Origin of the sequence: Microbacterium sp. UBA1097, from assembly GCF_002313585.1 — a bacterium.
GTDB lineage: Bacteria > Actinomycetota > Actinomycetes > Actinomycetales > Microbacteriaceae > Microbacterium.
The window spans coordinates 39,482-94,475 of sequence record NZ_DCBW01000005.1; the positions used below are offsets into that span (position 1 = coordinate 39,482).

54 protein-coding genes, 2 tRNA genes and 1 pseudogene are annotated in these 54,994 nt (G+C 67.4%); 29 read left to right on the forward strand and 28 right to left on the reverse strand.

The window, feature by feature from the left end:
* Nucleotides 1–226: pseudogene (locus B4F19_RS00530) on the forward strand (FeoA domain-containing protein); the annotation flags it as partial.
* Nucleotides 227–324: 98 nt separating this feature from the next.
* Here the strand turns inward: B4F19_RS00530 and B4F19_RS00535 are convergent.
* The gene (locus B4F19_RS00535; protein WP_292732204.1) at nt 325–1,272 is read right to left on the reverse strand and encodes an SDR family NAD(P)-dependent oxidoreductase; all 948 of its coding nucleotides are present in this window, start codon (nt 1,270–1,272) and stop codon (nt 325–327) included.
* A 42-nt stretch (nt 1,273–1,314) separates the two neighbouring features.
* Between B4F19_RS00535 and B4F19_RS00540 the strand changes: the two genes are divergently transcribed.
* The gene (locus tag B4F19_RS00540) at nt 1,315–2,124 is read left to right on the forward strand and encodes an HAD-IIA family hydrolase (RefSeq protein ID WP_292732206.1); all 810 of its coding nucleotides are present in this window, start codon (nt 1,315–1,317) and stop codon (nt 2,122–2,124) included.
* Between the two features lie 182 nt (nt 2,125–2,306).
* On the opposite strand, the gene pyrE is transcribed toward B4F19_RS00540, so the two are convergent.
* Entirely contained in the window at nt 2,307–2,900 is a 594-nt protein-coding gene (gene pyrE, locus B4F19_RS00545) for an orotate phosphoribosyltransferase (RefSeq protein WP_292728348.1), read from the reverse strand.
* Between the two features lie 191 nt (nt 2,901–3,091).
* On the opposite strand from pyrE, the gene B4F19_RS00550 reads away from it, so the two are divergent.
* Nucleotides 3,092–4,630 (forward strand): Re/Si-specific NAD(P)(+) transhydrogenase subunit alpha, encoded by a 1,539-nt coding sequence (locus B4F19_RS00550; protein ID WP_292732208.1) that lies wholly within the window; start codon nt 3,092–3,094, stop codon nt 4,628–4,630.
* Entirely contained in the window at nt 4,627–6,084 is a 1,458-nt protein-coding gene (gene pntB / locus B4F19_RS00555; protein WP_292732210.1) for a Re/Si-specific NAD(P)(+) transhydrogenase subunit beta, read from the forward strand. The genes B4F19_RS00550 and pntB overlap by 4 nt, the downstream gene beginning before the upstream one ends.
* 31 nt (nt 6,085–6,115) lie before the next feature.
* On the opposite strand, the gene B4F19_RS00560 is transcribed toward pntB, so the two are convergent.
* Nucleotides 6,116–6,496 (reverse strand): hypothetical protein, encoded by a 381-nt coding sequence (locus B4F19_RS00560; protein WP_292732212.1) that lies wholly within the window; start codon nt 6,494–6,496, stop codon nt 6,116–6,118.
* Between the two features lie 173 nt (nt 6,497–6,669).
* On the opposite strand from B4F19_RS00560, the gene B4F19_RS00565 reads away from it, so the two are divergent.
* From B4F19_RS00565 to B4F19_RS00580, 4 genes are read left to right on the forward strand one after another with little or no spacing between them, the layout of a single operon-like run.
* Entirely contained in the window at nt 6,670–7,530 is an 861-nt protein-coding gene (locus tag B4F19_RS00565; RefSeq protein WP_292726246.1) for an exodeoxyribonuclease III, read from the forward strand.
* A gap of 39 nt (nt 7,531–7,569) precedes the next feature.
* The gene (locus B4F19_RS00570; RefSeq protein ID WP_292732214.1) at nt 7,570–8,742 is read left to right on the forward strand and encodes a type III polyketide synthase; all 1,173 of its coding nucleotides are present in this window, start codon (nt 7,570–7,572) and stop codon (nt 8,740–8,742) included.
* Entirely contained in the window at nt 8,729–9,445 is a 717-nt protein-coding gene (locus tag B4F19_RS00575) for a methyltransferase domain-containing protein (RefSeq protein WP_292732216.1), read from the forward strand. The genes B4F19_RS00570 and B4F19_RS00575 overlap by 14 nt, the downstream gene beginning before the upstream one ends.
* A gap of 3 nt (nt 9,446–9,448) precedes the next feature.
* Nucleotides 9,449–10,612, forward strand: a complete 1,164-nt coding sequence (locus B4F19_RS00580; RefSeq protein ID WP_292732217.1) for an FAD-dependent oxidoreductase — start codon at nt 9,449–9,451, stop codon at nt 10,610–10,612.
* Here B4F19_RS00580 and B4F19_RS00585 read toward each other — a convergent pair.
* Complete coding sequence (locus B4F19_RS00585; RefSeq protein ID WP_228178277.1) at nt 10,593–11,456, reverse strand: UbiA family prenyltransferase; 864 nt, start codon at nt 11,454–11,456, stop codon at nt 10,593–10,595. The genes B4F19_RS00580 and B4F19_RS00585 overlap by 20 nt on opposite strands.
* Nucleotides 11,457–11,648: 192 nt before the next feature.
* Between B4F19_RS00585 and B4F19_RS00590 the strand changes: the two genes are divergently transcribed.
* The 4 genes from B4F19_RS00590 to B4F19_RS00605 all read left to right on the forward strand — a co-directional run bounded on the left by B4F19_RS00590 (nt 11,649) and on the right by B4F19_RS00605 (nt 15,630).
* The gene (locus B4F19_RS00590) at nt 11,649–12,899 is read left to right on the forward strand and encodes a sensor histidine kinase (protein WP_292726254.1); all 1,251 of its coding nucleotides are present in this window, start codon (nt 11,649–11,651) and stop codon (nt 12,897–12,899) included.
* Nucleotides 12,896–13,540 carry a response regulator gene (locus B4F19_RS00595; RefSeq protein ID WP_292732219.1) on the forward strand — a complete coding sequence of 215 codons (645 nt, stop codon included), beginning with the start codon at nt 12,896–12,898 and terminating at the stop codon, nt 13,538–13,540. The genes B4F19_RS00590 and B4F19_RS00595 overlap by 4 nt, the downstream gene beginning before the upstream one ends.
* Nucleotides 13,541–13,645: 105 nt before the next feature.
* A complete protein-coding gene (locus tag B4F19_RS00600; RefSeq protein ID WP_228178274.1) occupies nt 13,646–14,530 on the forward strand; it encodes an ABC transporter ATP-binding protein in 885 nt (294 codons plus the stop codon).
* The gene (locus tag B4F19_RS00605) at nt 14,527–15,630 is read left to right on the forward strand and encodes an ABC transporter permease (RefSeq protein WP_292732221.1); all 1,104 of its coding nucleotides are present in this window, start codon (nt 14,527–14,529) and stop codon (nt 15,628–15,630) included. Before B4F19_RS00600 ends, B4F19_RS00605 begins: the two co-directional genes overlap by 4 nt.
* A 90-nt stretch (nt 15,631–15,720) precedes the next feature.
* Here B4F19_RS00605 and B4F19_RS00610 read toward each other — a convergent pair whose 3' ends face one another.
* Nucleotides 15,721–17,514 carry a glycoside hydrolase family 15 protein gene (locus tag B4F19_RS00610; protein WP_292732222.1) on the reverse strand — a complete coding sequence of 598 codons (1,794 nt, stop codon included), beginning with the start codon at nt 17,512–17,514 and terminating at the stop codon, nt 15,721–15,723.
* 119 nt (nt 17,515–17,633) lie between these two features.
* On the opposite strand from B4F19_RS00610, the gene B4F19_RS00615 reads away from it, so the two are divergent.
* Nucleotides 17,634–19,007 carry a glucose-6-phosphate dehydrogenase gene (locus B4F19_RS00615; protein WP_292732224.1) on the forward strand — a complete coding sequence of 458 codons (1,374 nt, stop codon included), beginning with the start codon at nt 17,634–17,636 and terminating at the stop codon, nt 19,005–19,007.
* A gap of 12 nt (nt 19,008–19,019) precedes the next feature.
* Here the strand turns inward: B4F19_RS00615 and rraA are convergent, their stop codons facing one another.
* Nucleotides 19,020–19,487 (reverse strand): ribonuclease E activity regulator RraA, encoded by a 468-nt coding sequence (gene rraA, locus B4F19_RS00620; RefSeq protein ID WP_292732226.1) that lies wholly within the window; start codon nt 19,485–19,487, stop codon nt 19,020–19,022.
* 119 nt (nt 19,488–19,606) lie between these two features.
* Here rraA and B4F19_RS00625 point away from each other — a divergent pair, with 119 nt between their 5' ends.
* Together B4F19_RS00625 and B4F19_RS00630 are read left to right on the forward strand one after the other, a co-directional pair.
* Nucleotides 19,607–20,434: an LLM class F420-dependent oxidoreductase gene (locus B4F19_RS00625; RefSeq protein ID WP_292732228.1), complete on the forward strand. Its 828-nt coding sequence runs from the start codon at nt 19,607–19,609 to the stop codon at nt 20,432–20,434.
* Between the two features lie 89 nt (nt 20,435–20,523).
* Nucleotides 20,524–21,090 (forward strand): nitroreductase family protein, encoded by a 567-nt coding sequence (locus B4F19_RS00630; RefSeq protein WP_292732229.1) that lies wholly within the window; start codon nt 20,524–20,526, stop codon nt 21,088–21,090.
* Between the two features lie 68 nt (nt 21,091–21,158).
* On the opposite strand, the gene B4F19_RS00635 is transcribed toward B4F19_RS00630, so the two are convergent.
* Nucleotides 21,159–23,372: an ATP-dependent Clp protease ATP-binding subunit gene (locus B4F19_RS00635; RefSeq protein ID WP_292732230.1), complete on the reverse strand. Its 2,214-nt coding sequence runs from the start codon at nt 23,370–23,372 to the stop codon at nt 21,159–21,161.
* A gap of 166 nt (nt 23,373–23,538) precedes the next feature.
* Between B4F19_RS00635 and B4F19_RS00640 the strand changes: the two genes are divergently transcribed.
* Nucleotides 23,539–24,774, forward strand: coding sequence for a DUF2254 domain-containing protein (locus tag B4F19_RS00640; RefSeq protein ID WP_292728747.1), 1,236 nt, complete (start codon nt 23,539–23,541; stop codon nt 24,772–24,774).
* 37 nt (nt 24,775–24,811) lie between these two features.
* Here the strand turns inward: B4F19_RS00640 and B4F19_RS00645 are convergent, their stop codons facing one another.
* The 4 genes from B4F19_RS00645 to B4F19_RS00660 form a co-directional block, all read right to left on the reverse strand.
* Nucleotides 24,812–25,483, reverse strand: coding sequence for a hypothetical protein (locus tag B4F19_RS00645; protein WP_228178265.1), 672 nt, complete (start codon nt 25,481–25,483; stop codon nt 24,812–24,814).
* Between the two features lie 76 nt (nt 25,484–25,559).
* Nucleotides 25,560–26,537, reverse strand: coding sequence for a GlxA family transcriptional regulator (locus B4F19_RS00650; RefSeq protein WP_228178264.1), 978 nt, complete (start codon nt 26,535–26,537; stop codon nt 25,560–25,562).
* A gap of 236 nt (nt 26,538–26,773) precedes the next feature.
* Nucleotides 26,774–27,973: a glycosyltransferase gene (locus tag B4F19_RS00655; RefSeq protein WP_292732232.1), complete on the reverse strand. Its 1,200-nt coding sequence runs from the start codon at nt 27,971–27,973 to the stop codon at nt 26,774–26,776.
* Between the two features lie 2 nt (nt 27,974–27,975).
* The gene (locus B4F19_RS00660) at nt 27,976–29,199 is read right to left on the reverse strand and encodes a glycosyltransferase (RefSeq protein WP_292728750.1); all 1,224 of its coding nucleotides are present in this window, start codon (nt 29,197–29,199) and stop codon (nt 27,976–27,978) included.
* Nucleotides 29,200–29,364: 165 nt separating this feature from the next.
* Here B4F19_RS00660 and B4F19_RS00665 point away from each other — a divergent pair, with 165 nt between their 5' ends.
* Genes B4F19_RS00665 through B4F19_RS00675 form a run of 3 tightly spaced genes read left to right on the forward strand, consistent with a single transcriptional unit; the run spans nt 29,365 to nt 30,868 of the window.
* On the forward strand, nt 29,365–30,039 hold the full coding sequence (locus tag B4F19_RS00665) for a GAP family protein (RefSeq protein WP_228178261.1): 675 nt from the start codon (nt 29,365–29,367) through the stop codon (nt 30,037–30,039).
* A 40-nt stretch (nt 30,040–30,079) separates the two neighbouring features.
* Nucleotides 30,080–30,508, forward strand: a complete 429-nt coding sequence (locus B4F19_RS00670) for a DUF6325 family protein (protein WP_292728753.1) — start codon at nt 30,080–30,082, stop codon at nt 30,506–30,508.
* A gap of 18 nt (nt 30,509–30,526) precedes the next feature.
* Complete coding sequence (locus tag B4F19_RS00675; RefSeq protein ID WP_228178259.1) at nt 30,527–30,868, forward strand: SHOCT domain-containing protein; 342 nt, start codon at nt 30,527–30,529, stop codon at nt 30,866–30,868.
* Between the two features lie 2 nt (nt 30,869–30,870).
* On the opposite strand, the gene B4F19_RS00680 is transcribed toward B4F19_RS00675, so the two are convergent.
* Both B4F19_RS00680 and B4F19_RS00685 read right to left on the reverse strand, forming a co-directional pair.
* Nucleotides 30,871–32,043 carry an AI-2E family transporter gene (locus B4F19_RS00680; RefSeq protein ID WP_228178258.1) on the reverse strand — a complete coding sequence of 391 codons (1,173 nt, stop codon included), beginning with the start codon at nt 32,041–32,043 and terminating at the stop codon, nt 30,871–30,873.
* A 44-nt stretch (nt 32,044–32,087) separates the two neighbouring features.
* Complete coding sequence (locus tag B4F19_RS00685) at nt 32,088–32,840, reverse strand: potassium channel family protein (RefSeq protein WP_228178257.1); 753 nt, start codon at nt 32,838–32,840, stop codon at nt 32,088–32,090.
* A gap of 94 nt (nt 32,841–32,934) precedes the next feature.
* Here B4F19_RS00685 and B4F19_RS00690 point away from each other — a divergent pair, with 94 nt between their 5' ends.
* Nucleotides 32,935–34,218: an ion channel protein gene (locus B4F19_RS00690; protein ID WP_228178256.1), complete on the forward strand. Its 1,284-nt coding sequence runs from the start codon at nt 32,935–32,937 to the stop codon at nt 34,216–34,218.
* Here the strand turns inward: B4F19_RS00690 and B4F19_RS00695 are convergent.
* Genes B4F19_RS00695 through dnaK form a run of 5 tightly spaced genes read right to left on the reverse strand, consistent with a single transcriptional unit; the run spans nt 34,205 to nt 39,364 of the window.
* Nucleotides 34,205–35,299 carry a DUF998 domain-containing protein gene (locus B4F19_RS00695; RefSeq protein WP_228178255.1) on the reverse strand — a complete coding sequence of 365 codons (1,095 nt, stop codon included), beginning with the start codon at nt 35,297–35,299 and terminating at the stop codon, nt 34,205–34,207. The genes B4F19_RS00690 and B4F19_RS00695 overlap by 14 nt on opposite strands.
* Nucleotides 35,300–35,332: 33 nt before the next feature.
* Nucleotides 35,333–35,797 carry a heat shock protein transcriptional repressor HspR gene (locus B4F19_RS00700; protein WP_292728758.1) on the reverse strand — a complete coding sequence of 155 codons (465 nt, stop codon included), beginning with the start codon at nt 35,795–35,797 and terminating at the stop codon, nt 35,333–35,335.
* Between the two features lie 21 nt (nt 35,798–35,818).
* Complete coding sequence (locus B4F19_RS00705) at nt 35,819–36,811, reverse strand: DnaJ C-terminal domain-containing protein (RefSeq protein WP_292728761.1); 993 nt, start codon at nt 36,809–36,811, stop codon at nt 35,819–35,821.
* Nucleotides 36,812–36,826: 15 nt separating this feature from the next.
* A complete protein-coding gene (locus tag B4F19_RS00710) occupies nt 36,827–37,483 on the reverse strand; it encodes a nucleotide exchange factor GrpE (protein ID WP_292728765.1) in 657 nt (218 codons plus the stop codon).
* Between the two features lie 12 nt (nt 37,484–37,495).
* Nucleotides 37,496–39,364 carry a molecular chaperone DnaK gene (gene dnaK, locus B4F19_RS00715; protein WP_292732235.1) on the reverse strand — a complete coding sequence of 623 codons (1,869 nt, stop codon included), beginning with the start codon at nt 39,362–39,364 and terminating at the stop codon, nt 37,496–37,498.
* Between the two features lie 176 nt (nt 39,365–39,540).
* Between dnaK and B4F19_RS00720 the strand changes: the two genes are divergently transcribed.
* Nucleotides 39,541–40,107: a GNAT family N-acetyltransferase gene (locus B4F19_RS00720; RefSeq protein ID WP_292732237.1), complete on the forward strand. Its 567-nt coding sequence runs from the start codon at nt 39,541–39,543 to the stop codon at nt 40,105–40,107.
* A gap of 14 nt (nt 40,108–40,121) precedes the next feature.
* Here B4F19_RS00720 and B4F19_RS00725 read toward each other — a convergent pair whose 3' ends face one another.
* From B4F19_RS00725 to B4F19_RS00735, 3 genes are read right to left on the reverse strand one after another with little or no spacing between them, the layout of a single operon-like run.
* Nucleotides 40,122–40,736 carry a hypothetical protein gene (locus B4F19_RS00725; protein ID WP_292732239.1) on the reverse strand — a complete coding sequence of 205 codons (615 nt, stop codon included), beginning with the start codon at nt 40,734–40,736 and terminating at the stop codon, nt 40,122–40,124.
* A gap of 15 nt (nt 40,737–40,751) precedes the next feature.
* Nucleotides 40,752–41,960, reverse strand: coding sequence for a cation:proton antiporter (locus B4F19_RS00730; protein WP_228178248.1), 1,209 nt, complete (start codon nt 41,958–41,960; stop codon nt 40,752–40,754).
* A 3-nt stretch (nt 41,961–41,963) separates the two neighbouring features.
* Nucleotides 41,964–42,452, reverse strand: a complete 489-nt coding sequence (locus B4F19_RS00735; RefSeq protein ID WP_228178247.1) for a cation:proton antiporter regulatory subunit — start codon at nt 42,450–42,452, stop codon at nt 41,964–41,966.
* Between the two features lie 62 nt (nt 42,453–42,514).
* Here B4F19_RS00735 and B4F19_RS00740 point away from each other — a divergent pair, with 62 nt between their 5' ends.
* On the forward strand, nt 42,515–43,969 hold the full coding sequence (locus tag B4F19_RS00740) for an MFS transporter (protein WP_347424211.1): 1,455 nt from the start codon (nt 42,515–42,517) through the stop codon (nt 43,967–43,969).
* A gap of 110 nt (nt 43,970–44,079) precedes the next feature.
* On the opposite strand, the gene B4F19_RS00745 is transcribed toward B4F19_RS00740, so the two are convergent.
* Nucleotides 44,080–44,451: a MarR family winged helix-turn-helix transcriptional regulator gene (locus B4F19_RS00745; RefSeq protein WP_292732242.1), complete on the reverse strand. Its 372-nt coding sequence runs from the start codon at nt 44,449–44,451 to the stop codon at nt 44,080–44,082.
* Between the two features lie 353 nt (nt 44,452–44,804).
* Between B4F19_RS00745 and B4F19_RS00750 the strand changes: the two genes are divergently transcribed.
* Nucleotides 44,805–45,524 (forward strand): MarR family winged helix-turn-helix transcriptional regulator, encoded by a 720-nt coding sequence (locus B4F19_RS00750; RefSeq protein WP_292732244.1) that lies wholly within the window; start codon nt 44,805–44,807, stop codon nt 45,522–45,524.
* A 132-nt stretch (nt 45,525–45,656) separates the two neighbouring features.
* On the opposite strand, the gene dcd is transcribed toward B4F19_RS00750, so the two are convergent.
* The gene (gene dcd, locus B4F19_RS00755) at nt 45,657–46,250 is read right to left on the reverse strand and encodes a dCTP deaminase (protein ID WP_292732246.1); all 594 of its coding nucleotides are present in this window, start codon (nt 46,248–46,250) and stop codon (nt 45,657–45,659) included.
* A gap of 31 nt (nt 46,251–46,281) precedes the next feature.
* Entirely contained in the window at nt 46,282–47,394 is a 1,113-nt protein-coding gene (locus B4F19_RS00760; protein WP_292732248.1) for a substrate-binding domain-containing protein, read from the reverse strand.
* Nucleotides 47,395–47,614: 220 nt separating this feature from the next.
* On the opposite strand from B4F19_RS00760, the gene B4F19_RS00765 reads away from it, so the two are divergent.
* Nucleotides 47,615–47,688, forward strand: a tRNA-Gly gene (locus tag B4F19_RS00765).
* Nucleotides 47,689–47,779: 91 nt separating this feature from the next.
* Nucleotides 47,780–47,845, forward strand: a tRNA-OTHER gene (locus B4F19_RS00770).
* 62 nt (nt 47,846–47,907) lie between these two features.
* Here B4F19_RS00770 and B4F19_RS00775 read toward each other — a convergent pair.
* On the reverse strand, nt 47,908–48,102 hold the full coding sequence (locus tag B4F19_RS00775) for a hypothetical protein (protein WP_292732250.1): 195 nt from the start codon (nt 48,100–48,102) through the stop codon (nt 47,908–47,910).
* A 208-nt stretch (nt 48,103–48,310) separates the two neighbouring features.
* On the opposite strand from B4F19_RS00775, the gene B4F19_RS00780 reads away from it, so the two are divergent.
* From B4F19_RS00780 to B4F19_RS00790, 3 genes are read left to right on the forward strand one after another with little or no spacing between them, the layout of a single operon-like run.
* A complete protein-coding gene (locus tag B4F19_RS00780; protein WP_292732252.1) occupies nt 48,311–48,994 on the forward strand; it encodes a TetR/AcrR family transcriptional regulator in 684 nt (227 codons plus the stop codon).
* A gap of 42 nt (nt 48,995–49,036) precedes the next feature.
* Nucleotides 49,037–49,978, forward strand: coding sequence for an ABC transporter ATP-binding protein (locus B4F19_RS00785; RefSeq protein WP_292728190.1), 942 nt, complete (start codon nt 49,037–49,039; stop codon nt 49,976–49,978).
* Nucleotide 49,979: 1 nt separating this feature from the next.
* A complete protein-coding gene (locus B4F19_RS00790; protein ID WP_292732254.1) occupies nt 49,980–50,777 on the forward strand; it encodes an ABC transporter permease subunit in 798 nt (265 codons plus the stop codon).
* Between the two features lie 3 nt (nt 50,778–50,780).
* On the opposite strand, the gene B4F19_RS00795 is transcribed toward B4F19_RS00790, so the two are convergent.
* Entirely contained in the window at nt 50,781–51,617 is an 837-nt protein-coding gene (locus B4F19_RS00795; protein ID WP_292732256.1) for a PfkB family carbohydrate kinase, read from the reverse strand.
* Between the two features lie 123 nt (nt 51,618–51,740).
* Between B4F19_RS00795 and B4F19_RS00800 the strand changes: the two genes are divergently transcribed.
* Entirely contained in the window at nt 51,741–52,709 is a 969-nt protein-coding gene (locus B4F19_RS00800; protein ID WP_292732257.1) for a nucleoside hydrolase, read from the forward strand.
* Nucleotides 52,710–52,730: 21 nt separating this feature from the next.
* On the opposite strand, the gene B4F19_RS00805 is transcribed toward B4F19_RS00800, so the two are convergent.
* Nucleotides 52,731–53,594 carry an EamA family transporter gene (locus tag B4F19_RS00805; RefSeq protein WP_292728224.1) on the reverse strand — a complete coding sequence of 288 codons (864 nt, stop codon included), beginning with the start codon at nt 53,592–53,594 and terminating at the stop codon, nt 52,731–52,733.
* Nucleotides 53,595–53,658: 64 nt separating this feature from the next.
* Nucleotides 53,659–54,951 (reverse strand): serine hydrolase domain-containing protein, encoded by a 1,293-nt coding sequence (locus tag B4F19_RS00810; protein ID WP_228179505.1) that lies wholly within the window; start codon nt 54,949–54,951, stop codon nt 53,659–53,661.
* Between the last annotated feature and the right edge of the window lie 43 nt (nt 54,952–54,994).

The following is a 54,994-nucleotide window of genomic DNA, read 5'->3' on the forward strand; positions in this document are numbered from 1 at the left end:
GGTCACCCGTGAGCGATTCGTGCTGCTCGCCGATGCTCCCCCGGGGCACTGTGGACGGATTCTTCGCGTCTCTGACCGCGTCCCGGGGCTGCTCGAGGCGTTGGATGCGGCATCCGTCGAGGTTGGCGGCGTCGTGCGCGTCCGAAGCGGAGCGATCGTGGAGGTCGACGGACGGGATGTGACCCTGCCCTCGACGGCGCCCGAGGCCATCTGGCTGAGCGCCTGAGTCGGGTCCGCTGTAACCCCAGCCTCAGTCGCGCGCTGACGCGGGTCACGCCGCGCCGCACCCACACGACAGCGCGACCGAACCGGGATACCGTCGGCTCAGCGGGCCACGGATGCCGCTGCGAACGGCCACCGGGTGCGGGTTGCTGCTTCGCACGCTTCCCAGATGCGCGCCAGGCGTTCGGGATCGCGCACGATCTTCGGCAAGCGCGCCCGCCGCGGGTCCCCCTTGACGATGTAGCGCGGCCCCCAGACCTGCCCGCCGGCGATCGACGGATCAGCCAGCGCCCGCACGAGCGGCCACGCGCCGTGCTCTTTGGACTGGGTGAACGGCGTCTGCAGATTGTCGACGAACCGGGTGATCTTGCTCGGCTGGTTCACGCCGTGGAGGCCCGGTGTCCGTCCACTCACGGAGTACCCCGGGTGCACGACGACACTGTCGACGGGAACGCCGTGCTCGCGCAGGCGGCGGTCTGCTTCCACCCCGAGGGCCGTGGTCACCACCTTCGATTGCACGTACGCACGCCATCCCGAGTAGCCCTCGGCCAGTTGCAGATCGATGGGGTCGTACGGCGTGAGCGAGATCGACATGCTGCCGAGCCACACCATGCGGCCACCCGACCGGGCGAGCGGGACGAGCAGCTCCCCCGCGAGCGCGAAGTGCCCGAGTGCGTTGGTGGCAAGCACGACCTCGGCACCGTCGGAGGTCGTTTCACGGCGCCGGGGTGGATGAACGACTCCGGCGTTGAGCAGAACCCCATCCAGCGGGCCCCGCGTCCGCAAGGATGCCGCGGCCGACCTGATCGACCCGGGCTTGGCGGTGTCGATGATGAGGGATTCGATGTCGGCTCCCGGAACACGCCCCGCTAGCGTCGCTCGAGCGGCGGAAAGACGCTTGGGATTGCGGCCCGACATGATGACATGCGCCCCGGCACGGGCCAGTTGTTCGCTCGCGAAGTACCCAAGGCCGGCGTTGGAGCCCGTCACGAGGTACGACTGCCCGGAAAGGTCGGGCAGCGACTCGGGATCCCACCGCCTGCGCGTCACGTGATCGACACTAGACCTCCGCGAGCGGGATACGCTGTGCCCATGCGGACCCGAGCAGACGTGGAATGCTGGCTCACCGACATGGACGGCGTGCTCGTCCACGAGAACATCCCCGTCCCCGGGGCGGCTGAGGTGATCGAGCGCTGGCGCGAGCAGGGAGTTCCCTTCCTCGTGCTGACGAACAACTCGATCTTCACGCCACGCGACCTCAGCGCCCGGCTCCGGGCATCCGGGCTCGTCGTGCCCGAAGAGGCCATCTGGACCTCGGCACTGGCGACGGCGGATTTCTTGCGCGGACAGGCGCCCGGAGCATCCGCGTTCGTGATCGGCGAGGCGGGCCTGACCACGGCGCTACACGAAGCCGGCTTCATCATGACCGAGAATGACCCCGACTATGTCGTGGTCGGCGAGACCCGCAACTACTCGTTCGAGGCGATCACAAAGGCCATCCGCGCGATTGCCGGCGGTGCGCGGTTCATCGCCACGAATCCCGACGCGACCGGTCCCTCGGCCGAGGGCGTACTCCCGGCAACCGGAGCGATCACCGCCCTCATTACCAAGGCCACCGGCAAGGAGCCGTACGTGGTGGGCAAGCCCAACCCGATGATGTTCCGCTCAGCCCTGAACCGCATCGGTGCGCACTCGGAATCCACGGGGATGATCGGCGATCGGATGGACACCGACATCGTCGCGGGCATCGAGGCAGGCCTTCACACGGTGCTCGTCCTCACCGGCATCAGCGACCCCGCCGAGATCGAACGCTTCCCCTTCCGTCCCGACGAGATCCTCGACTCGATCGCTGAGCTCCTGCCCGCGGAGCCCGAAGAGTCGGAGATGCCCGAGGTGCTGTGATGGGCGCCCTGGACGACGGCGACCACGTCGAAGCCGGGGACGCAGACGAAGGAAAGCGTCGGTGAACGAGCTCGAACAGTCGCTGCTGCTGTGGACGTCGCTGATCATCATCAGCGGCGCCCTCGTCGTCGCGGTGTGGCAGTGGTGGCGCAGCCGCGGCGACCGCGGCGAGGACTGAGGTGTTACTGCGGGGCGAGGCCCAGGTCGTCGAGGTCGATCGCCGCGAGCCACTGCAGCCCGGCATCCTCGATCGCCCGCTGCGCACCGGTTTTGCGGTCGACGATCACGGCAACGGCGACCGGCTCCGCGCCCTCGCGGCGCAGCGCCTCGACGGCCTTCAGCGCCGACTGCCCCGTCGTCGAGGTGTCTTCGAGCACGACGACGCGCTTACCCACGACGTCCGCTCCCTCGACCTGACGGCCGCGGCCGTGGTCTTTCGGCTCCTTGCGGACGACGAAGGCGTCGAGCGGATGCTCGGTGTCGACTGACGCGTGCATGACGGCGTTCGCGATGGGGTCGGCGCCGAGGGTGAGGCCTCCGACGGCGACGACGGTGTCGGCATCCGTCCCGAGCCCGGTGCGAACGAGGTCGAGCATGATCCGCCCGATGGCGGGGGCCGCCCGGTGATCGAGCGTGAGCTTGCGCATATCGACGTAGTACGACGCCTTCTTGCCGCTGGACAGGGTGAAGTCGCCGTGGAAGACCGCTTCGGCGCCGATGAGGGCGATGAGGGCTTGGCGGTCGGCTTCGAGTTCGGGCGTGGAGGAAGCGGTCACAGCCCGAGTCTAGGAAAGAACGCACAATGTTTCCGCGTCATCTGGGACCGTAGCCCCGCGGCGGCTCCTAGATTGGTGTAGCTCGGGCCGCGCCTCATCGCGAGGACGATGGTCCCGAAGCCGCGTCGAGCTCGCCGATAGAGTCAGGCCCGTTCGCGGAACCCGCACGCGAGAAGCAAGGGAGTGCGCACATGACCCGCATCGGCATCGTCGCGGAGCGCGGCGGCGAAACCCGCGTCGCTCTCACCCCGCCCACTGTCGCTCGGTTGATCACGCTCGGGTACGAAGTGGTCGTGGAGGCAGAAGCGGGCGCGGCATCCTCGTTCCCCGATGCGGCGTACACGGATGCCGGCGCCCAGGTGACCGACCGTGTGGGCGCCTGGGGTGCAGACATCGTCGTGACGGTGACGGCTCCGAGCGCTGATGACGTGGCCCTGCTTCGGGACGGCGCGACAGTGATCGGAATGCTCGCACCCGCGTTCCGGCCCGAGGTTCGGGAGTCGCTCGCGACCCGCGGAATCACGGCGCTATCACTGGATGCCGTTCCGCGCATATCTCGGGCGCAGTCGATGGATGTCCTGAGTTCGATGGCCAACATCTCGGGGTATCGCGCCGTTGTCGAGGCAGCGCACGAGTTCGGGCGCTTCTTCACCGGCCAGGTCACGGCCGCCGGGAAAGTACCGCCCGCGAAGGTGCTGGTCGCCGGCGCGGGCGTCGCAGGACTCGCGGCGATCGGTACGGCCGCGAGCCTGGGCGCGATCGTGCGCGCCACCGACCCGCGGCCCGAGGTCGCCGACCAGGTGAAGTCGGTGGGCGGAGAGTACCTTCCCGTCGAGGTCGACGAGGTCATGGAGTCTTCCGACGGGTACGCCAAGGCGACGAGCGAGGCCTACGATCGGCGCGCCGCCGAGATCTACACCGAGCAGGCGGCGGATGTCGACATCATCATCACCACCGCGCTCATTCCCGGGCGCGCAGCGCCGCGGCTGATTACGGCATCCGATGTCGCGCAGATGAAGCCGGGGAGTGTCATCGTCGATATGGCGGCGGCGCAGGGCGGCAACGTCGAGGGATCGGTTGCGGGCGAGCGCATCGTGACCGAGAACGGCGTAACGATCCTCGGCTACACGGATCTTGCGGGGAGACTTCCCGCGCAGGCGTCGCAGCTGTACTCCACAAACGTCTACAACCTGGTCGCGCTGCTGACCCCCGGCAAGGACGGGCAGCTCACGATCGACTTCGACGACATCGTGCAGCGTGGTGTCACCATCGTTCGCGACGGCGAGTCGACCTGGCCACCACCGCCCGTACAGGTCTCGGCCGCACCGAAGCCGGTCGCGGGGGAGCCTGCCCCGAAGCCAGAACCGAAGAAGGCGCCCGCGTGGCGGACCCCGGTGCTTCTCGGGGCCGCGGCGGTTCTCCTGTTCGTCGTGACCGCGATCGCACCGCCACCGATCCCCCAGCACTTCACTGTGCTGGTCCTGTCGATCATCATCGGCTTCTTCGTGATCGGCAAGGTGCATCACGCCCTCCACACGCCGCTCATGAGCGTGACAAATGCCATCTCGGGCATCATCGTCGTCGGCGCGATGCTCCAGCTGGCATCCGGCGTACTCGTCGTCCAGATTCTCGCGGCAATCGCCGTGCTCCTGGCAAGCATCAACATCTTCGGAGGCTTCGCCGTGACCCGCCGAATGCTCGCGATGTTCTCGAAGGGTGAGGCCCGATGAGCGCCGCGTCGATCCTTCTCCACAGCGGTGCGTCAGTATCTGCCGCGAGCGCGTCAGTTGCGGCATCCGTCGCGGGGGCCGCGTATCTCGTCGCTGCGCTCCTGTTCATCCTGAGTCTGCACGGGCTCAGCAAGCACGAGACAGCCCGCCGCGGTGTGCTGTTCGGCGTCGGCGGCATGGTCATCGCGATTGCCGCGACGATCTGGCTCACGGTGGAGCAGCTGTGGGGGCAGCCACAGGCGACGATTGGACTGACGCTGCTCGTGGTCGCGGTGCTGATCGGCGGATCGATCGGGCTGTGGCGCGCCCGCGTTGTCGAAATGACCGGGATGCCCGAGCTCATTGCGCTCCTCCACAGCTTCGTCGGCCTCGCGGCGGTCATCGTGGGGTGGAACGGGGCGCTCGACCCGGGCGAGATCGACGGGGCTCTGCTCGGCATCCATCATGCGGAGGTCTTCATCGGCGTGTTCATCGGTGCCGTGACCTTCACGGGGTCGATCGTCGCGTTCCTGAAGCTGTCGGCTCGCATCTCGTCGAAGCCGCTCATGCTGCCGGGCAAGAACGCCCTCAACCTCGGCGCCCTGGTCGCTTTCGTCGGCCTGACGGTTTGGTACGTCATCACGCCCGACCTGTGGTTGCTGATCGTCGTGACGATCCTCGCGCTGCTGCTCGGCTGGCACCTCGTCGCCTCGATCGGCGGCGGCGACATGCCGGTGGTCGTCTCGATGCTCAACAGCTACTCCGGTTGGGCCGCCGCGGCGGCAGGCTTCATCCTCAGCAACGACCTGCTCATTGTGACTGGCGCGCTCGTCGGGTCCTCGGGTGCCTACCTGTCGTACATCATGTGCCGTGCCATGAACCGATCATTCATCTCCGTCATCGCCGGCGGGTTCGGGATCGAGGCGCCCAGGTCGACGGATGACGAGACCGGCGAACACCGCGAGGTCGACGTCACGGGCGCCGCCGAGCTCCTCGCCGAGGCAGACCGGGTGATCATCACTCCGGGTTACGGCATGGCGGTCGCCCAGGCCCAGTACCCGGTTGCGGAGCTGACGGCGAAGCTGCGCGAGCGCGGCGTGGACGTCAGATTCGGCATCCATCCCGTCGCCGGGCGCCTTCCCGGCCACATGAACGTGCTGCTCGCTGAAGCCAAGGTCCCCTACGACATCGTGTTCGAGATGGACGAGATCAACGACGACTTCGGCGAGACATCCGTCGTGCTGGTCATTGGCGCGAACGACACCGTCAACCCCGCCGCTGCCGAGGATCCGGGCAGCCCGATCGCCGGGATGCCGGTGCTGCGGGTGTGGGAGGCCGACAACGTCATCGTCTTCAAGAGGTCGATGGCCTCGGGCTATGCCGGCGTGCAGAACCCGCTGTTCTTCCGCGAGAACGCCCAGATGCTCTTCGGTGACGCCAAGGAGAAGGTCGAGCAGATTCTGCGGGAGCTCTAGCCGCGACATCCGAGCCGCCCCAGACGCCGCGTCAGCGCGGGTCTCGGGCCAGGAATGGATGCGGCCGGGCACCGAGTGCGAGCACCGCGAGGACGGTCTGAACGAGGCCGGTCGCGAAGTAGATGCCGTGGAGCGGCGACCAGACGAGCATGATGGCGATCTCGACGAAGATCCAGATCATCATGACCAGGCCCGCCGCCGCGTGAAGGCCAGCCGCGAGGCGGAAGCGCCAGTACTGCGCCGCCAGCGCGAGCGCCTGTGATCCACCCACGACCACCCCGAGAATCACTCCCGGCCAGACGTACGACGTGAAGACAGACCCTTCGATCCACTCCGTCGGGATGGGCATGAACCCGAGAGTGAGGCCGGCCATGCCGAGCAACGCGGACGCCAGATTGAACCACGCGACCACCCCTATCTCCCCAGGCCACCACCGCAGCTAACTCCGCACACTCGACGGCCGCACGGCATCCTCACCTCGACACGGCCCGGGTTCGGCACCGGAACTCAGGAGTTGGCCACACCCCGCCCCGGAGCCCGCGTCAGGAAGCGGGCGACGTCGGCCGGCGACTCTAGGCTGAGACCATGCGCCTTGCCACCTGGAACGTGAACTCCGTCCGCGCCCGGGTCGACCGGATCGTCGACTTCGCGGTGCGTGAAGACATCGACGTGTTGGCAATGCAAGAGATCAAGTGCAAGGTCGAGCAGTTCCCGTTCGACCAGTTCGAGCAGGCAGGGTTCCACGTCGAAGCCCACGGCTTCTCGCAGTGGAACGGTGTCGCGATCGCCAGCCGCTCGCGTCCCACCGAGGTCGAGACCGCCTTCCCCGGGATGCCCGGCTTCGCGAAGGGGCACGAGGGCCCGGATGCTCCGCAGGAAGCCCGCGCGATCGGTGCGACCATCGACGGCGTGCGCGTCTGGAGCCTCTACGTCCCCAATGGTCGTGCCCTCGAGGACCCCCACTACGTCTACAAGCTCCACTGGCTCGAGGCGCTGCGCCAGTACACCGCAACCACCCTCGCGGCAGCGCCCGACCTGCCTCTGGCTCTGGTCGGCGACTTCAACATCGCCCCGACGGATGCCGACAACGGCGACCCCGCGATCGTTGAAGGATTCTCGACGCACGTCTCCGCCCCAGAACGGGAAGCCTTCACCGCTCTCGAGCAGGCGGGGCTCAGCGACGTCGTCAGGCCCCTGGTTCCGACCGGATTCACTTACTGGGACTACAAGCAGCTGCGCTTCCCCCGCAACGAGGGACTGCGGATCGACTTCATCCTCGGCTCACGCGCTGTGGCGGATGCGGTGACGGATGCCGCCATCCACCGAAACGAGCGCAAGGGTGAGGCTCCGAGCGACCACGTCCCCGTGGTCGTCGAGCTCGACCGCGCCCGACTGTCGCCGGGAGAAGACGAAGCAGACGATGACCGGCCGATGATCTTCGGGTGACGCGGCCCCGCCGAGGTACCCGGCGCCTAGGGTGAGTGCATGGGAGTGCAGCTCATCGGCATTGGGACCGCGGTGCCGGAGTTCGCGCTCTCGCAATCGCAGGTGAAGGACCTGTTCCTCGCGGAGCCGGATATCGCGCCCCTTACGGCACGGCTCATCCGCGCCGCCTACGACAACTCGGCGATCGAGCGGCGCCACACCGTCATCGAGGATCTAGCCGGTGGCGGCGGCGACTTCCTGGAACCCGAGACTCACGCGGTGCGCAATCCGGGGACCGGTACGCGCAACGCGCGGTACGCGCGCGAAGCGCCGCGACTGTCGGAGGCCGCCGCGCGGCGTGCGCTAAAGAACGCCGGCGTACATCCGGGCGAGATCACCCACGTGGTCACTGCCAGTTGCACGGGCTTCTACGCTCCCGGCCCCGAATACCGGCTGGTGCGCGACATCGGGCTTGATCCGACGGTCGAACGCGAGCACATCGGATTCATGGGGTGTGCCGCAGCAATCCCGGCGCTGCGCTCGGCATGGCGAATCTGTCTCGCCGATCCCACCGCAACCGTGTTGGTCGCGTGCACCGAGGTGTGCTCCATCCACATTCGCTCATCATCCGAACCCGACCAGATCGTCGCCTCCGCCGTCTTCGCCGACGGCGCGGCAGCGGCGGTCGTGACCGCAAAGTCGCCGGAATCCAGCGGTCCCCGCGAACTGGCTGCACCGTCTCGCGGGCTCGAGTTGACGGGCTTCACCACCGCCCTCACGACCGACGGCGAGCAGGACATGGCGTGGATCATCGGCGACCACGGCTTCGAGATGACACTCACCGGCAATGTCCCCCGCATCGTCGGACGCGAAGTCCGCGCAGCCCTCGCGCCGGTGCTTGAGCGCACCGGTGCGATTGACCAGTGGGTGGTCCACCCGGGCGGACGCAGCATCCTGGACAGGTTCGAGCAGGCGATGGATCTCGACGAAACGGCTCTGCAGCGATCCCGAGCGATCCTGCGCGACTACGGCAACATGTCATCCGCGACAGTGCTGTTCATCCTCGCCGACCTGCTCGGTGATCCCACGGTGGCCGAGGGCGAGCAGGTTCTCGTCACAGCGTTCGGTCCCGGACTCGCGGTAGAGAGTGCAACGGCTCGCATCGCAGCGCGCCAGCCGATAGCGGCGGCGGAAAGCTTGCGCGTGGGGCAGGCGGACAGTGCGCGTTCGTGACGAGACTCTTCGCGAGCTGATGGACGATCCGCAGTGCGACGAACAGGCGCTGCTGCGCACGGTACGCCGGTTCACAGTGGTGAACCGGGCGGTGGCGGGATGGGGCGCGATCTACAGATCCCGTCTGCGTCCCTACCTTCGCACCCGAGCTGACGCGCAGCGTGATGAGCCGGTTCGGATTCTCGACGTCGGATGCGGCGGCGGCGACGTCACACGCGACCTCGCGCGACGTGCTCGCAGCGACGGCTTGGCGGTGGAGATCTGCGGAATCGACCCCGACCCACGGTGCCTGTCGATCGCGACGTCGCAGCCACCCGAGCCCGGGGTCACGTTTCGAGGCGCGTATGCCGCAGACCTCGTCGACGCCGGCGAACAGTTCGACGTCGTCGTCTCCAACCATGTCCTCCACCACCTCAGCCGCGATCAGTTGCACGAACTGCTCACCCACACCGACGCGCTCGGCGCCGAGCTCGCGGTGCACAACGACATCGCCCGCAGCAAGACGGCGTGGGGTCTCTACGCAGTCGGCATCCTTCCGGTCGCACCCGGGACCTTCCTCCTCACTGACGGGCTCCGCTCGATCCGCCGGTCATACACCGTCGCCGAGCTCCAGCGGGAGGTCCCACGGGGGTGGACAGTGACCGCGCCGGCGCCGTTTCGCGTCCTCGCGACCCGCGGGCCCGAGGGACCCGGTGACAGGTGAGCCATGCGGGTCGTGATCATCGGCGCCGGTCCCGTCGGCATGCTGCTGGGCGGCGAACTCGCCCGCCTGGGTGTGGAGCACATCACGCTCGAGGCGCGTGAGGCTCCCGGCGCCGGGTCCCGGGCTATCGGCATCCATTCCGCCGCGCTGACGGCGATGTCAGCCTCGGGGGTGACCGATCGCATTCTTTCCGCCTGTCTGCAGGTGCGGGAGGGCCAGGCCAGGGTCGGCGCCGCGACCGTGACCACGATCCGGTTCGACGCTGTGCGGGCCGGCTCGCTCGCATCCTTCCCGTTCGTCGCGACCCTTCCGCAGGCAGCGACCGAATCGGCGATCACCGCCGCGGCCGCCAGCAACGGCGCCCCCGCGCCGGAGCGCGGAGTCCAGGTGCTCGACGTGATCGACGAAGGGGCGACGTGTCGGGTGATCACCGACAGTGGTGACGTGCACGGCGATGCGGTCGTGATTGCGGCGGGGTCTCGCTCGCGCCACATCAGTAGCCTCATCCGCGACGGGAGGCGCCGCGCGTACCCCGACCGTTACGTCATGGCCGACGTTCCCGATGACACCGACGAAGGGCCTCGCGCCATCGTCCACCTGCATCCGGATGGCGTCCTCGAGTCGTTTCCGCTACCCGGCGGCCTGCGGCGATACGTCGCGTGGCACCGCGCGGGCTCCACAAATGACGCGACCGACGACGCGACCGCCCTGCGTGACGCTGTCAGCCGGCGTGCGGGATCTTCCGGCGACACGATCACGACGGCGTCGAACTTCGGGGTAGGCCGATTCGTCGCGCGCCGGATGGCGCGCGGACGGGTTCTCGCGATCGGTGACGCGGCCCACGAGGTGAGCCCCATCGGCGGGCAGGGTCTCAACCTCGGCCTTATCGATGCGGCGACGCTCGCGCCGCTGCTCCGAGAGTGGGACATCACGGGAGAGCCGCCGGCCGCACTGGCCGCGTGGGAGCGGCGACGCAGGTCGGCCGCGACGACCGCGGCGCGAATCGCCGCGCTGAACACCGTCGCCGGGCGTGGTCACGGCAGCGTCGGCGCGGTCACGCGGCTCGCAGGCATCCGTCTGGCGCCGGCGCGGCTCCTCGCGCACGCCTATGGGATGGGTTTCGATCCGGATGCGCAAGAAAGCCCCCTCACGCCACAAACGCGGTGAGAACGAGCTGCGCAGCAAGGATCAGACCCGACGCCATCACCAGGCGGAAGACCACGCGGTCCGGCTTCCGCAGAGCGCGGAGCAGGCCCGCGACCGCGCACGCCGCAACGCTCACTGACGCCGCGAGCGCCACGGCGAAGGGCACCTGGCCGAACGATCCGACGACGACGACCACAGTCCCCGCGATGACGGCAGCGAACGCGACTATCGCACTCGGCGTGGTGCCGATCCGGTGACCGAGCCCGCGCACACCCGTCGCCTCGTCGTAGGCGAGATCGGGAAGCACGTTGGTGAGGTGGACGGCGATGCCCAGCAGAGCGCCGGCGGCTCCCTGCCACCACGGAGCCACGACGGGCGCGGGAGCTGCCAGCGTCGCGAGCGAGGGCAGGATGCCGAAACTCACCGCGAACGGGATCACCGATGCCCATGTGAACTTCAGCCACGCGTTGTACGCCCACGCCGAGGCCAGGGCGATGCCGTGGGCGAGACAGAACTCCCACCCGATGATGGCCGAGATGATGAGCGCGATCACCAGCGAGACGCCGGCTGCGGCGGCTACCGCTCGGCGCGAGATGACGCCGGCAGCGATCGGCTTGTCGCGGCGCCCGATGGCGAGGTCCCGCTGAGCGTCAATAGCGTCGTTGGACCATCCGACCGACAGTTGACCGAAGAGCACAGCCGCGACTGTCAGCACGATGCGCCCCACCCCGATGCCGGCCCCCACGGCGAGCAATCCGGCGAGAGTCGTGACGACCACCGTCGGCCCAGGATGCGAGCACGCCAGCAGGGCGAGCACCCGGCCCCCGAAACCTGTCGTGCCCGGGGAAGTCTGCCGGGTCGCCATGCCCTCACAGTACGCGTCCCGACACCGCACCCGGCGAGCCGAACGCAGGATCAACCCGCTCTGCTGCCCTCCACCGCCCCTGCCGAGGCAGCTGATCCTGCAATCGGGACCATCGCCGGCCGCGGCCGGCGGACGGGGGGCTCCCCCGCGAGAGGGATGTGGCGTGGTGTGCGAGCGACGTAGCGTGGATGGGTGAGTGATCCGACGCGCGCCACCTCGCGGTGGGTTCCGACCCGAGGGGACGTCTGGTTGGCGGCAGCCCTCTTCGTCACGGCGGTGCTGAGCACCGCCCTCGGCGCAGTCGCCGGAATCTACAACTCCACGGAGATCGACCTGCGGGTCGCGCTGCTCTACGCGCTCTGTCTCACCGCCCCGCTGGCCTGGCGTCGACGCCTGCCCTGCACTGTCGCGGTGGCAGTATCCGTCGCGTTCTTTGCCGGGATGATGGCCCGCGTCCCGGAGCTTTACGTCGGGAATGTCGCGCTTTTCATCGCCTTCTACACCGTCGGGGCATGGGTCGACAACCGACGGCGAGCGTTCCTCGTCCGTGTCGCGATCATCGCTGGCATGTTCACGTGGCTGCTCATCTCGATGTTCATCGATGCCACAGCGCCGACCGACGAGGGCCTCTCGCGTGCGGGCCTCTTCTCGCCCTACGTCGCGTTCATGCTCATCCAGTTCCTCGTCAACGTCGCTTTCTTCGGCGGCGCGTACTACTTCGGCAATCGCACCTTCGAGTCCCGCCGACAGCGCGAGATCCTCGCCGAGCGCAGCGTCGAGCTCGAGCGGGAGCGTCAGACTACCGCAGCGCAGGCCGTCGCGCTCGACCGCGTCCGCATCGCCCGCGAGCTGCATGATGTGGTCGCGCACCACGTCTCTGCCATGGGCGTGCAGGCGGGGGCCGCGAGGACAGTGTGGGACACCGATCCGGATGCCGCGCGCCGCGCTCTGGTCGACATCGAGCAGGCAGCCCGGGATGCGCTCGTGGAGCTGCGCCGATTGCTCGAGACGCTTCGCACTCCGGTCGACGATGACCCCAGCGACGCATCCACGGTGGGCCTGGAAGGCCTGCCTGCCCTTGTCGCGCATGCCAGCGAGAACGGTCTGCCGACGACTCTGACGATCATCGGCGAGCCGGGGCCGGTGGCGCCGACGGTTCAGGTCAATGCCTTCCGGATCGCGCAAGAGGCCCTGACCAACGCACGCCGCCACGGCGGCCCGGATGCCGAGGCCGACGTCCGCGTCCGGTACCTGCCCGATGCCGTCGAGGTCGAGATCGTGAACTCGGGCAGGCCCGCCCTGACCTCGCAGAGCGGACTCGGACTTCTCGGGATGCGTGAGCGAGCCGTCGCGTCCGGCGGCTCGATCGAGATCTCACCGCGCCGCGAGGGCGGGTTCCGGGTACGCCTGACCGTGCCGCGTCCCGAGGCGGTGAGCGCGTGAGTACTCGGGTTCTGCTGGTCGATGATCATGCGCTCATGCGCGCCGGGTTCCGCCTCATCCTCGACAGCGCCCCCGACCTGGAGGTCGTCGGTGAGGCCGCCAGCGGCGAGGAGGCGGTGCGGGCGGCATCCGATCTCAGGCCTGACGTCATCTGCATGGACGTACAGATGCCCGGAATGGGAGGTCTCGCAGCGTCACGCCAGATCGTCGCCGATCCCGGGCTCCAGTGCGCCGTCGTGATCGTGACCACCTTCGATCGAGATGACTATCTCTTCGAAGCCCTGCAGGCGGGGGCCAGCGGCTTTCTGCTCAAGAACGCAGCACCCGAGGAGCTGCAGGCCGCCGTGCGGGTCGCGGCGGCAGGCGACGCACTCCTGGCCCCCGAGGTGACGCGCCGCGTCATCGCACGGTTCGCCGCTGCAGCGCCGACACCGACACCGACGGCGGCAGCTGACCTCACTGAACGAGAGTCGGAGGTGCTGCGTCTCATGGCGCAGACGATGAGCAACGCTGAGATCGCGGCGCACCTGATCATCGGCGAGGCAACGGTGAAGACCCACGTCTCCAATGTGTTGCTCAAGCTCGGCGTCCGCGACCGCGTAGCCGCCGTCGTCTATGCCTACCGCCACGGGCTGTCCTGAACGGAGTCGAATCCCCCGTACGAGGGAGGGCGCGAACCCGCCTCGAGGCGGATGCGCGGCGAGGCGGAGCTTCCTAGCCTGGAGGAACCGAGTGAGAGGAGCAACATGCTCGAGTTGTCGCACGTGACCAAGAGTTATGGCGCGCACCGTGTTCTGAACGACCTGTCGTTTGCTGTCAGGCCCGGCCGGTTGACCGGCTTCGTCGGAGGCAACGGTGCGGGAAAGACCACGACGATGCGCATCATCCTCGGGGTGCTTGCCAAGGATGCGGGGTCGGTCACCATCAATGGTGCAGCGCTGACCTCTGCCGACCGACGCCGTTTCGGGTACATGCCCGAAGAGCGCGGGCTCTACCCGAAGATGAAGGTCGGTGAGCACATCACCTACCTGGCGCGGTTGCACGGCTTCGACAAGGGCGAGGCGGAGACCCGCGCTACGGCTCTGCTCGAGCAGCTGGGACTCGGGGAACGCCTGAACGACACTGTCGAGAAGCTCTCGCTCGGTAATCAGCAGCGGGCGCAGATCGCGGCGGCGCTGGTGCACGAGCCCGACGTGCTGATCCTCGACGAGCCCTTCTCGGGGCTCGACCCGCTCGCGGTCGACGTGGTAGCCGACGTCTTGCACCGCCGGGCAGCTGCCGGCGTCTCGGTGCTGTTCTCGTCCCACCAGCTCGACGTCGTCGAGCGCCTCTGCGATGACATCGTCATCATCGCCGGAGGCGAGATCCGCGCCGCCGGCAGCAGTGAACACCTGCGCCAGCAGCACTCGGGACACCGTTACGAACTGCGCACCGCCGGCGACCTCGGCTGGCTGCGCGACCAGCCGGACATCACGGTGGTCGAGTTCGACGGCGGGAACGCCCTTTTCGATGCGGCGGATGACGCGGCCGCACAGCGCATCTTGCAACGCGCAGCGAGCGAGGCGAGCATCGAGAGCTTTGCCCCGGTTCGCCCGACGCTCGCGCAGATCTTCAAGGAGGTCATCCAGTGAACACCGCCGCTTCGACATCCACGCCCCGAGGCTTCCAGAACGTCTGGCTCGTCGCCGAACGCGAAGTGGGCTCCAAGCTGCGCAGCCGCGCCTTCGTGATCTCGACGGTCATCACCCTGCTGATCGCGCTCGCCGCCGTCATCTGGGGTGGGTTCTCTGCCGGCAATCCGTCCGCCACCAAGGTCGCAGTCACCTCCTCGACGGCGGCTGCAGTGGAGAAGGTTCCCGGGGTTGAGGTGACGCAGGTCGCCGACCAGGATGCCGCGGAAGCACTCGTCCGCAGCGGTGAGGTCAGCGCGGCTGTTGTCGATGACGCCTCCTCGCCCACCGGCTTGGTCGTCATCGCCGAGGACTCGCCACCGACGTCGCTGCTGATGGGCCTGTCGGAGTCGCCGTCAGTCAAACTGCTCGACCCGGCGACTGTCGACTTCGCCCTGCGGTACTTCGTCTCGATCGGGTTCGGAGTCGTCTTCCTGCTGGCGGCGTCTTTGTTCGGCGGAACCATCGCCCAGAGCGTCGTCGAAGAGAAGCAGACCCGCGTCGTGGAGCTGCTTCTGTCCGCTATGCCGGCGCGAACACTCTTGGCGGGCAAGATCATCGGAAACACCATCTTGGCGATGGCGCAGATCTTGCTGCTGGCCACGATCGCCGTGGTCGGCCTGATCGTCACCGGGCAGAGCGAGGTCCTCCAGGGCCTTGGCGCCCCGATCGCCTGGTTCGCGATCTTCTTCCTCTTCGGGTTCGTGCTCCTCGCGTCGCTGTTCGCGGCGGCGGGTTCGCTCGTCTCGCGGATGGAAGACATCGGCTCGACGACCGCGCCGCTGACGATGCTCATCATGGCCCCGTACTTCCTCGTGATCTTCTTCAACGACAACCCCGTCGTGCTGACCGTGATGTCGTATGTGCCGTTCTCGGCGCCGGTCGGGATGCCGCTTCGCCTGTACCTCGGGGAGGCGCAGTGGTGGGAGCCGATCCTGTCGCTGGTCATCCTCATCGCCACCTGCGTCGCCGCGATCGTGTTGGCGGCGAAGATCTACGAACGCTCGATCCTGCGGATGGGCGCTCGCGTCTCGTGGCGCGAGGCGCTCAAGACCCCCTGATCTAGAAACCGCCTGAGAATCGGCGTCGGTCCTGCTCCGCTTTCGGGGCGGGATCGACGCCGATTGCACGATGGGCGCGACCGCACGGCGCTACTCCCGGTCAGCGGCGCGGCCGTGGTGGCCGGCCAGCGCATCGGCGGCGCGAACGAGCGCGAGGTGCGAGAGCGCCTGCGGCGTGTTCCCCGCCTGCCGCTTGCCGTCCACGTCGTACTCCTCCGAGAGCAGTCCGACATCGTTCGCGAAGCCGCACAACCGGGTCATGAGCGCCATCGCGTCATCGACACGGCCGCTGTTCGCGTACTGCTCCACGAGCCAGAACGAGCACGCCAGGAACGGATGCTCGGTGCCGGCGAGTCCGTCCACACCACTTTCCGTGCGATAGCGGTGCAGCAGCCCATCCACCATGAGCGTGCGCTCCATCTCGGCCACGGTCCCGAGCATGCGCGGATCGTCGTGGGCCACGTATCCGACCTGCGCGAGCAGCAGGAGCGACGCATCCACCTCTGTCGTGCCGTAGTGCTGCACGAAGTGTCCGCGCTCGGCGTCGAAGCCGCGCTCGTCGATCTCGTTCCGCATCCGATCGCGCAATCGCTCCCACTTCTCGAGATCGCCCGACAGCCCGAACTCACGCACGGCGCGCGCGCCGCGGTCGAAAGCCGCCCAGATCATGACTCGCGAATGCGTGAACAATTGCGGCTCGCCACGGATCTCCCAGATGCCGTTGTCAGGCTTGTCGAGGTGACGCTCGGCGAACGCGAGCATCGCCTTCTGCAGCGCCCACGAGAAGTCGGTCTCTTCGACCCCGGCGACACGCGCCGCCTCAAGGGCCACCATCACCTCTCCGATGACATCACCCTGGTACTGCACCTGTGCCCCGTTGCCGATCCGCACGGGGGCCGCGCCCTGGTACCCGGGAAGGGAGGTCAGCTCACGTTCTGTGAGATCGCGTTCCCCTGCGAGCCCGTACATGATCTGCAGTTCTTTCGGGTCACCCGCGATCGCCCGCAACAGCCACTGCCGCCACCGGGCAGTCACCCGCAGGAAACCGTGCGAGATGAGGGCCTCGATCGTCAACGCCGCATCGCGTAGCCATACATAGCGGTAGTCCCAGTTGCGTACTCCCCCAAAGTCCTCGGGAAGGGAGGTGGTAGCCGCCGCGACGATGCCGCCCGTGTCTTCGTGCGTGAGCGCCCGAAGCACCATGAGCGAGCGCACCACCTCGTCTTCGAAGGGCCCGTCGTGGTCGACGCGGCCTGCCCACTCGCGCCACCAGTGCAGCGTGTGGGTGAGCAGTCGGTCGACATCAGCGGGGTCGGGAGCCTCGAGATGAGACGGAAACCAGGTCAGGGTCAGATCCAGGCCACTGCCCGATTCGACGGTGAACGATCCGCGATGGACATGGTCGTCGGGGTTCATCTCGACGCCGCGCACCAGCACGGCATCCGGGCCCGCGATCGCCAGCAGTGCCGGCGCAACATGGCTGCCCACCTGGCGGACCCAGGGCAGCGCACGGGCATAGTCGAAGCGCATCCGCAGTTCCGTCGTGAAATCAACGTGTCCCGAGGCGCCCTCGATGCGACGCACGAGCTCCACCCGACCGCCGTCGATCGGCATGAACTCGCGCACCTCCGCCACACCGGTGGGCGTCTCCCAGCGGGTGACGAGCACGAACGTGTCGTCTTCGTAATACCGGGTCACCGTAGCGTCGGGGTCCGTAGCGCGGATGGTCCAGTGGCCGTGCTTCTGTTCGCCCAGCAGCGCGCCGAAGATCGACGGAGAGTCGTATCTCGGCAGGCACAGCCAGTCGATGCTTCCCTCCCGGGAGACAAGCGCAGCCGTGCGGCAGTTGCTCAGAATCGCGTAGTCCTCGATCGGGGCAGCCATGACCCGATTCTGTCAGTCCGCGATGCCTTGCCCGCGGTATAGCGAGGATTCGATACGAATCCGCTCGGAGTTGGACCAGCACCTGGTCGCGGTTCACGAGGCGTCGATAGGGTGGCGGCATGGCCGACCAGACGACGACCCTCCTCATCCTCGGCGCCTCGGGCGACCTCACCTCCCGCCTGCTGCTTCCCGCGCTCGGGCAGCTTCTGTCCAGGCAGCCGCAGCGGCGCGTCCGTCTTCGCGGCGCAGGCATGGATGACTGGACCGACGCGCACTGGCAGCAGGTCGTGCGCGACGCCTTCGCCTCGAGCGACTCTGCGGCGGCATTCGAGAAGGTCGCCGAGACTACCTACACGAAGGCCGATATCACCGCGCCCGATGACCTCACAGCGCTGCTCTCGGAAACGGAGGGCCGCATCGCTCTCTACTTCGCGGTGCCCCCGGCGATCGCCGCGAAGGCGTGTGAGTCACTGTCGGCCGTCGACCTGCCGCCCGGCCTCATCCTGGCCCTCGAGAAGCCCTTCGGCAGCAACGCAACGAGCGCCCACGAGCTGAACGCGAAGCTCGCGGCCCTCGTGCCCGAAAGCCAGGTGTTCCGGGTCGACCACTTCTTGGGACGGTCGATGTCGCTGAACATCATCGGCGCACGATTCGCGAATCGGGTCCTCGAGCCGGTGTGGTCTGCCGAGCACATCGAGTCGATCGACATCACCTATGACGAGAAGCTGGGGCTCGAGGGTCGCGCCGGGTACTACGACAAGGCCGGCGCGCTTCGCGACATGATCCAGAGCCACCTGCTGCAGTTGATGGCCCTGGTCACGATGGAGCCGCCGGCAACCCTCGGCGAGCAAGACCTCCGCGGAGCTACCACGTCGGCGCTTCTTGCCACCCACATCTGGAACGACGACCCTGTCGGGTCATCTCGCCGTGGCCGCTACACGTCGGGCTCGATCGATGGGCGAGATCTCCCCGACTACGTGGACGAACCAGGCGTCGTACCCGACCGCGACACCGAGACCCTTGCTGAGGTCGTGCTCGAAGTCCGCAACAACCGCTGGGCCGGCGTGCCCATCACGTTGCGCTCTGGCAAGGCTGTCGGTGACCCTGTCAAGGAGATCTTGATCCGCTTCCGCCCGGTTCGGCACCTCCCTGACGGATTCACGGGCGCGACCCACGGGTCGCGGCTGCGGTTCACGCTCGGGCCCGACCGGATGTCGCTGGGGCTGAACGTCAATGGAAGCGAAGACCCGTTCGCGCTCACGTGGGCAAAGCTCAGCGCCGATCTCGGCGAGGGGGCGCTTCTGGCCTACGCAGAAGTCCTCTCGGAGATTCTCGACGGCGACCCGACCCTGTCGGTGCGTGGGGATGCTGCCGAGCAGTGCTGGCGCATCGTGCAGCCGGTGCTTGACGCCTGGGCAGCCGGTGATGTCCCGCTGCAGGACTACGCGGCAGGTTCGCACGGGCCTGACGGCTGGCCCGACCACGACTACTGAGGCATCGCCGCGCTACCGCTCCACAAGCACGCCGTCGGCATCCGCCCACACGTGTTTGCCCGGGGTGAACGTTACGCCGCCGATCTCGACCGGAACATCGACCTCGCCGACACCGTCCTTGGCGCTCTTACGTGGGTTGGAGCCCAGCGCCTTGAGGCCGATGTCGAGCTGGCCGATCGCCTCCCGATCGCGGACCGCCCCGTAAACAACGACTCCGGTCCAACCGTTCTCGACAGCGGACGCCGCGATGAGGTCTCCGACCAACGCAGACTCCAACGAGCCTCCGCCGTCGATGACCAACACGGCTCCGTGCCCTGTGGTTGCGAGGATCGCCTTCACCAGGGCGTTGTCGCGATGGCAGCGGACCGTACGGATGGGCCCGTCGAACTCGATCCGGCCGCCGATGTCCTGCAGCTGGATGCCGAGCGAATCGAGCTCGTCGCCGCGTTCATCGAACAGGTCAGCTGTTGCAATCGTCATGCCCTGACGGTATCTGCGCGCATCGCCGGGTGAGTGGGTCGGCAGCCGGAAAGATTCCGCAGACTTCCGAGCGGCGCAACCGCGGGTCCGTCACGACCGGATCGGACGATACTCGAAGGATGACGACCCACCCCGCAAAGCATCGCCCCGTGCGCGTCGGCGTGCAGCTCGCGCCCCAGCATGCCTCCTACTCCCAGATCCGCGATTCCATCCTTCGCGCCGAAGATCTGGGAGTCGACGCGATCTTCAACTGGGATCACTTCTTCCCGCTCACCGAACCGCTGGAGGCCGCACACTACGAGGCGTGGACGATGCTCGCCTCGATCGCCGAACTCACGGATCGCGTGGAGTTCGGCCCGCTGGTCAACTGCAGTTCGTACCGCAACCCCGACCTGCAGGCCGACATGGCCCGCACCGTCGATCACATCAGTGCGAAAGGCGGGACGGGTCGGCTGATCTTCGGCACGGGCTCCGGCTGGGCCGAGAAGGACTACCTCGAGTACGGCTACGAGTTCGGCACTGTCGGATCACGGCTGAACGATCTGCGCGACGACCTCGGCCGCATCCGTCGCCGGTGGGAGTTGTTGGATCCGGCCCCGACGCGTGACATCCCGATCCTCATCGGCGGACAGGGCGAACAGAAGACACTCCGGCTCGTAGCCGAGCACGCCGCCATCTGGCATACGTTCACGCCGATTGAGAAGATCCCGCACAAGCTCGACGTACTTCACGATTGGTGTGCCCGCGTCAATCGGGATCCCGCCGACATCGAGATCGCGACGGGCTTCACGCCGCGCGGATTCGGGCCGCTGCTGGAACAGGATGCCCTGGAGCGGCTGCATCCGCTCGGGGTGCGATTCATCATCCCGTCGATTGACGGGCCGGACTACGACCTCTCCCCCGTGAAGCCGCTGCTGGAGTGGCGAGACCGGATGAACGGAGCCTGACGCGGCGCGGGGAATACCAACCGGAACTCGGTGTTGACGGAAAAGGACGACGGGGTCCGTTCCCACATTCCTCAACACCGGGAGAAATCATGACCACCATCGCCCCGTCCAGTGCCCTGCTCGATGTCCTCGCGAACCGCCGCAGCACTCGGGTCTTCGACGATCAGCGCCCCGTCGACGAGTCAGCGTTGTCGGCAGCCCTCGAGGCTGCGCGCTGGGCCCCGTCGGCGGCAAACACCCAGCCATGGCGAATGATCGTCGCACGGCGCGGAACTGACACGTTCTCGCAGATCTCGGATGCGCTCACGGGGTTCAACCGGGTCTGGGCGGTCACGGCGGGAGCCTTCGTGGTCTTCCTTGCCGATACCGAGCACGACGGCGTGGAGTTGCCGTGGGCCGAGTATGACGCGGGCCAGGCCGCTGCTTACTTCACCGTGCAGGCACACGCCGACGGCCTGATGACCCATCAGATGGGAGGGTTCGATCGCGCCGCCATCGCTGCCGCGTTCTCGCTCCCTGAGACGGTTCGCCCGCTCACCGTCATGGCCGTCGGGAACCTCGGCGATCTCGACGCGGCAGACGAGGCGGTCCGCGAACGCGAGGCCGCGCCACGCACCCGCCGGCCGCTGTCGGAGACAGTTCTGGCCGACGCCTGATCGCACGGGGCATAGGCGCGGGGCTCGAGGTCATCATCTGATCTCGAGCCCCGCGGTGTTTCTCGGCGTCAGTCGTCCATCAGTTCGGCTTCGATGATGTCGTCATCCTCGCCCGGACGCGACGTCGGGGCGGCGGCCGGTCCATTACTGGTCAGGACCAGCGAGTCCCCGTCGACCGCAACATCCACCCGGACGAGGTCTCCGTCACGTACCCCGCCCGACAGCAGCGCCATCGCCAGGCGATCCTGAATCTCGGACTGGATGAGACGGCGCAGCGGACGAGCACCGAACACCGGGTCGTAGCCCCGCTCGGCAAGCCACCCTCGTGCGTCCGGGGTGACCGCGAGGGTGAGTCGACGCTCGTGAAGGCGCTGCTGCAGTCGGTCGACCGTCAGTTCGACGATCTGGGCCAGATCGTCCTGCGAGAGCGCCTGGAAGATGACGATGTCATCGAGCCGGTTGATGAACTCGGGCTTGAACGCCTGGCGCACCAGAGCGAGTACCTGTGAGCGCTTCTGCTCCAGCGGCATCGTCGGGTCGATGAGGATCGGCGAACCGAGATTCGAGGTCAAGATGAGGATGACGTTCGTGAAGTCCACGGTGCGACCCTGGCCGTCAGTAAGGCGACCGTCATCCATCACCTGCAGCAGGATGTCGAACACTTCCGGATGCGCCTTCTCGACCTCGTCGAGCAGGACGACGCTGTACGGACGTCGCCGTACAGCCTCCGTCAGCTGTCCACCCTGCTCGTAACCGATGTATCCGGGAGGGGCACCCACCAACCGGGCAACCGAGTGCTTCTCGCCGTACTCCGACATGTCGATGCGCACCATGGCGTGCTCGTCGTCGAAGAGGAATGCGGCGAGCGCCTTCGCGAGCTCGGTCTTGCCGACTCCCGTGGGGCCGAGGAACAGGAACGAGCCTGTCGGTCGGTTCGGGTCGCTGATCCCGGCGCGCGATCGGCGCACCGCATCGGCGACCGCCTTCACTGCCTCCTTCTGCCCGATCAGGCGCTTGCCGAGCTCGGCCTCGAGGTGCACGAGCTTCTCACTCTCGCCCTGCAGCAGGCGCCCCACCGGAATACCGGTCCACCCGGCTATGACAGCCGCGATGTCTTCCTCGGTGACCTGCTCGTTGACCATCCGGTCTTCGCTGGGTTCCATGCTCTCGGCCTCGATGATCCCGCGCTCGAGCGCCGGGATCTCGGCATAGAGCAGCCGCGACGCGCGCTCCAGGTCACCCTCGCGCTGAGCGCGCTCGGCCTCGATGCGCGCCGCATCCAGGCGGGTCTTCAGTTCACCGACACGGTTGAGGATCGAGCGCTCGGTCTCCCACTTGGCCTGCAGCTCCGAGAGCTTGTCCTGCTCGCGCTTCAGGTCCGCGCGCAGTTTCTCGAGGCGCTCGCGCGACGCGTCATCCTTCTCCTTCTTGAGAGCGAGCTCCTCAAGCTTGAGCCGGTCGACATGGCGGCGCAGCTCGTCGATCTCCAGCGGTGCCGAGTCGATCTCCATCCGCAACCGGGATGCTGCTTCGTCGATGAGGTCGATGGCCTTGTCGGGCAACTGCCTGCTCGGGATGTAGCGGTGCGACAGGGCAGCCGCCGCGATCAGCGCGCTATCCGAGATCGCGACCTTGTGGTGCGCCTCGTATCGCTCCTTGAGTCCGCGAAGGATCGCGACGGTGTCTTCGACGTTGGGTTCGCCGACGTAAACCTGCTGGAAGCGGCGCTCGAGCGCGGCATCCTTCTCGATGAACTCGCGATACTCGTTGAGGGTCGTCGCCCCGATCATGTGCAGCTCGCCGCGAGCGAGCATCGGCTTGAGCATGTTGGATGCCGCGACCGATCCTTCGCCACCGCCCGCGCCCATGAGCACGTGGAGTTCGTCGATGAAGGTGATGATCTGACCTTCGGAGTCGGTGATCTCTTTGAGCACCTTCTTGAGACGGTCTTCGAACTGCCCGCGGTACATGGCGCCGGCGACGAGCGCCGAGATATCGAGCGCGATGAGCTCCTTGCCCCGGAGGCTCTCGGCAACATCCCCTGCAACGATGCGTTGAGCGAGACCCTCGACGACGGCAGTCTTGCCGACGCCCGGTTCGCCGATGAGGACGGGATTGTTCTTGGTGCGGCGGGTCAGGACCTGGCTGATACGCCGGATCTCGGCATCCCGCCCGATGACGGGGTCGAGTTTGCCCTGGCGGGCACGGTCGGTGAGGTTGATGCCGAACTGTTCGAGCGCGCTCTGCTGCTCGTCCTGGTCGGCCATCGGGGTGGTCTGCATGATGCCTCCTGTGCGGCGACGTGGGTGGCGGTTCGTCCGCCGAAATCTGCGTGAGCTCAAACTTGAGCCGTTCTGACTCAATTTTATCACCGCGTGGTCGATTCGGGAAGAGCTCCGCCGATAAGCGGGGCCTCGGGATAGCGTGGGTTCTCATGCGGAGCCGACGATGACAAACGTGAGGGTGTTTCTGACCCAGATGACCCGCGCGGTGTGGTTCCGGGCCTCGCTGTTCAGCCTCGCCGCCGTGCTGCTCGCCCTCGCGGCGGGGTTCCTCGAGCCGCTGCTTCCCGATCTCGCCGTCAACCTGGGCCAGGGGTCGGTCGACGAAATCCTGCAGATCGTCGCGAGCTCGATGCTCGCCGTCACGACGTTCTCCCTGACTGCGATGGTCACGGCCTACGGTTCGGCGTCACGGGTAGCTACGCCCCGTGCAACTCAGCTCCTGGTTGCCGACCCCACGTCGCAGAACGTGCTGTCGACCTTCATCGGCGCGTTCGTCTTCTCGATGGTGGGAATCATCGCGATCTCAACCGGCTACTACGGCGACCAGGGCCAGGCGATTCTGTTCGCGGGCACGCTGGTGGTCATCGTGATCGTCGTGGTCGTGCTCCTGCGGTGGATCTCACATCTCGGATCGTTCGGGCGTATGTCGGACATCATCGACCGCGTCGAATCGGCGGCCCAGCGCACGACGTCCCAGTACGCGAATCGTCCGAGCCTGGGTGCCCGCCGGCAGGACCCGCGAACGGTGACCGGCGCCTCGGTGAGGCCAGAGCGCGCGGGATACGTTACGCACATCGACCTCGGCCGCCTGGAAGCGGTGGCCGAAGCTCGAGAGCTCACGATTCATGTCCGCGCACTGCCGGGGACAGTCGTCGACGCGGCCAGCCCCCTCGCGCTGGTTGCCGGCACCGTTGATGAAGAGGTCCGTTCGAAAGTCGCCAACGCATTCCACATCGAGTCCCACCGAAGCTACGACCAGGACCCGCGACTGGGGATGATCGCCCTATCTGAGATCGCGAGCCGCGCGCTCTCACCCTCGACCAACGACCCAGGTACCGCTATCGACGTCCTCGCTGCCCTCAGTCGCGTGTTCGAGAACATGCTGCAGACCGAGGCCGACGACGACACACCATACGGCCATGTCACCGTCGAGCCCGTCACCCTCGGCGACCTCGTCGAGGACGCGTTCCGCCCGATCGCTCGCGACGGTGCCGGAGTGGTGGAGGTCGGCATCCGGCTCCAGAAGACCCTCGCCTCGCTCGCCGACCTCGCCGGTCCCGCGCGCGGTCGTCCGTTCACGGATGCCGCGACCGACGCTCGCGCGCGAGCAAAGCGCGTCCTCTCCCGCTCCGACGCTGTGGCCTTACGGAGGGCAGCGTCAGCCGCGCCGCGCCGCTGACGACAGCCGCCACTGACGCGGCGGGAGCCGATCGGACTCAGTCGCCGAGGCTGGGGTACAGCGTTCGGAGGTGACTGAGCACGTCACCGGTGATCTCGGTTTGCGAACTCGTCGTGCCTGCGCCGTTGACAGTCACCCAGAGTGGGGACGCGAAAGCGTAGACGGTCGTGAACATCCCGAGGGCGTCGTCGCGCTCCCACGTGTATGCCGGAGCTGTACCGATCAAGGTGCCCGTAAAGACACTGGTACCGAGGGCTGTGGTGAGGGTGTCGCGGGATGCCTGCGGCAGCGCGGCAACAACGACGGTGAAAGCTCCGTCGCTCTGCGGAATCCCCCAGATGCATCCGATCTTCTGTGTCGCTTCGGTCAGCGCGGTCTCTGCGACAGGGCCCGCCATGATGCCCGCGAATTCCGTGGGTCCGAGTTCAGCGATGAACTGCGCGTCTGCCCCGAACTGGGCCTGCGCGACGGCCAGATCGAGCAGGTCGGTGCACGCGAGAGCGTCGAGGTCGATCTCCTCGGCGGGCGCCTCTGTCATCGGTGGCCCGTCGGAGGTGGCATCCGGGGACGGCTCCGTCGATGCGGATGCCGAAGGCGTCGGGTCGGGCTGGCTAGCCGGGGTGCACCCGACCAGAGCAACGCTCAGCGCAGCAACGCCGGCCCATACCGAGATCCGCGACGCGGCCATCTGTCCCCCAGCCCTCGACATGGCCAGAGTGTATCGGAGCCGCAGCACGCCACAGGGCGCCGTTGCCCGATCGTTGCGTCCGCAGACGAGGACAGCCTCAGCCGGTCGGAGCGAGGTCCTGCGATACCGAGGGGAAGCGCGCGCGGTACGCGGTCGGGGTGATCCCCAGGACCCGCGCAAAGTTCTGACGCAGTACCGCTGCGGAACCGAATCCGCTCTCCCACGCAATCCGGTCAAGGCCCAGGTCGGTGCGCTCGAGCAGCCGCTGCGCGTGGATGATGCGCTGGCGGGCAAGCCACGCCGCCGGTGTCGCGCCAAGGTCCGCCTTGAAGCGCCGGGCAAACGTCCGAGGCGACATGTGCGCTCGCGCGGCGAGCTGTTCCACCGACAGATCGGCGCGGAGGTTCTCGAGCATCCAGTCGGTCACCGGAGCAAGGGAGTGAGACGCCGCCACCGGCAGCGGCTTGTCGATGAACTGCGCCTGGCCGCCGTCCCGCTGCGGTGCGACCACCATTCGCCGGGCGATGCGGTTCGTCGCCTCTGCGCCGAGTTCCTGGCGCATGAGGTGCAGGGAGGCATCCAGCCCCGCCGCCGTCCCGGCGCTCGTGATGATGCGGCCGTCTTGGACGTACAGGACATCGGGGTCCACGTCGATCTGGGGATACATCCGAGCCATGGTCTCGGCGTACATCCAGTGGGTGGTGGCACGACGACCGTCGAGCACTCCCGCCGCCGCCAGGACGAACGACCCGCTGCACACACTCATGAGCCACGCGCCGCGCTCGGCTGCGCGTCGAACGACGGCCGATACCCGGGTGTCGGCCTCGTGCCATCTCTCGCGCGGCACCGGTGTCACGATCACAAGATCAGCGGTCTCCGCGAACGATAGATCCTCGTCGACCGTGATCGAGAACCCGAGGTTGCTCGGCACGAGCCCCGGCTCCGCAGCCACGATGCGGAAATCGAACCCCCGGATGCCATCGCCGGAGCGGTCGAGACCGAAAGCCTCACATGCCAGCCCGAATTCGAATGGCGCGAAGCCCGGCTGGACGACGGTGGCAACGGTGCGGATCATGATGACTCGACTTTCGGCAGCGCACCCAGGGTGGCATGAATCCTACGACGTATGTTCATTCCGCCACTCGTGGCGGGAATTATTCGATCATAGCTTTTCTGACATGATTATTCTCCTCTTCATGTCAGCGATTGCCGTGTGGGGCGTGGTTTCCGCGCTCCGCGCCGTCCGCACCGACGGCTTTCGCCGCGTTCCCACCGACTATCGACGCCTGCCGTGACGGTGCCAGCGCGGGTTCAGCGCTCGGCGTGCCGGGCTCTCGCTGCCTCGTACACCTCGAGCATGGCCGCGGTCCGCGACGACTGGCGGAATCTCTCGGCGATCGACGGGTCGGGCACTGGCGCTGCGCCGTCGCGGATGTCGGCGACGGCGCTGCGCAAGACCTCAGCGAGGGTTGCGGTCTCGTCATCCGGAACTGCCCACACACCAGAGCCGAGTTCTGCCACGAGGTCCGGGTCGCAAACGATCGATGGGGTTCCGAGTGTCGCAGCCTCGAAGATCGTCATTCCCTGCGTCTCGAACCCGATCGAGGTCTGGACGAGGGCGTCGGCCGACCGGATGCGTCGCAGCGTTTCACGGTAGGGCAACGACCCGAGGAAGAACACCGACGCACGGGCACGCTCGGCCACCCGCTGAGCGGCAGCCCGTTGCGCGCCGTTGCCGATCACTTCGATGTCGGCGTCGATTCCCGACGCGACCACCGCCTCCAAGAACGGAATCAGACGCTTCTCGGGACTCATCCGCCCCACCCACACCAGGCGCGGAGACCTGGACTCGGGAAGCCCGCGCGGGGAGCTGAGTGCCAGGGCCAGTTCGTCGTCGTCGATGCCGTTCCAAACGACATCGACATGGGGGGCGACGCGGTGGGCCTCAAGGCGGCGCGCGAAGTGGGCCGAGGGCGCCGTGACGGCATCCGCCGACGCCGCCAGCATGCGTAGGTACGCCCAGCCGTCGGCGCCCGCATCCGCAGGTTCCGAGAGCGCACGACGGCCCCACCGGTTCAGAACGCGCAGCACGAGGTCCGGGAATGGGGCGACCGCGCGGATGCCGACATCGACCCGGTTGTGGAACGTGAACACCACGGGAAGACCGTGGCGCCGGGCAAAGCGTAGGCCGAGGAACGCGCCCCAAAAGTCACCCTGCACGTGCACGATGTCGACCGGTAGCCGCCCGGCCATCACCGCGTCGACGGCGCGATCGGCCCTGGCACTCGGCCACGTCATCGAGTACTCGCGACCGAGGGTCACTGGGATGGATGGAAGGTCGGCGTATCCCGGGTCCTCAGAATGCTGGGCCGAGCGCCGGCCGTGTCTGCGGGGCGCGACGATCGTGACGGTGTGACCGGCTTTCTCGAGGAACCGGCGCTGTAGCCGCATCGACACCTGTGCGCCGCCGAGCGTTTCGGCGTGCTGGTCGCCGAACATCACGACGTGCATTGCTACTCCGGGACGGGTTCGCCGCGGTACAGCGCTTCGAAAGTGTCGAGTGTGCGGTTGATGTCATGGATGGCGACGGCATCGAGAGAGGCTTGCTGCATCCGGCGGCGCTCCTCAGACTCCGCGGTGAGCACATCAGTGAGGCGCGCTGCCAGCTCATCGTCATCGCCCGGCGTGAAGAGATAACCGTTCTCGCCGTCGTGCACCAGGTGCGGGAGTGCCACGGCATTGGCCGCGACGATCGGAAGACCCGAGGCCATCGCCTCCATTGTGGCGATCGACTGGAGCTCGGCGATCGAGGCGATAGCGAAGACTGTTGCCCGCGAGTACAGCGCCCGCAACTCCTCCTCGGAGGTGTGACCGTGGAAGGTCACGCGATCCCCGAGACCAAGCTCCGTAGTCAGCGCTTCCAGGCTCTTGCGCTGGTCGCCGCCGCCGACGATGTCGAGGGTCGCCCCCAGTGCGGGGTCGAGCTTGGTCATGGCTCGCAGCAGGACATCGATCTGCTTCTCGTTGGTGAGTCGACCGACGAACAACACGCGCTTGTCGGGACGGGCACTGAAGTCAGGCGTGTAGTTGTGCATGTCGATGCCGCACGAGATCGGGATGACGCCGGTGATCCCCGTCGCCCGCTCCAGATAGTCGGCAGCGCGGCGCGTAGGAGTGGTGATGACACGGGTGAGTTGGAACGTTCGGTTCGCGTCTGCCCACGCCCACCGAATGATCGTGTCGTTCCACGACTTCGGCATCGCCGAGTAATCGAGGATGTTCTCCGGCATGACGTGGTTGGTCGCGACGACGGGAATTCCACGCTCGCGCGCGATCCGGGTCAGCGCGCGACCGATCACGATGTGCGACTGAATGTGGACGACATCCGGCTTCACGTCATCGAGCACGATGCGGGAGTAGTGCTTGGCGCGCCATGGCCACACGAAACGCAGCCAGTCGTGCGGATACCACCGGTACGAGCGAATGCGGTGAACGGTCATCTCCTGACCTTCGATCACCTCACGGAACACGCCGTGCTGCGCCCACGTCTTGCTTGGGGCCATGACGTGAACGTCGTGCCCGCGAGCAACCAGACCTGCCGCGAGCCGCTCCGCGAAACGCGCGGCGCCGTTGACGTCAGGAAAGAAGGTGTCAGCACCGATGAGCACGGTGAGGCGGCCGTCGCCACCGGGATGGTCGCCGGTCGGCGAGCCGTCGGACGCGTCGAGGGAAGTCACAGAGGGGCTGCCTTTGCTGAACGGCGGTCGCACCGCGGGATGCGGCGACACAACTGTACCTGAGCGACCCGAGCTGTCCCGGGAGGCGCTCCCGGGTGCTCCGGCGAGGGAGCGCGTGTCGTATGGACGATGATGGAGCCGGGAACATCTCGCAGGAGGTTCGACATGGGCAACGCGATCAGCGCGGTGCTTCCTCTCGCACTCGGCATCGCTCTCAGCCCGATCCCGATCATCGCGACGATTCTCTTGCTGCTCTCACCCCGGGCGCGAGCATCTTCAGTCGGGTTTGCCGCGGGGTGGATTCTGGGCATCCTCACCGCGGTCATCGTCTTCCTACTCTGCGCTGCGGTGATCTCGACGCCTGTCGTGGGAGGCGTTCGCCCCGTACAGGGCGGGATCCATCTCCTTCTCGGTGTCACGCTCATTGGCCTCTCCGCTCATCAGTTCCGGTCGCAGGCGAGGTCGCACGGGCGGCCGCCGGAGCTTCCACGCTGGATGCAGGGGATCGGTCGACTCGGGTTCTGGGACGCTCTCGGCCTCGGCATCCTGCTGGCCGCTGCGAACCCGAAGAACCTGGTCCTGGGTGCGGCTGCGGGTGTCGTGATCGGCACCTCGAACCTGGCAGTCGGCAACGCCGTGGGCGCGATCGCGGTGTACGTGCTCCTGGCGGCCTCGACGATCGTTGTCCCCGTCGTCGGATTCCTTGTGGCCCGCGACCGCCTCCGCCGACCGCTTGACTCACTCAGGTCCTGGCTGGAACGCGAGAACGCCGTCATCATGGGGGTGGTGCTCTTGATCCTCGGCGTCGTGGTCATCGCCAAGGGACTCGCGTACTTCTGACTTCTCCTGCATCCCTGTCATCAACCCGAAAGGATCCACCATGGCTGAGTTCCGCTACGGACCGGTCGAGCTCTACCTCGTCGGCTTCGAGGGCGATCGCCCGAGCCCCGATACCGCAGCCGCCTTGGCCGAGCTCGTTGAGGGCGGCCTCGTTCGTCTCCTCGACTTCGTGATCGTGTCGAAGTCGGAATCAGGCGAGGTGGAGGTCATTGAGATCGAAGAGCAAACCGAGGAGTACGGCTTCGGTGGTATCGACTTCGCAGAGATCGGGATCACCGGTGAGGAAGACATCGCGGAGCTTGTCGAGCTCGTCGAGCCGGGCACCTCGGCGGCGATCGTCGCCCTCGAACTCGTCTACGCGCGCCGGCTCGCCGACAAGCTCGCGTCGTCGGGTGGAGTGGTCCTGAGCGCCGAGCGCATCCCTGCACCCATCGTCAACGCCGTCATGGACCTGGCCGAAGAGGCCTGAGAGAAACAGGAGATCGACATGATTAGACGAGTCGGCCGACCCGGCCTCATCGGCCTCGCCGCACGTACCGCCGTCGTGGCCGGCACAGCTAGCGCCGTCTCGGGCGCGATGGCGGGCAACAGGCAGCGCAAAGCACAGTCTCAGTATGAGCAGGAACAGTACGAGGCAGCGCAACAGCAAGCGGCGATGCAGCAGGCGGCACAGCAGGCCGTCGCCGCGCAGCAGGCTGCAGCCCCCGCACCGGCAGCGGCTCCCGCGGTGGATGTCGTTGCCGAACTTCAGAAGCTCGCTGCGCTCAAGGATGCCGGCGTCCTCACCGACGAGGAGTTCGCCGCGGCGAAGGCCAAGCTCCTCGCCTGAACTCAGTCCGAGGGGTCGCTGGGCGGGTCTGAGGGCTCGACCGGCGACCCTTCGTCTGTCGAGCTGTCTGCGGCCGGGGGCTCGTCTTCGTGACGATCTCGCCCGACTGCGCTCTCTGGCGCCGCATCCCGATCACCGCTCAACCACCGGAGAACCTGGGCATTCGGATCGGCTTCGAGAATCAGTGCGCGCACCAAGAGCGTCAACGGGATGGAGAGGATCGCGCCGAGCGGCCCGATGATGAACGTCCAGAAGATGACGGAGAAGAAACTCAGCGTGAGGCTGAGGCTCACCGCGTCAGCGACGAACTTCGGCTGGATGAGAACCTGCAGCACCACGTTGACAACGCTGTAGATCGCGATCACCGCCAGAAGCAGGGGCCAACCCCCGACGACAAGGGCGAGCACGGCCGGCGGGATGAGTCCGAGGACGAACCCGATGTTGGGGACGAAGTTGGTGACGAAAGCGAGAATCGCCCACACTACGGGAGCTGGCACGCCGATGGCCGCGAGCGCTATCCCGTCGATGACTGCGACGATCGCTCCGAAGATGGCGTTGACGATGTAGTAACGCCGCGTCCCGATATTGAACGCGCGGATGCGTGCAAGCGTGTCGGTGACGGAGTCTTGGAACACCGCGCCCAGCCGCCGATAGCGAGCTGCGTCGGCTGCCATGAAGATCACGTAGGCGAGCACGAAGAACAGACCGAGCGCGACTCCGACGACCATTCCCGACACCGACGTCGCGACGCTCAGCAGCCTCGTCGGTTCAAGGAAGGACGACACGGTGTCGGCGGCACGCTGATCCCAGCCCATCGAGGCCAGCCACTGCTCGATGTCGGTCACCGTTGCCTGCAACTGCCCGAGATACTCGACGACCAGACGCGCGAACTGGCTTCCGGCGAACCACAGGAGCAGTGCCATCGCCGTAAGGATGACGTAGGCAAGCACGATGACAGCCGTGGTGGCAGTCCACAGGGGCCATCCGCGTCTGCGCAGCACGCCGTGCAGTGGGTGGCAGATGATCACGATCACGGCTGCGAGTACGAGCGGACCGACGATTTCGCGCGCCCACGAGAGGCCGACCAAGACAATCACCGTCGCGGCGAGGCCCACCAGCACCCGGAGCATGGGTGACAGCGCGGGCGGCGCGGGAGACGGCTGAGCGGAACTCACCGCGCCAGGCTACCGCGGGGCCTTCGAGCATCGGTTGTTGGCGATCACGCCTTCGGCGGTTCGGTGTGCTTGTGGCCGGGGATGACTTTTTCAACGTCTGCCGGAAGACCCTTCACCGCCGCCTCGAGCTGTCGCGAGAGGGCGCGGATCTGGCCCCGAGTGGCTGTCTCTTGATCGTCGTTGCCTCCGACGGCAGCGGCACGTTCGACGAACCACGATGCGGTGGTCGCCGTCACCACTCCGACGACTCCGATACCGACTGTCATCAATACGACGGCGATGACGCGGCCCGCCACGGTTACGGGGTAGAAATCACCGTAACCGACAGTCGTCACGGTAACGAAGGCCCACCAGATCGCGTCCCCGATGTTCAGGATGTTCGCCCCCGGCGCGGCCCTCTCGACATCCAGGACGCCCAGAGAACAGATCCAGATCAGAATCAGGACGGTGCCGCCGGCGAGGATGGAGGCCTGCGTGCGAAGTGCGTCACCCTTGGACATCTTCTGGATCTCGGTCATCGCCTGGATCAGCCGGAGTGGTCTGAGCACCGGCAGCACTACGACTGTGAGATCGAACAGGTGGCCACGAAACCACGGAGCCTTCCGCGGGGCGAGCGCGAGCCGCACGAGGTAGTCGACAGCGAAGATCACCCATGTCAGAGCCATGACTGTGCGCATGACGACGTACTCCGCGCCCTGCAGGTTCGCGATCACCTGCCATGAGTACGCGACGAGAAATGCGAGCGAGGCGATGACCAGCGGCCAGTACGTGATGCGCTGCCAACGCTGTTCGGTCATGTCGCCGAGCGTACTGAACTGAACAACCACCTCTGCGAGCGCTCGCCGAGAGTCCAAGCATCGCGCAGCATTCCCTCGCACTAGGGTGAGCCGCATGGTCACGAACCCGAACCCGTGGGCATTCGCTTCCAGCTCGCGCACGCTCGTAGCCCTGTCGATCCCCGCCGCACTCATCGGCATCCTGTCGGGAGTCATGCTGTGGGCGCTCGATGAAGTCGCGCACCTTGGGGTGCACTGGGTGTGGGAGGCGCTGCCGGAGTCTCTGGGCGCGACCGGCGACTCACCCTGGTGGATCTTCGGCGTTCTAGCCCTCACCGGATTCCTCGTGGGGCTTGTCGTCTGGAAGATGCCGGGCCACGGCGGCCAGGACTCCGCGACCGTCGAGCTCATCGCACCGCCGCAGCCGGTCCGTGCGGTGCCGAGCATCATCGTCGTCATCCTGCTCACGCTCATCGGCGGCGTAAGCCTCGGCCCCGAGAGCCCGATCATCGCGATCAACACGGCCCTGGCGGTGTGGATCGTCTCACGCCTGTGGCCCGCGATCCCTGCTCAGCTGGTCGTGATCCTGACTGCTGCCGGCACGATCGGCGCTCTGTTCGGGACTCCCGTGGCAGCTGCGCTCGTCTTCACCGGCGCCCTCGCCTCCGGCGGAGGAGCGCTGTGGGACAAGCTCTTCCTTCCCCTCGTCGCCGCCGCGACCGGCACAGTCACCTCTCTCGTCCTCGGCGGCGGGCTGGGCGCCGTCGCCAACATCGCTCCGTACACCGATCCACAGGCCATCGACCTGGTCTCGGCATCCGTCATCGCCGCAGTCGGGGCCGCGGTGGCGCTCGTCGGGATCATTGCGTTCAAGGCCCTACATCCGTTCCTGCGCCGACGGATGCCGAACCCGCTGCTTCTGAGCATCGCCGGGGGCCTGCTCCTCGGCGGGCTCGGCGCCCTCGGTGGCCCCTTGACCCTCTTCAAGGGCCTGGAGCAGAGCGCTCAACTCATCGCGCTGGACGGCACGATCGGCTGGGCAGGGCTCCTCGCCGTCGTCGGGATCAAGCTTGCGGCACTCGTGGTGGCCGCATCCTTCGGGTTCCGCGGTGGTCGCGTGTTCCCGGCGATCTTTCTCGGCGTCGCGTTCGGGATGCTGGCCCATACCCTCGTGCCGTCGATCCCATTCGGCCTCGCGATCGCCAGCGGGGTGCTTGGGTTCACGCTTGCCATCGCCCGCGACGGCTGGATCGCCCTGTTCGTCGCCGTCGCGATGGTCGGCGACATCGGCATCCTCGCGATCATGTGCGTGGCGATCCTGCCGACCTGGCTGGTCGTTGCGCGGGCACCGGAGATGATCATCGAGGATCACCCGGCGCCTCTTGTCACGTCGCGTTGATGTCGGTCTCCAAGGCTGCCGCGTTGCGGATGAAGAGGATGATCCACGTGAACACGAGGATGCCCGCGACCAGTTCGACCGCGGTCAGGGTGTAGTAGCGGACCACGAAGAACACCGCGAGCACGACGATCGCGGCGATGAAAAGCCAGCCGAGCGCGACGAACGGGCGAGGAATTCCGGGGATCCAGGCGGGAAGGCGGATCACGAGCACGCCGAACACGACAGCCATGCCCGAGGCGAACGCGGTGTGGATGAAGAAGAACTCGTTGACCGGAAAGACCCCGACAAAGGCGAGGAAGACCCCGACCAGGATGAGGCACAGCCGCACCCACCGGATGCCGTGAGCGTGCGAGGTCGGGATGCCACGGGTCGCGTACCGCGCAAGTGTCGTGACGATGAAGCCCGCCACGATGAGCGTGAGGTTGAACGTCATCGCCGACAGGTCGTTCGTCATTCCCAGCGCGGAAAGGTTGTCTCTCCACCAGTACGGGTCGCTGGCCGTCAGCATCGCCGCCAGCACTCCCTCGATGAGGAACACCGCGAGAATCAGGGCGAGCAGCGACAGATCCATATGCGTGGCCGAGTAGAAGACCAGGTACGCGGTCACCGAGGCCGCGGCAGCCGACAGGGCGAGCAGCGGCAACGCATACACTTCCGCGCCGATGAAGGCGTCCTCAAGAATCACCGCGAGCAGCGTCCACGACAGCAGCGCGATGATGCCGTGGGCGAAGGCAAGCGCCCCGGCATCCAGATAGTCGAGCACCCCGAGGCGGCGAGCGCCGGACTGGCGGGCGTGGAGGACATACCTGCCCGCCGCGAAGGCGAGGATTCCCGCGACCCCCGAGACGATCGCGGAGAACTGGCCCACCGAACCGGGGCCGGATATCGGCGCGCTCTGAAACCGGAAGACGGCCAACGCAACCAGCGCGACAACGACGAACGCGACGGCTCCGACGCCTAGACTGAGCGACTCGAGAGCTCGCTCGTGGTCGGACCCGGAATCCTCGGCGACGACGATGCGGTGAGCGCGGCGCGTGTCGGCCTGCGCCGCGGGCGTCTCAGGTGATGGTGTCGCTGTCACGGCATGAGAGTAGCGCAGCGACCGCACCGCGACTCAGTCGTCGCCGGCCGGGGTGTCGGATGCCGGTGGCAGCGCGTGGCGCGGGCGCCACAGCACGATCTCGGTGGCGCGCCGCACGCGCCGGCCGTGCCGGAGAGTGATCACCGAACCACCTGGCCCCGCAGCGAACACACGAGCCCCGGGCCTGCTGGCAAGTTCCGCTTCGACGCGGGCCTCGAGGTCGCGAACTCGAGTGTGGAGTTCGCGCACCCGGTTTTCGAGCTCAAGGATCCGCGCGATTCCCGGCAGGCTCATTCCCTCACCCGAGAGCCGGGCGATCTCACGCAACTGTTCGACGTGGCGTAGCGAATAGCGCCGAGACCCGCCCTGCGTGCGCGCCGGCACGACCAGGCCGAGCCGGTCGTACTGGCGCAGGGTCTGCGGATGCATGCCGGCGAGCTCGGCCGCTGCCGCGATCGCCAGGATCGGGGCCTCGTCGTCAATCTCGTCTTCGTGCATCCGGATGTCCTCGATGGCAGGTCAGCTAGCAGCGCGAGCGATCAGTTCGGCTCGCGGATTCTCTTTCGGTTCGGCCTCGCGGTACTTCTCCAACGCTTCCCGTGCCGCTCCGTCGACGTGTGTCGGCACCGCGATCTGCACCTCGGCGAGGAGGTCTCCGGTGCCCTTCTGGGTCTGCACGCCGCGGCCCTTCACCCGCAGGACCCGCCCCGAGGGCGTTCCCGGGGCTACGCGCAGCTTCACGGGGTCGCCACCGAGGGTCGGGACCTCGATCGTGGCTCCGAAGACCGCCTCGGTGTAGGTCACCGGGACGACGACCCGCAGGTTGAGTCCGTCTCGGGTGAACACCGGATGCGGGCGCACGGAGACCTGCACGACGATGTCGCCGCTCTCTCCGCCATCCGGCGAGGGCCGACCGCGTCCGCGAAGCCGGATCTTCTGACCATCGGCGACGCCAGCAGGGATCTTGACCTTGAACGGCTGACCGTCCTCGGACTGCAGCGTGATCGTCTCACCCTTGGTCGCGGTGACGAAGTCGATCGTCGTCCGCGCCGTGACGTCGGCGCCGCGCGTGGGACCGCCGTACCCGCGGTAGCCACCGGACGCCTGTCCGAACCGTCCCGAGCCGAACGAGCTGCCGCCGCCCTGACCGAACATCGAGAAGATGTCGTCGAAGTCGGCGCTCTCGTAGCTGTAGCCGCCGCGGCTCTGACCGAACCGGCTGAAGACGTCTTCGAATCCGCCCGCGCCCTGGCCGCCTGCCGTGAAGCGCGCACCCGAGCCCATGGCACGGATCTGGTCGTACTCCTCGCGCTGTTCGGGGTCCGAGAGCACGGCATACGCCTCGCTGATCTCCTTGAAGCGGGCCTCGGCCTTGGCATCGCCCGCGTTCGAGTCGGGGTGGTACTGGCGTGCGAGTTTGCGGTACGTCTTCTTCAGGTCCGCAGCGGAGACATCCTTCGAGACGCCCAGGACCTTGTAGAAGTCCTTATCGAACCAGTCTTGACTGGCCATCGGTTGTCCTCCGTGCTACTCAGCCGGCACGGCGACGACGACCTTCGCGGGGCGAAGCTCGATCGATCCGAGCCGATAGCCGACCTCCACGACCTCGAGGATCGTGGTCTCGGTAGCCCCGGGAGTGGGCTGCTGGAAGATCGCCTCGTGCTGTTGCGGGTCGAAGACCTCGCCGGCTTCGCCGTAGGAGGTGACGCCGAGCCGTTCGGCCACGGAACGGATCTTGTCCGCGATCGCTGAGAAGGGCGTGCCCTCCTCGAGGTCGCCGTGCTTCTCGGCTCGGTCGAGGTCGTCGAGCACCGGAATGAAGCCCTTTGCGACGGCCCCCTTGGCGCGTTCGATCTCGATCTCGCGCTGCTCCTCTGTGCGGCGGCGGTAGTTGGCGTACTCCGCCTGCAGGCGCTTGAGGTCGGTCAACAGTGCCGATTCCAGGTCGGCCAACACGACATCCTCGGCCGCAGCGGCATCGGCCGACTGCGCGGCCCCGAGGATGTCATCCACCGTGAGGTCATCCTGATCGGCACCGGCACCGGCGCCGGCGGCGCCGGAGGAGGTGTCCTCCGACGCTGCCGCGTCACCGTTGTCAGCGCTCGCGCTGTCAGGGGCGCCGTCAGGTCCGACTCCGGAGTCCTTCTCCGAAGGTGTGGGCTCTTCGTCGTCCTTGCGTGCCATGATCTCTTCCGTTTACTTCTTGTCGTCTTCGTCCTCGACGACCTCGGCGTCGATGACGTCCTCGTCGGGGTTGGGGACCTCACCCGAGCCGGGCTCGCTCGCCGCCGGGTCGGGGTGCTCGCCGGCGGCCTGCCCTGCCTGGTAGATGGCTTCACCGAGCTGCGACTGGCTCTGGTTCAGCTTGTCGAACGCAGCCTTCACCGCGTCGTCATCCTCGCCGGCAAGAGCGGTCTTGAGGGCGTCGACATCAGCCTGCACCGAGGTCTTGACCTCGTCGGGCAGCTTGTCTTCGTTGTCCTTGATCAGCTTCTCGATCGAGTACGACAGGGTCTCGGCCTGGTTGCGGGTCTCAGCCGACTCGCGACGCTTCTTGTCTTCAGCGGCGTGTTCCTCGGCCTCGCGCACCATGCGCTCGATGTCTTCCTTGGGCAGCGACGATCCACCGGTGATCGTCATCGACTGCTCCTTGCCGGTGCCCTTGTCCTTGGCGGACACGTGCACGATGCCGTTCGCGTCGATGTCGAAGGTCACCTCGACCTGCGGGATGCCGCGAGGGGCCGGCGCGATGCCGGTGAGCTCGAAGGTTCCCAGCGGCTTGTTGTCGCGGGTGAACTCGCGCTCACCCTGGAAGACCTGGATCGCGACGGACGGCTGGTTGTCGTCGGCGGTCGTGAAGGTCTCGCTGCGCTTGGTCGGGATGGCGGTGTTGCGCTCGATGAGCTTGGTCATGATGCCGCCCTTGGTCTCGATACCGAGGCTCAGCGGGGTGACGTCGATGAGCAGAACGTCCTTGCGCTCACCCTTGAGGACACCGGCCTGAAGCGCCGCACCGACGGCGACGACCTCATCAGGGTTGACTCCCTTGTTGGGCTCCTTGCCGCCGGTCTCCTTCTTGACCAGGTCGCTGACGGCGGGCATACGCGTCGACCCACCGACGAGGACGACGTGGTCGATGTCGCTGACCTTGATGCCGGCCTCGCGGATGACGTCCTCGAACGGCTTCTTCGTGCGGTCGAGCAGGTCCTTTGTGAGATCCTCGAACTTCGCGCGCGTGATCGTCTCGGACAGCGACACTGGGCCGTTCTCCGTCAGCGACAGGTAGGGAAGGTTCACGCTCGTGGATGCCGAGCTCGAGAGCTCCTTCTTCGCCTGCTCCGCGGCCTCCTTGAGGCGCTGCAGGGCGATCTTGTCACCCGAGACGTCCACACCGGTGGTGTCCTTGAACTGCTTGATCAGGTAGTCGACGACCCGCTGGTCCCAGTCGTCGCCACCGAGGCGGTTGTCACCGGCTGTCGAACGGACCTGGATGGTCGAGAAGTCGTCATCCTTGCCCACCTCCAGCAGGGAGACGTCGAAGGTTCCACCACCGAGGTCGAAGACGAGGATGAGTTCGTCTTCCTTACCGCGGTCCAGGCCGTAGGCGAGGGCGGCGGCGGTGGGCTCGTTGATGATGCGCAGGACGTTCAGGCCCGCGATCTCGCCGGCTTCTTTGGTCGCCTGACGCTCGGCGTCGTTGAAGTAGGCGGGGACGGTGATGACGGCATCCGTCACCGAGTCGCCGAGGTACTGTTCGGCGTCGTGCTTGAGCTTGGCCAGGATGCGCGCCGAGATCTCCTGCGGCGTGTACTTCTTGCCGTCGACGTCGAAGGTCCAGGTGGTGCCCATGTGGCGCTTGACCGACGAAACCGTACGGTCGACGTTGGTGACGGCCTGACGCTTGGCGGTCTCGCCGACGAGCACCTCGCCGTCTTTCGTGAAGGCGACCACCGACGGGGTGGTGCGGAAGCCCTCGGCGTTGGCGATGACCTTGGGCTCGCCGCCCTCGAGGACGCTGACGACGGAGTTGGTGGTTCCGAGGTCGATTCCCACTGCACGTGGCATCTGATTCTCCTTGTTTTGCGTGGAAGCGATGTTCCGGTTGAAAGTCGACTCGCGGCTCCTTGCACGGTTGAGGCACGAGGTTGAGTCGCGATGACTCAAGCGTAGCCACCCACCCTCTCGGTGTCAACTGGAGTTGAGTCCACTCGTATCAATTTTGTGCGGGCGATAATGATCGCGTGAATCTTCCGTGGCACTTCGCTCCGCTGCGCGGCGAGCGCGTGACTCTCGATCTGCTGCGCCCCGATGACCTCGCGGCGCTGAGCGCGATCCAAGGAGACCCCGCCACCGTGCGGTACATGCTCTACGAAGCCAGGTCGCGAGACCAGGTCGAAGCGGCGATCGAACGCGACAGCGCCCACGACCGCCTCGAGAAGACCGGGGACTACGTTCAGCCGGCGATCCGGGATGCCGATGGCCAGCTGGTCGGAACGCTGTACGTCAAGCTCGTCAGCACCGATGACCGCACCGCCGAAATCGGATGGCTCCTGTCGGCATCCGCGCGGGGCAAGGGCTACGCGACCGAGTCCGCTGACATCTTCCTGCGGGTCGGATTCGAGGAGCTCGGGCTGCACCGCATCTACGCCGAACTCGATCCCCGCAACGAAGCGTCAGCCGCAGTCTGTGCGCGGCTCGGAATGCGTCACGAGGCCCATCTGCGCGAGAACATGTGGCTGAAGGGCGAGTGGGTCGACACCGCGATCTACGCGATCCTCGAGCAGGACTATCGACGCATTCGGGCCTGAGTGCCGCGAGTGATTCACACGAGCTTCGCGAGGGTTTGCAGCGCAATCACGAGAAGGCCGAGCCCGATGAGGATGCCGAGAGCGAGCACCCTCTCCCACCACCTCGCGTGCGAACGGCGAACGGCGAGCCAGCCGATCAGCGCGAGGGTGACGACGTAGACGATGGCGGCAGCGCTTATCGCCGTGGACAGGTCGATGATCTCGAGCCATCCGAGCAGCATCAGCCCGCCTGGCACGACAACCGTCGACAGGCCCCCGCCGGCAACGCGCAAGAGCACAACCCAATCCGCGCCGTGAGGGAACTCGCCCTCCACCGCCAGGTGCGACACCACGTCAGACACGAACCCCGCGATCGTGATGCCGATCACGCCGAACAGCAGAGCGAGCAGGGCGTGGTCGGCAGCCGCATGATCGGAGCCGGCGACCACGAGGACGATGGCAAGCCCGGTGAAGGTGGCGTAGATCCGCTCGCGGAGATACGCGCCGACCGCCCGACTGCCGCCGGTGTTGAAGAGGCGGTCATAGCGCCGCTGCATCGTGGATCCACCCTCGGGGGCTGTCGATCGCGCGGGCGCTCCGTCTGTTCGGGCACCGTCGCGTGGTTCGTCGGCTGACGCAGGCGTCATCATGTGCAAACGGTACCGTCAGCCTTCCGCCGCCGCCGCCCGCCGTCGCATCCGCCGCGCCTTCTGCCGCCCCTTGGCCCAAGTGTCGAACCGCGCGGTGTCGGGGATTCGGGCAAGGAGGGGCCCGACCACGATGGTGATGAGCACGTAGGCCGTCGCGAGGGCGGCAAGGGACCGGTCGGCACCGGCGGACACGGCAAGTCCCGCGATGACGATCGAGAATTCTCCGCGCGGCGTCAGGGCGAAACCAGCGCGCCAGCGGCCGGGTTCGGCGATCCCGGCTTTGCGCGCAGCCAGGTAGCCGGTGAGCACCTTTGTGCCCATGGTGACGATCGCGAGGATGAGCGCGGGCACCAGAACCGGAGGCAGATCGGCGGGGTTGGTCGACAGCCCGAAGAACAAGAAGAACACCGCCGCGAACAGATCGCGCAGGGGGGTGAGAACCTGCGTCGCGTGCTCTGCCGCGGGACCCGAGATCGCAATCCCGACGAGGAAGGCCCCGACCGCGGCCGACACGTTCGCCTCTGCGGCAAGCCCCGCCACGACGAGCGTCAGTCCCAGGACCGACAGCAGTAGCACGTCGGCGCGCTTGGACCAGACGAGCTTGGAGACGAGCGGTCCGTGCCGGAGCGCGACCCACAGGATCAGGAGCACCGCCGCGAGGGCGATCGTGACGCTGATCGCGCCGGCGGCAAGATCCATGCCGACCAGCACAGCGGTCAGGACCGGCAGATAGAACGCCATCGCCAGATCCTCGATCACCAGGATCGAGAGGATCGTCGGTGTCTCTCGGTTGGGGAGGCGGCCGAGATCCTGCAGCACTTTCGCGACGACACCGGATGAGGAGATCCAGGTGATCCCCGCGAGAACCAGCGCACCCACGGGACCCCAGCCGAGAACGAAGCCGGCGATAGCGCCCGGAATGGCGTTCAGGGCCATATCGATCCCGCCGGCCATCCGCGACCGGTTGAGGCTGCCCATCAGCTCTTTCGCGTTGTACTCCAGGCCCAGCATCACCAGCAGCAGGATGACGCCGATCTCGGCGCCGACCTCGATGAACTCCTCGCCCTGTGAGATCGGCAGGATGCCGCCCTCACCGAACGCGAGGCCGCCCAGGAGGATCAGCGGGATCGGGGAGATCCCGATGCGGCCCGCGAGGCGACCCAACAGCGCGATACCGAACAGCAGCGCGCCGATCTCGAGAAAGAGCAGCGCGCCATCATGCATCGATCAAGCGCCGTTCAGGATCCGGACCAGGTGCTCAAGACCCTCACGGGTGCCGACGACGACCAGGGTGTCTCCGGCGCGCAGCGCGTCGGAGGGCTCGGGCGCCGGGATCACGCCCGACTCGCGCACAATGGCCACGACGGAGCAGCGCGTGAGCGTGCGCGCTTTCGTGTCGCCGAGGGGTCGCCCGACGTACGGGGAGTCTGCCCGCACGGGAATCTTCTCGATCTGCAGGCCGGCGAAGGCCTCCTGCAGGCCCGCCAGCTGGGTGAGGATCACCGAGCCGCCGAGCACCTCCGAGAGCGCCGTGGCCTCGTCATCCGTCAACGCGAGGGTGTCACCGCAGCGGTCGGGGTCGTCCTCGTCGGAGATCGCTATCTCTCGACCGCCCTCGCGGAAGTTCACCACCGAGAGACGCCGACCATCGTCGGTGAGGATGTCGTGACGGATGCCGATGCCGGGTAGCTCGGCGCGCTCCACGTGAACGGGCATGCGCCCATCTTCCCACCAAAAGGGCTACCCAATGTTCACTCTGGACCCCTAGCGTATGGCGAGTGAGCGACAGCGAGCCCGAACTCCGCGAGGCCCAGGCCCCGACACCCGACGCAACCGGTGTGCCGACTCCTCCGCCGACCACCGACACCGATGCCCTCGAGAGCCTGGCGGTGCTCTTCCAGGACTCCACCGAGGAGCGGCACGTCCCGCGCAAGCAGGTGATCTCGTGGGCGTTCTGGGACTGGGCGACCCAGCCTTTCAACTCCGTCATCCTCACCTTCGTCTTCGCGGCCCTGTACCTCGTCTCCGACAGCTTCCTGCCCGCTGACGTCGCTTCGCTCCCCGATGATTCCCCTGTAAAGGAGGCGGCGCTGGCCGACCTCACCAGCGGGTACGGCTTGGTCACCACCATCGCGGGGCTGCTGATCCTGTTTCTCGCGCCGGTCCTCGGCCAACAGGCCGATCGCCGGGGCAGCAAGAAGCGCTGGCTCTTCGTGTTCACGATGCTCCTCGCGCTCACGCAGTTCGCGTTGTTCTTCGTCTACGCCCAGCCCGTCTTCTTCTGGTACGGCGCGGCCGTGCTGGCCGTGGGTGCGGTCATCTCCGAGATCGCCGGCGTCAACTACAACGCGCTGCTCGTCCAGGTGTCAACGCCGAAGACGGTCGGCAAGGTCAGCGGCCTCGGCTGGGGCATGGGCTACATCGGCGGAATCGTCGCCCTCGTGATCGTCGTCGCTCTCACGTTCGCGGACTGGTTCGGGATGGACACCTCCGACGGCCTCGCGTATCGCCTGATCGCGGTCGGATGCGGTGTGTGGACGATCCTTTTCTCCATCCCGCTCTTTCGGAACGTCCCCGAGCCCCCGCCCTCGGCGCCCGGCCAAAGCGTGGGCTTCTTCCGCAGCTATGTGGTGCTCGTGCACGACATCGCGCGCCTGTTCCGGGAGCACCGTCCGACCTTCTGGTTCCTCATCGCCAGCGCCGTGTACCGCGACGGTTTGGCCGGGGTCTTTGCATTCGGCGGAGTGCTCGCAGCCGTCGCGTTCGGATTCGGGCCGACCGACGTCATCCTGTTCGCGATCGCGGCCAATGTCGTGGCCGGGCTGTCGACGATCATCGCGGGTCGGTTCGACGACAGGTTCGGCGCGAAGGCCGTCATCGTCGTCGCCCTGACCACCCTCGTGGTCGTCGCGTTCGTCGTCTTCGCGTTCCACGACCTGGGTGCCGTCATCTTCTGGATCGGCGGACTCATCCTCTCGGCCATGGTCGGGCCGGCGCAGGCAGCATCCCGCTCGCTGCTCGCTCGCGTCACCCCGACCGGGATGCAGGGTGAGATCTTCGGGCTCTACGCCACAACCGGACGCGTCGCGAGCTTCCTCTCCCCGGCCATGTGGACCGTCTTCATCGCGTATTTCGGCTCGACCATCTTCGGCGTCCTCGGCATCGGACTGGTGCTCCTGCTCGGCCTCATCCTGCTGCTGCTCGTGCGGCTGCCCAAGCGCTCGGCGGTCTGAGCGCGGCGCTCGCCTCCGCGATGTAGGACAACTCGCCTACGTAGGAGTATTGGGGCGGCATCCGTCCTACCTGGGTGATTACTCCTACCTACGGGATGCAGCGAGGCGGGTCAGCTGGGCCAGGCGTCGGCGAGCTTGGTCAGCAGACGGGCGAGGTCGGTGCGTTCGGCATCCGTGAAGGATGCCAGGGCCGTCGTGATCGCATCGCGTCGCTGATCGCGAAAGCCGCGGACGAAGGTCTCGCCCTTCTCGGTGAGAACGATCCGCGTTCGGCGGGCATCGTCGGGGTCGGCCTCGCGGCGAACGAGCCCGAACTCGACCCCCTGCTGCACGAGGCGCGATGCGCGAGGCTGATCGACGCCGATCGCTTCGCCGAGCTCGCTCACAGTGAGCGGATGGTCGCTGGATGCCAGCACTTCAAGCACACGCATCCGCGCCGGACCCGAGATGCGGGCATCGCCGCGATGTTCTTTCGAGCCCATCGGTCCCACCCACGGGCCCCAGCCGGCGCCCGGACCGAAGCCGGGGCCGCCTCGGTGATGACCGCGCCGACGATGGCCGTCCGCGTCGTCGGTCCCGTGGTTCTGCGAGTCGTGCGGCCCTGGAGGCATCCACGGCAGGTGGCCGCGCCGTCCTCGCAGGCGAACGAGTGCCGCCGCGATCTGATCGATGGGGTCGGACGGCGAGCTCGGCATCCCTCCAATTTACATGCGAGTTGACATGGATATCGATTACATGCCACCATGCAAGTACATGCACTAATACATGCATTCCGGAGCAACGCAAAAGAGCGCCCGGAGACGACGCGGGTTCTGCCCGCCAGAGCGGATTCCCCATGAACACCCACGAAGAACACCACGAAGACGCTCCCGCCGGGAGCGACCGCCCGCTCGGCTACTGGCTGCGCCTGGTCGAGGCCCTGATCAGCCGCGAGTTCGACACACGCCTCGCCGAGTGCGGCGCTGACCGCCGCGATTGGATGCTGCTGGGCGTCATCGACGGCACGCCCGCCTGGGCCCGAGCACCTCGAGGCAAGCGGATGCGCCGCCTCGAGGAACGCGGCTGGATCGAGCAGAACGGATCCGGCGACTGGACGCTCACCGACGCCGGTCGTGAGATGAAGGAACGCCTCGCCGAGGCCGTGTCCGGCATCCGTGAGAGCGTCTCGGGCGCCGTCTCACCCGAGGACTACGCCACGACCATCGCGTCACTTCAGGCGATGGCCCGCGGACTCGGCGGAGAGCAGGAGCACGACCTGGACCCGGACCTCGGCTTCGGCCGGTTCGGCCGCGGGCGGCACGGTCGCCCCTTCGGACCGGGGTTCCACCCCGGATTCGGACGCGGCTTCGGCCCCGGTTTCCGTCCGGGGTTCGGTCCGGCGTTCGAAGCCGACAACGATGCGCGCCATTGCGACGACGGCCGTGACCACGGCTCGCACCGACAGGGTCACCGTCACGGCAAGCCTCACCGGGGCGAGCACCGCCGCGGCGAGCGCGCCTACGAGCGGGGCTTTGACGCCGGCTTCACGCGCGGTCGCGAGTCAGCGGCAAGCTGAGGCATTCCGACCCCAAACACACCTATCGGTCGCGTCGTCTTGCGGGTTCGGCTCACGTCAACCCGCAAGAAGGCGCGACCGAACTGTTGCTGGCGGCTCGCTGAGCCAGAGACAGGATGACTAAGCGCCGGACTACTCCGCGGCGCGGGTTCCGACATCCGTGCGGTGAAAATTCTGGTGCGAACGGGATGCCGTCGGTCCGCGTTGTCCTTGGTAGCGGTTGCCGTACGGGCCAGATCCGTAGGGGTTCTCGGCGGGAGACGACAGCCGGAAGAAGCACAGCTGCCCGATCTTCATGCCGGGCCAGAGCGTGATCGGCAGGGTAGCGACGTTCGACAGCTCGAGGGTCACGTGGCCCGAGAAGCCAGGGTCTATGAACCCCGCAGTGGAGTGGGTGAGCAGCCCGAGCCGCCCGAGCGAGGATTTGCCTTCGAGCCGCGCGGCGATGTCGTCGGGGAGCGTCACCTGCTCGAACGTCGAACCCAGGGCGAACTCGCCCGGGTGCAGGATAAACGGTTCGTCGGGTGCCACTTCGATCAGCCGTGTGAGATCGGGCTGGTCGACGGCGGGGTCGATGAACGGATACTTATGGTTGTCGAACAGCCGGAAGTAGCGATCGAGGCGAACGTCTACGCTCGAGGGCTGCACCATCTCGGCATCCCATGGGTCGAGCGCGACCCGACCGGCGGAGATTTCATGACGGATGTCGCGGTCCGAGAGCAGCACGAGGCCAGCCTAGAGGACCCCTCGCTCAGCGTCAGCCGAGCTGGTCCGCGGTGTAGTACCAAGTGTCGACGATCTTGGCCTGGCGAGACTGCTCGGTCACGATCTCCGGCCATACGAGGCGAGTGGTCACCGAGCCGGTGTTCGTGAAGTAGTCCTCCGTGCGCGAGAGCGCCGCCTCTGTGCCATTCAGCTCCGCAACAGCGGTTTCGGCGGCAGTTCGGGCAAGGACACGGATGTCGGAGAACACCGTAGCGTCGAGCCCGTTGCCGAGGGATCTGATCGTTGCCGGGTCGTCGCCGACAGTCGTGACGATGACGTCCGATCGGCCGGAATCAGCCAGCGCGGCACGAACGCCGTCGGCGACTTCAGCGGATGCCGTCACCACGGCAGAGAGCTTCTCGCCGTCTGCGTAAGACGATTCGAGGATCGACGTCATCCGCGCCTGGGCGGCTTCGCGCGAGCCGTCAGCCGTTGCGACATCCTCGCCGTCGATCTGGCCCGAGCCCACGACGAGATCGCCGGACTCAAGATAGGCGGCGAGGCTGTCGCGAACCGAGCTGTTGTAGAAGAACCAGTAGTCCCAGTCGTCGGTGTCTGCGCCGAACACTTCGATCCGGAACGGGTCGTCGACGACGACGCCCGTGGGATTGCCCTGCTCGTCGCTGAGTCCGAGCGCAGCGGTGGCAGCAGCCCCCGCTCCGTATCCGAACCCGTAGAGGTCGGGCGCGACGAAGAAGTCGACGCCGACCGCGTTGATCGGGAGCCGGTCGAGCGCGATCACGTCGACGCCGGCTGCCTCTGCGGTCGCCAGGCCGTCCACGAGGCCCTGCTCGTCGGCCGCTGTCACGATCAACACGTCGACGTCGGCAGCGATCAGCTCCTCGATCCGGGCATCCTGGTCGGCGGCATCGGCATAGTCCACGGTGACCGTCACGCCCGCCTCATTGAGAAGCGACTCGAGCGCGTCGCCGGCCATGGTCCACCGCGGCTCGCCGCTTGCCGGGAGCACGACACCGACGGAGCCGCTGGCTGTGCCCTCCAGCGGCGTGAGCGTCGGCGAAGGCAGAGGTGTGGACGTGGCCGAGCAGCCTGCCAGGCCGAGTCCCGCCATGACTACCAGGGCGACGAGTGCGCGAGTTCTCACCACGGTCCTTTCACGATCACCGCGGATGACACGGATGACCGAGCACGAATCGCGGGCGACGCGCGAGTTTCTCTCGCGATCGTGCACCGGGCACCAACGGGCGGCGTCCTGCGGGTAAACCACGTCTGTTGCAGCGGTGAACCGAGGCTGTGGGGGCGTTGCAGGATTGCGGTCACTCCCCGGACTCGCCTTGATATGCTGGCGGGGCGCTTCGGCGCATGGGGCTGTAGTTCAATGGCAGAACTTCTGCTTCCCAAGCAGACAGCGCGGGTTCGATTCCCGTCAGCCCCTCCACTGCCCTCGCGTGCGGCCGCAGGCCGTGCGGGAGGGCATTCGTGTGGTTGCCGTAGGAACCGGTCCGCCCGCGGGCGGGCCCACGCCGCCGGAGGCTACGCGCGCCGCGAAGCGGCGTGTGGAGTGGCGGTGGGTTCGATTCCCGTCAGCCCCTCCAATGCCCGAGAACATCGAAGGCCCACGCAGTACTCTGCGCGGGCCTTCGGGTTCAGGGGGACGTCAGTCTCGGGCTTCTTCCTTGACGTCGTTGCGAGCCTTGATGGCGTCGCGTTCGGCCTCCGCCTTCTTGACGTCAGCTTCGGCCGACATCTCTTCGGCCTTGTCCTTGACGCGGTCGACGCCGTCCTGGATGGCGTCGGCAGTGTTCTCCGCAGCCTCCGCGAGGTTCTTTCTCGCATCGTCCATGAATCCCATGGGGTCTCCTTTCGTCTGCAGAGCGCGTACTCACGTCGCAATCGATGAGATTAGCTGACCTGTTCGCCGCTTCCCAGGGGCTTGCGGGATTGGGCCTGACCAGACATAGTTCGCGTCGGCGGGCCTGATCCTCCAGACGCCAGCAACGGAGGCCGGCGCCCCTTGACGGCACACTGAACAAGTGTTTAACCTGTTGAACATGCGTTCAATGCCTGACGCCTCGACCCGAGAGCGGATCCGCGATGCGGCCATCGCGGCTTTCGCGGAGCGCGGTTTCGACGCAGCGAGCCTGCGCGACATCGCACAACGGGCGGGCGTCAGTGCCGCTCTGATCGTGCACCACTTCGGCTCGAAGGAAGGCCTGCGCGAAGAGTGCGACGCCCATGTCGTCCAGACACTGGTCACCGACAAGGGGCGCCTCGCAGGTGGCGGTGCGTCAGCGATGATGCGGGAGGCCCTCGCTGACCGCCAGCGCTATGAGCCGCTGCTGGACTACATGTCCCGGATGCTGACATCCGACACCGCGGCGGCAGACGATCTGTTCGACTCCTTGGCCGCCGCGACGCGCGACCTGCTCGAGCAACAGGCCGCGGCCGGGATGATGCGCCCACAGTCCGACATGGACGCGACCGTCACCGCAGTGACGCTGTACGGCCTCGCCCCGGTGCTGCTGCGCCGCCAGCTCGCTCGCAGCCTCGGTGAGGACGGCCTGACCGAGGCGCTTCTTCGCCGGCTCCCCCTGCCACTCCTGGAGCTCTACACCCACGGCATCTACGCGGACGACCGGCTGCTGACCGCCGCGCAGGACGCGCTGGCGCGACCCCTCGGCCCGCCCTCGGGCAAAGGTGAGAACGACCCGCACCAGGATCCCGACCCGCCGCTGGCCGGCTGACCCCGGCATCCATCAACACTCCAGCGACGAAAGGAGCAGGGGATGACCCCTGCCATTGAACTGAACGACCTGCGCAAGCAATACGGGCGGCGCACCGCCCTTCACGGCCTCACCCTCACGGTAACTCAGGGCACGGTGTTCGGCCTGATCGGCCCCAACGGGGCCGGCAAGACCACGACTCTCCGGATGCTGGTCGACATCATCCGGCCGACCAGCGGCACCGCCCGCGTCCTGGGAACTGATCCGCGAACCGGCGGGGCCGCGCTCCGGCGACGCATCGGTTACGTCCCCGGTGAGTTGCGGATGGAGGGACGCGCCACCGGACGACGTCTCCTCGACTTCTACGCGAGCGTCTCGGGGCCGGTGCGCCAGGGACGGATCGAGCAGCTGGCCGAGCGTCTCTCGTGCGATCTGTCCCGTCCCGTCCGCACCCTCTCGAAGGGCAACAAACAGAAGCTCGGGCTCATCCAGGCATTCATGCACGAGCCACCGCTGCTCATCCTCGACGAGCCGACGAGCGGACTGGACCCCCTCATGCAGCGCGAGTTCCTCGGGCTTGTGCAGGAGGCCCGACACAACGGCCAGACTGTCCTGCTGAGCTCTCATGTCCTCAGCGAGATCCAGCAGGCAGCTGACGACGTCGCGGTGCTCAGCCAGGGCCGGATGGTCGCGGCGGGTGCTGTCGACGAGCTCCGGCTCGGCGCCGTGCGCCGCATCCGGGCTGTGATGACGGATGCCGACCCCGACGCGGTCCGCGGCGCACTCACACCGCTGTCGCCGGCCACGCCTCCCGAGGTTCGCGCGCAGGATGACCGGGTGATCGTGCACGCCACGATCGAGGGTGAAATCGACCCACTCGTGAAGGCACTGGCCCGTTTCCACGTGGCGGAGCTGCTGATCGAAGAGCCCGACCTCGAAGAGTCGGTGTTGCGCCTGTACGGCGCCGCGAGCGCCGATACTTCCGCAGCGATGGGAGGCGAGTGACATGGCCGGTGTGCTTCCTGTCGCAGGCCGGAACCTGCGCGACTCCTGGCGCGGGCTGCTCGCGTGGGCGCTGGGTCTGACCGCGGCCCTTGCTCTGTACCTTCCCCTGTTTCCATCGTTCGGCAGCAACGGCTCGCTCGAGGAGATCATCGCCACCCTTCCCCCGGAGTTGGTCGACGCGCTCGGCTATGACCAGATCGGCACCGGCTCGGGATATGCGCAAGCAACCTTCTTCGGTCTGATCGGTTTCGCGCTCATCGTCATCGCAACCACCGCCTGGGGAGCGAGCGCGATCGGTGGCGCCGAAGAGAACGGCCGCCTGGAACTCGACCTCGCCCACGGCATCGGCCGCGTTGCCTATGTCCTCGAGAACGCGCTGGCTATCCTCGTCAAGCTCATCGCGCTCGGCGTCGTCATCGGCGTGGTGGTCGGGGTCCTCAACGGTCCCTCGGAACTCGGGCTCGAAGCATCCGGAATCGTCGCTGCCACAGCAGCCCTCACGGGGCTGGGGGCACTGTCTGCCACAGCCGCGCTGCTGGCCGGAGCGATCTCCGGTCGCCGGATCGCCGGGGTCGCGGCCGGTGCGGGAATCGCCGTCTACGGGTACGCACTTCAGGCTGTCGCGAACCAGTCCGAGGATCTCGCGTGGGTTGAACGGCTGTCGCCGTACTCCTGGGCCTACAGCGAGGCGCCGCTCGAATCGGGATTCAGCTGGGGCATCGCAGCGGTCTGGGGTGTCGCGATCGTGCTGACGGGCGCGGCAGCTCTCGCCCTGCGCTCGCGCGACGTGACCGGCTGAGCGCTACCGGTACTCAGCGAGAGAACGAAGGGGCGGCTGGGCGCCGACGTGGGTCACCGCGTCGGCGCCCACAGCGCACGCGGCAGCGAGCGCAACCTCGTCGGGCCACCCGGCGTGGATGGCAAGCGTGATGGCGGCACTGAATGCGTCCCCCGCCCCAACGGCGCTCACCGCGTCGACCACGGGTGACGGAGCGGTCAGCACCCGCGTCCCCTCTCGCCACAACGAAGCTCCCCGGGCTCCGTGCGTCACGACGACCAGGCGCGCGGCCGACACTGCCGGGAGCGCGGCGAACTCCGCGTCGTTGACGATCACCAGATCCGCACGGCGCAAGACCGTCTCAGAGACCTCGCGGGCGGGCGCGGCATTGAGCGCGAAGAACCCGGGCACGGATGCCGCGAGCGCCTCGATCGCGTGCGGAGGGATCTCCAACTGCGCGAGCACGGCCTCATCGGGCGTGAACTGGCCCGCGCCATCGACCGTATCGTTGGCGCCCGCGCACACCACGATTGTGTTCTCGCCCGCGGCATCCACCGTGATGATTGCCGTTCCCGTCGGTTCTGCGACGACACGGATGCCTGACGTGTCGACTCCCGCGCGGCGCAGGTTCTCGAGCATGGCCCGACCGTCGGCGTCGTCTCCAACGGCCCCGAGCATCCGTACCGCCGCGCCCAGTCGAGCGGCTGCAGCTGCCTGATTCGCCCCTTTGCCGCCGGCGCCCCGAACCGGCCCGACACCACGCACCGTCTCACCGGGGACCGGGAGCTGATCCACGGTGACCGAAATGTCGACGTTGATGCTTCCGACCACACAGAGCGGACCGGGGGCTGGGGATGTCATGTCTACATTCCATCACGCGGCATCACCCCGGCTACGACCAAGGGGTCACCGCGCGATATAACCGAAGGGGTGCGCGACGCGCCCCGGACAGCGCCGTCCGCTCACCTCATCTTCGGGAGCGACATGACTGCGCCACTTCCGCTCTACCTCGACTGCGACACCGGTATCGACGACACCGTCGCCCTGGCCTACCTGCTGCGCTCGCCCCTGGTGGAGCTGGTCGGCATCGGAACGGTCAGCGGCAACACGGATGCCGCGCAGGCGGCCCGCAACACCCTCGACCTCCTGGCGCTGGCGGGCGCGCCCGACATCCCCGTCGCTGTCGGCGCTCACGACCACCTCAGCCACCCCTACAGTGGCGGCGCGCCACACGTGCACGGCGCCAACGGCATCGGTGGTGTCGCCCTTCCCGAGGCAGGAAACACGGCCTCGTATCGCGACGCTGCAGACCTTCTTCTCGAGCTGTCCCACGCTCACGCTGGCGCGCTTCACATCCTCACTATCGGGCCCGTCACCAACATCGCGATCGCTCTGGAGCGAGACCCCTCGCTGCCGTCGCGGATCGCCGGTGTCACGACGATGGGTGGCGCAGCTCTCGTCCCCGGCAACATCACCCCCGTCGCGGAGGCGAACATCTTCAACGACCCCGAGGCTGCCGACGCCCTCGCGCGGGCCGACTGGGATGTGACGTTCGTTCCCCTGGACGTCACGATGAATCACATCCTCACCGACAGCGACCGCGGCCTCTTGCTCGCCTCCGCTGATCCGTTCGCCCGCGCTGTCGGCGAGATCCTCGATCACTACCTCGACTTCTATGTGCCTCAGTTCGGCGCCCGGCTGAGCCCGCTCCACGACCCGCTGGCGGCGATGGCCGCGGCCGGCGCCCCGGGCATCGGCCCTGGCCTGCGAGTTCCCGTCGTCATCGATACGACCGACGGACCCTCTCGCGGCTCGACCGTCGTCGATATGCGCGGGCAGCGCCTCGGCCCTCGCGATCACCAGGGTGTGCGGACCCAGGTGCTCTTCGAGGGCTCCGATACCCTCACCGCGCACCTGGTGTCGACGATCCTCGGCGACGCGGCCGCGCGGTAGCTCGCGGCAGGCGGCACGGGTTCACGGCAAGGGCTCAGCTGGCGCGACATCCGGTCCGTGCGCGCCGGTTGTCGTTCGGGCTGATGCTGCACGCACCGCACCGATGCTCGCGGCGATGACCAACGCGACTCCGACGATCTCGAGCCACGTCATGCCCTGACCGAGCAGCAGCCAGCCGGCAAGGGTCGCTGTCGCCGGGGCGAGACTCATCAAGATCGCGAAGGCGGATGCCGCCAGCCGTCGCAGCGCCAACAGTTCGAGTGCATACGGGATGGTCGAAGACAGCACTGCCACTGCCGCGCCCAACGCGAGCAGATCGACGCGCACGAGCGCGCCACCGGCGGCGATCAACCCCCACGGCAGTGCCGCAAGCGCCCCCACGACCATTGCGAGAGCGAGCCCATCGAGGCGCGGAAACTCACGCCCCACCCGCGCAGAAGCGAGGATGTACAGCGCCCAACTAGAGGCAGCTCCCAGGGCGAACAGCACGCCGAGGGGATCCAATCGGTCCCAGCCGCCGCCGGCCAGGGCGATGACCCCGACGAGCGCGAGTCCCGCCCACAGCCAGGCGCTGGCGCGACGCGCGGCGATCACCGAGAGCACGAGCGGTCCGAGTACCTCGATCGTCACGGTGACCCCGAGAGGAAGTCGTGCGAGCGCCAGATAGAACAGGCAGTTCATGAGGGCGAGGACCAGACCGAACCCGATGACCGATCGCCAGGCTGCCGGCGTATGACCGCGAAGGCTCGGCCGAGCGATGATCATGAGGATGACGGCCGAGAAGCCGAGGCGCAGGAAGACGATCCCGAGGGGCCCGAGGGCGGGGAACAAGAGCACGGCGAGCGATGCCCCGAGCTCCTGACACACCAGACCCGTGACGACCATCCCGACCGCGAACGGCGGCGACGACAGGGGGACGGCGCGCGGTGCGTTCACCCCGCGTCCGTGGTCACGGCTGAGGCAGCGGGCACACCGCTGCGCCGCGGATGGTCTCGGCCTGCTGTTCGGCGGTCCACGGCAGCCCGGCCGCGGGGGCTGTTTCGCCTGCCGCGGCGGGGGCCTTCGAGGCGATCGCGGCAAGTTCCCAGGCGAGGTTGGCGGCAAGCCCCGCGGGAGCCGCGGAGTTGTTGAGGACGACCGCCACAGTGAGGCCGGTGTCGGGGTCGGCGTAGGCAGCTGTGAGATACCCCGGAATCGCGCCGTGCTGACCGATCAGGCCCCCAGCGGTGAAGGCTCCGCCGTCATAGGTGTACCAGGTCGGTGCGCCCGGGTACACCGCGCGGGGGCTATCGAACCGCGTCTGGTCATCTGCCAGCAGTGCGCCGGTGGCAAGCGCCTGCGCGTAGCGACCAAGATCGGTGATCGTCGAGACCGCTCCCGAGTCGGCGTAGCCGATGCTCGCGGATAGCGTGGTGATATCGAGGGGGTCGGCGCACAGCAACTGCCCGTCCTCGCCCGGCAGCGAGTTGTTGCCGCGCAGCGACGGCGTGTCGCTGTCACCGGACGGTGTCGCCGGCTCCGGACCGGGTAGCCACGTGGAATCGAGAGCGAGAGGCTCCGTGACGTACTGCTCGACGAGGTCGGGCAGGGATGTCGCCGTCGCCGTCTCGAGCGCGAGACCGAGCAAGAAGTAACCGGCATCCGAGTCGACGAAGGCGTCGCCGGGATCGGTGGTGCGCTCTCGCCCCATGCCGTAGGCGGCGAGTTCGAGCGGGGGCCACTCGCGGTTCGGGGTCTTCAGCCAGTCATTCCAGAGCGAGGGCGCTGATGCGCCGAGGCCCGACGAGCTGTCGCACAGCTGACCCAGGGTCACGTCTTCCAGGCCGGATGCGCCCCCGACGTAGTCTGAGACCTTGTCGCCAAGGGCGACGACCTCCTTCTCGACGAGCGCGTAGAGCACGTCGCAGGTCATGGCACGCGTCACGCGCGCTGCGCGGAACTCCATGTCGGAGGTGACCTCCTGCGAGCTCGACGGAGACTGCGTCCCGACGCCGGCGACCCAGGAGCCGCTCCAGGGCGCCCAGACGCCCACGATGGCGCCCGACGATCCGGTCGCGGCCATGGCCTCGGCCAGCGCCGCATCCAGCTGCGACTGAGTGTCGGCGGGAAAGCCGCCCTCGACCTGGGCCGGCACGTCGATCTCGACGGTTTCCGTGGGAGCGCACCCAACCAGGGTGGCCGCGAGGGCAACCGTCGCGATCCCGAGGGCGCTCCATCGCCTCCTGAGGATCGTCGCACCCATACCCAACCCCCGTTGTTCGTGCATTCAGCATTCAAACACATCA

What these genes read in the sequence shown, in the direction of transcription:
- B4F19_RS00690 (WP_228178256.1), top strand. Translation starts at nt 32,935, where the DNA reads ATGGTCACGAACCCGAACCCGTGGGCATTCGCTTCCAGCTCGCGCACG.
- B4F19_RS00610 (WP_292732222.1), bottom strand. Translation starts at nt 17,514, where the DNA reads ATGGCTGCCCCGATCGAGGACTACGCGATTCTGAGCAACTGCCGCACG.
- rraA (WP_292732226.1), bottom strand. Translation starts at nt 19,487, where the DNA reads ATGACGATTGCAACAGCTGACCTGTTCGATGAACGCGGCGACGAGCTC.
- B4F19_RS00685 (WP_228178257.1), bottom strand. Translation starts at nt 32,840, where the DNA reads ATGACCGAACAGCGTTGGCAGCGCATCACGTACTGGCCGCTGGTCATC.
- B4F19_RS00745 (WP_292732242.1), bottom strand. Translation starts at nt 44,451, where the DNA reads ATGGGCTCGAAAGAACATCGCGGCGATGCCCGCATCTCGGGTCCGGCG.
- B4F19_RS00810 (WP_228179505.1), bottom strand. Translation starts at nt 54,951, where the DNA reads ATGGGTGCGACGATCCTCAGGAGGCGATGGAGCGCCCTCGGGATCGCG.
- B4F19_RS00725 (WP_292732239.1), bottom strand. Translation starts at nt 40,736, where the DNA reads ATGATGACGCCTGCGTCAGCCGACGAACCACGCGACGGTGCCCGAACA.
- B4F19_RS00700 (WP_292728758.1), bottom strand. Translation starts at nt 35,797, where the DNA reads ATGCACGAAGACGAGATTGACGACGAGGCCCCGATCCTGGCGATCGCG.
- B4F19_RS00565 (WP_292726246.1), top strand. Translation starts at nt 6,670, where the DNA reads ATGCGCCTTGCCACCTGGAACGTGAACTCCGTCCGCGCCCGGGTCGAC.
- B4F19_RS00795 (WP_292732256.1), bottom strand. Translation starts at nt 51,617, where the DNA reads ATGACATCCCCAGCCCCCGGTCCGCTCTGTGTGGTCGGAAGCATCAAC.
- B4F19_RS00625 (WP_292732228.1), top strand. Translation starts at nt 19,607, where the DNA reads ATGACGACCCACCCCGCAAAGCATCGCCCCGTGCGCGTCGGCGTGCAG.
- B4F19_RS00710 (WP_292728765.1), bottom strand. Translation starts at nt 37,483, where the DNA reads ATGGCACGCAAGGACGACGAAGAGCCCACACCTTCGGAGAAGGACTCC.
- B4F19_RS00705 (WP_292728761.1), bottom strand. Translation starts at nt 36,811, where the DNA reads ATGGCCAGTCAAGACTGGTTCGATAAGGACTTCTACAAGGTCCTGGGC.
- B4F19_RS00800 (WP_292732257.1), top strand. Translation starts at nt 51,741, where the DNA reads ATGACTGCGCCACTTCCGCTCTACCTCGACTGCGACACCGGTATCGAC.
- B4F19_RS00775 (WP_292732250.1), bottom strand. Translation starts at nt 48,102, where the DNA reads ATGGGATTCATGGACGATGCGAGAAAGAACCTCGCGGAGGCTGCGGAG.
- B4F19_RS00615 (WP_292732224.1), top strand. Translation starts at nt 17,634, where the DNA reads ATGGCCGACCAGACGACGACCCTCCTCATCCTCGGCGCCTCGGGCGAC.
- B4F19_RS00580 (WP_292732217.1), top strand. Translation starts at nt 9,449, where the DNA reads ATGCGGGTCGTGATCATCGGCGCCGGTCCCGTCGGCATGCTGCTGGGC.
- B4F19_RS00655 (WP_292732232.1), bottom strand. Translation starts at nt 27,973, where the DNA reads ATGCACGTCGTGATGTTCGGCGACCAGCACGCCGAAACGCTCGGCGGC.
- B4F19_RS00750 (WP_292732244.1), top strand. Translation starts at nt 44,805, where the DNA reads ATGAACACCCACGAAGAACACCACGAAGACGCTCCCGCCGGGAGCGAC.
- B4F19_RS00665 (WP_228178261.1), top strand. Translation starts at nt 29,365, where the DNA reads ATGGGCAACGCGATCAGCGCGGTGCTTCCTCTCGCACTCGGCATCGCT.
- B4F19_RS00550 (WP_292732208.1), top strand. Translation starts at nt 3,092, where the DNA reads ATGACCCGCATCGGCATCGTCGCGGAGCGCGGCGGCGAAACCCGCGTC.
- B4F19_RS00540 (WP_292732206.1), top strand. Translation starts at nt 1,315, where the DNA reads ATGCGGACCCGAGCAGACGTGGAATGCTGGCTCACCGACATGGACGGC.
- B4F19_RS00650 (WP_228178264.1), bottom strand. Translation starts at nt 26,537, where the DNA reads ATGATCCGCACCGTTGCCACCGTCGTCCAGCCGGGCTTCGCGCCATTC.
- pntB (WP_292732210.1), top strand. Translation starts at nt 4,627, where the DNA reads ATGAGCGCCGCGTCGATCCTTCTCCACAGCGGTGCGTCAGTATCTGCC.
- B4F19_RS00635 (WP_292732230.1), bottom strand. Translation starts at nt 23,372, where the DNA reads ATGCAGACCACCCCGATGGCCGACCAGGACGAGCAGCAGAGCGCGCTC.
- B4F19_RS00570 (WP_292732214.1), top strand. Translation starts at nt 7,570, where the DNA reads ATGGGAGTGCAGCTCATCGGCATTGGGACCGCGGTGCCGGAGTTCGCG.
- B4F19_RS00645 (WP_228178265.1), bottom strand. Translation starts at nt 25,483, where the DNA reads ATGTCGAGGGCTGGGGGACAGATGGCCGCGTCGCGGATCTCGGTATGG.
- B4F19_RS00585 (WP_228178277.1), bottom strand. Translation starts at nt 11,456, where the DNA reads ATGGCGACCCGGCAGACTTCCCCGGGCACGACAGGTTTCGGGGGCCGG.
- B4F19_RS00735 (WP_228178247.1), bottom strand. Translation starts at nt 42,452, where the DNA reads ATGCCCGTTCACGTGGAGCGCGCCGAGCTACCCGGCATCGGCATCCGT.
- B4F19_RS00600 (WP_228178274.1), top strand. Translation starts at nt 13,646, where the DNA reads ATGCTCGAGTTGTCGCACGTGACCAAGAGTTATGGCGCGCACCGTGTT.
- B4F19_RS00630 (WP_292732229.1), top strand. Translation starts at nt 20,524, where the DNA reads ATGACCACCATCGCCCCGTCCAGTGCCCTGCTCGATGTCCTCGCGAAC.
- B4F19_RS00730 (WP_228178248.1), bottom strand. Translation starts at nt 41,960, where the DNA reads ATGCATGATGGCGCGCTGCTCTTTCTCGAGATCGGCGCGCTGCTGTTC.
- B4F19_RS00785 (WP_292728190.1), top strand. Translation starts at nt 49,037, where the DNA reads ATGACCCCTGCCATTGAACTGAACGACCTGCGCAAGCAATACGGGCGG.
- B4F19_RS00805 (WP_292728224.1), bottom strand. Translation starts at nt 53,594, where the DNA reads ATGGTCGTCACGGGTCTGGTGTGTCAGGAGCTCGGGGCATCGCTCGCC.
- B4F19_RS00780 (WP_292732252.1), top strand. Translation starts at nt 48,311, where the DNA reads ATGCCTGACGCCTCGACCCGAGAGCGGATCCGCGATGCGGCCATCGCG.
- dnaK (WP_292732235.1), bottom strand. Translation starts at nt 39,364, where the DNA reads ATGCCACGTGCAGTGGGAATCGACCTCGGAACCACCAACTCCGTCGTC.
- B4F19_RS00670 (WP_292728753.1), top strand. Translation starts at nt 30,080, where the DNA reads ATGGCTGAGTTCCGCTACGGACCGGTCGAGCTCTACCTCGTCGGCTTC.
- B4F19_RS00675 (WP_228178259.1), top strand. Translation starts at nt 30,527, where the DNA reads ATGATTAGACGAGTCGGCCGACCCGGCCTCATCGGCCTCGCCGCACGT.
- B4F19_RS00790 (WP_292732254.1), top strand. Translation starts at nt 49,980, where the DNA reads ATGGCCGGTGTGCTTCCTGTCGCAGGCCGGAACCTGCGCGACTCCTGG.
- B4F19_RS00640 (WP_292728747.1), top strand. Translation starts at nt 23,539, where the DNA reads ATGACAAACGTGAGGGTGTTTCTGACCCAGATGACCCGCGCGGTGTGG.